The sequence below is a fragment of the Nonomuraea sp. NPDC050680 genome (assembly GCF_040654555.1).
Taxonomy (GTDB): Bacteria; Actinomycetota; Actinomycetes; order Streptosporangiales; family Streptosporangiaceae; genus Nonomuraea.
In genome coordinates this window covers 1-56,035 of record NZ_JBFAIF010000006.1, presented here as the reverse complement: position 1 = coordinate 56,035, position 56,035 = coordinate 1, and the positions used below count along the sequence as shown (strand labels likewise).

Below are 56,035 nucleotides of genomic sequence, written 5' to 3'. Positions count from 1 at the left end.
CCGACATCGGCGTGGTCGAGACGGTCCAGCACCATCGGGAGCGCGGCGAAGACGAGGGCGCCCAGGAACCCGTTCTCCATCGAGATGATCGCCGCGCCGACCTGCGCCGCCGTCAGTGAAGCCGCGCCGCCGTACATGAGCCAGGCCGCCGGGACGGTGAGGAGGCCGACCAGCGCGAGCACGCGGACCGGCGTGCCACGGCGGAGCAGCACGCCCACGGCCAATCCGCCGAGCGCGCTGAGCAGGGAGATCACCGAGGTCACCGCGCCGGCGGCGGTGGCCGTGCGGCCGTACTCCTCGATGAGGAGCGTGGGCAGCAGGACGATCACCGGAATGGTCACCAGCGCGCCCAGGCAGAAGGCGACGGCGAGTGCGGCCGGCCACTTCAGGGCCCCGGCCCTGGGAACGGGCCCGGCCGCCGCCTGCCTGCCGGATCCGCGCGGCAGCCGTACCCAGACCACCAGAGCCATCGCCAGCGTCAGTGCGGCGATCAGCCCGATCCAGCCACGCCAGCCCAGAGCGGAGCCCAGTACGCCGCCCCCAAGGGTGCTCACTCCGATGCCCACGGCGACGAACGTGGCCCAGATCGACAGGGCGGTGCCGCGGTCCCGCTCGTTGGCCAGACGGAGGATCAGCGCCGGGCAGGCGATCGTGACCAGGACGTATCCGGTGCCCTCGACGCCTCGGGCGGCCAGCAACCAGCCGAAGTCGCCCGCCCACACGCTCGCCGCGCTCGCCGCCGCGATCAGGACCAGCCCGGTGATCAGCGACCGCTCCGTGCCGAAGCGGCGGACCAGGTATCCGGCGGGCAGGCCGACGGCGGCGCCCACACCGACGACCGCCGAGATCACCCAGCCCAGTTCCGACAGCGACAGCCCGAGCTCGCCGGCCACCGCCGGGCCGACGGAGGCGAACTTGCCGAGGCTCATCGCCGCGGCGACCCCGCCGAGGTAGACGATGGCGATCAGCACCCACGGGGTGCGCTGCGGCGATTTCTCGCCCGGCTCCGAGATGCCCGGTTCGGAGTCCGGCTCCGAGGCGCCCGGTTCGGAGTCCGGCTCCGAGGTGCCCGGCTCCGAGGCGCCTGGCGTTGGCTGGCGGTTCATGAGGCTCCTTCGATCTCATCTGGTTCATTCGCCGCCGCGGTCAGGCGCGCCTGGATGGCCACCAGTCCGGCTCCGGCGAAGGAGAAGCGCACGACGGCGGACCGGCGATGCCGCGACACGCGGTGACCGTCCTGGACATGGATCCACAACCAGGCCGCGTCCAGGTCCAAGGCGATGGGGCCGCTGTCGGTGGACGGGCGAGGAGAGACGGCGTACCGGCTCAGCGGCGCCAGCAGGTCGGCGGGCAGCCCGATGAGATCGACATCGAGCACGCGCGAACGGCGGTCCACGTCAACGGCCAGCAGGACGCGGGCGACCGCCACGACGGGGTCGGCGGAAACGGGGGCGTCCAGACGCAGTTCGAGCAGGCCGGAGGACGCGCGCCAGCCGGCTCCGTCCGCGGGGACGAGCCGGTCGTTCGTGGTACGGATCAGCATCGCGACACGTTCGAGGCGAGGAGGCCGATTCCCGATTCGGTGACGTCGACGGCTCCGGCCGACAGCAGGACGTCGATCGTCTCTGGGACATCCCCGCGCGGCAACACTCCCTGGAGTACGACCAGGTTCTCGTTCGCCAGGTCCGACCCGGCGCGCCAGGATCGGCCGGGCATCGCGGTGACCACCTGGGGCAGGCGTTCGGCCAGCGTACGGACCGTCAGCAGCACGTGGGACGGGCCGACCCAGGCGCCACGCAGCAGCAGCGCGATGTTCTGGATCACGCCGCGTCTGCCCTTCTCGGCGTATGCGGCCGGGTTGGCGATCAGTTGCGCGCCGCAGGTCCGGATGGTCTCGATGATCCGCAGGTTGTTCTGGCGGAGTGAATGGCCCGTCTCCACGACGTCCATCATCACATCGGCCAGTTCCGGGATCTTGGCTTCGGTCGCGCCATAGGACACGACCACCTCGGCCCGCCGTCCGGCGGCCTGGAAGAAGCGGCGGCCGATGTTGGGGTATTCGGTGGCCACGCGGACGCCGTCGGGCAGATCGCGCACGCTGGTGGCGGGGTGGTCGGCCGGGGCCGCGAGCACCAGCCGCCATGGCCGCTCGGTGTTCCTGGAGTAGTCGAAGGATTGCGCCACCTCGACCTTGGCACCGGTCTCCTCCACCCAGTCGGCCCCGGTCAGCCCGAGGTCGAACGACCCGCTCTCGACCGCCAAGGGGATCTCGCGCGGCTTGTAGAACGCGACGTGCGCCACACCGGTGTAGTCGATCATGCCACGGTACGACCGTTCGGAGGCCCGCCGGATGGGCAGCCCCGCGGCCGCGAAGAGTTGCAGGGCCCGCCGCTCCAGCGACCCCTTCGGCAGGACGAGGGAGAGCATGATTCCTCCTCGGAAACTACACATGCACAAGCGGCTACACATGCACAAGCGGCTACACATGCAGAAGACGGTCGATGCCGGTGATGGGCGGTTCGGCAAGGTCGGCCGGACGTACCTCTATTTCTCCCACCACGAGGTCCGTCGGCCAGGAATCGACGATGGTGCCCACGCAGCGGGCGATCGACCGCGTGCTCATCTTGTGCGCCGAGTCATCGCCGTCGAGGTTGGCGATGGCTCCCGGAGAGACGAGGCAGGCCCGGACCCCGTTGCGGCGTTCCTCCAGCAGCAGCGTCTCGACCAGCGCCTTCAGCCCGGCCTTGGTGGCGCTGTAGGCGGCTCCGCCCTCGAAGTAGCGGGTGGCGGCGTGGCTGCCCATCGCGACGAAGACGCCACGGCTGGCCCGCAAGGCGGGCAGGACGGCCTTGACCAGGTGGAAGCCGGCGCTGAGGTTGATCGAGACCAGCCGCTCCCAGTCGGCCTCGGTCAACTCGGCTATCGGGTCGAGGACCCGGTCGACCGCGTTGGACACGCAGACGTCGATCCGGCCCACCTCGTCGAGCACCTGGCCGACCCCCCGCCTGATCTGCGCGGGGTCGGCCAGATCGCAGCGGAGCTCCCCGAGCCAGTCCTCCCTCGCCAAGGACCGGTTCAGGGAGAAGAGGCGGTAGCCGCGGTCACGCAGTTCCTCGGCGATGGCCTTTCCGCTGCCGCGATTGGTGCCGGTGACCAGCGCGACCCGGGCGTCACTTGATGACATCGAGGACGCGACTCCACTGGTTGACGAGCTCGTCTGCTTCGACGCCGTCCCGGAACAGGTCCTTGTCCAGCGGGGATCCGTCCTCGTGCCGCAGCCGGATGCAGTCCTGGGAGATCTCGGAGATGACGGTCAGCTCGCCGTTGTCGGCCTGCCCGAAGATGAGGCAGAAGTCCCATACGTCCAGTGGGCGCAGCCACGATCGCAGCACCTCGTTGACGGCGAGCGCGCGTTCGCGCATCTCCTCGACCGGCAGCCCCAGGATCCTCAGGTAGTCCTCGCCGATCGGCTGGTCCTCAGGGTCGATCCGGTAGTCGAACTTCACCACCGGGCGGGGCAGCGGCGCGCCGTCCTCGAACAGGCCGGGGTACTTCCGGGTGGTGGATCCGGTGGCCCTGTTCTTCACGATCACTTCGAAGGGGGGCGCGGGGCAGTAGTCGGCGAGGTAGGAGTCGTCGGCGACCCGTTCCCTGAACGCGCACGGCACCCCCGCGGCCTCGATCCTGGCCGCGGCCCTTTCGTAGAAAGCGAGCCGCAGCGGGCCGGTGCGCTCGACGATTTCGTCACGCTGGTAGGTGAAACTGCGCAGGCTGGGGATTATCTGCACGAGGCACCGCCCGCCGGGCAGTAACCACAGGCGCTTACTGCGCCCGATGATATCCGGGCTTCCCCGGGTCGCTTCGTGGTCCACGTCGCCTCCACATCACGCCGACAATGGCCCACATAACTTGATATGCGGCCGCCGCTTTGTCAACCCTGGAATAAGGAGCACTTGACGGCGCTCCCGGAGCCTTGCTATGTCGCCGCCGAGTCGCCTGGCCCGAGCGTGATCGGCTCCGCGGGATCTCTTTTCTTTTCGCTGCGGGGGAACCCGGAATATCGGGTGACCCTGGAAAAAGGAGTACTTGACGGAGTCCGGCCAGGCGAAGGTATTGTCGCTGGAATTGCATATTCGATCTTATTAAGTGTGGCCAGGAAGGAGAGGATCATTGTTGCAATATGAGCGGATCGCTCACTCGAAGATCACCAAAAAGTTCAGGGCAGAAGGGCAACAGCTGCTGTTCTCGCGAGGCAGGGGAGGCGAGGTCTCGGACGCGAACGGAGTGTCGTACATCGACTTCGTCATGGGTTATGGGCCAGTGATAATCGGCCACTCGGACGACCTCTTCAACGAAATTCTCGGCGGTTATCTGGCCAACGGCATCATGATGCCGGGGTTCACCACCTTCCACCAGGAATATCTGGAACGGCTGCTGGGCGAGCGGCCCGGAGATAGGGGCGCGTTCTTCAAGACCGCCTCGGAGGCCGTCACCGCGGCCTTCCGGCTGGCCGCGATGCGGACCGGCCGACTCGGCATCGTGCGCAGCGGTTACGTCGGCTGGCACGACTCCCAGATCGCCAACTCCCTGAAGTGGCACGAGCCGTTGCACTCGCCCCTGCGCGAAAAGCTCCGCTACACCGACGGGATGCGCGGGATCGGCGAGTCCGAGCCCGTACTCAACTGGGTCGATCTGCGACTGGAGTCCCTGTCGGAGCTTCTGGAGCGGCATCGGGGCCGGCTGGGCTGTTTCGTCTTCGACGCCTACCTGGCCTCGTTCACCACGCCCGACGTGCTGCGGCAGGCCGTCGAGATGTGCCGCGAGGCCGGCCTGCTCACCGTCTTCGACGAGACCAAGACCGGCGGGCGGATCTCGGCGCTGGGCTATGACCACGACAACGGCATCGGCTCGGACCTGATCGTGATCGGCAAGGCACTGGCCAACGGGGCGCCGCTGAGCATCCTGGCAGGCGGCGCCGACCTGCTCGCCCACGCGGAGCGAGCCCGGCTCAGCGGCACGTTCTCCAAGGAGATGATCGCCGTCTACGCCGCGCTGGCGACCAGGGACATTCTGGAGAAGCCCACCCAGGACGCGCCGGACGGCTGGAGCGAGGTCGGCCGCATCGGCACCGAGGTGGCGGCCGTTCTCTGCGCGGCCGCCGAGGAGGCGGGGGTGGCGCACCTGCTCGGCGCCCGGCCGGTGCTCGGCGGCGGGATGTTCGAGCTGGTCTACCACGACGAAGCGCTCCTGGGCGACAAGGAGCGGCGTGAGGCGCTGCTCGGCGCTCTCACCGGCGCCGGCATCCTCCTGCTCGAAGGGCACCCGTCCTTCGTCAGCCTGGCCCATCGTGACCTCGACTGGACCGACTTCCGCGACCGGGCACGCCGCGCCTTCGAAGTCTGGAACGCGTCAGAGGGGGCCGACCGTGGCTGATCTCCTGCGCCTCGCGCTCGTCGGCTGCGGCCGCCAGATGCAGCAGAACCTCTTCCCCTTCCTGCAGCGGATCCGCGGCTACCAGGTCGTGGCCTGCGTCGACCCTGACCTGTCGCTGGCCGCCGAGGTCCAAGCCTTGGCCCACGGCGCGGTCCGCGCCGGCTCCGTCGAAGCGCTCGACCTCGAGAGCGTGGACGCGGCGGTGCTCGCCGTGCCCCCGGAGCCTTCCTACCGGCTCACCCGGCAGCTGGCGGAGCGCGGCATCGACTGCTTCGTCGAGAAGCCGGCCGGGCCGTCCACTCCGGCGCTCCAGGATCTGGAGCATGTGGTGTGCCGCAGCGGCCGGCACGTTCAGGTGGGCTTCAACTTCCGCTACGCCGAAACCCTCCAGCGGCTGCACGAGTTGAGCACGGACATCCGGGCCAGCCCGTGCTCGGTGACCATCGACTTCTACAGCCGCCACCCGTCCGCCCCGCAGTGGGGGGTGGACACGACCCTGGAGGCGTGGATCAGGCACAACGGGGTGCACGCCCTCGACCTGGCCCGATGGTTCGTACCCTCTCCTGTCGTCCAGGTGGACGCGCACGCCATCCCCGGCGGGCCCGACCGTTTCCAGGTGAACCTCTTCCTGCGTCACGACGACGGCTCACTCTCGACGCTGCGCATGGGCAACCATGTCAAGCGCTTCCTGGTGGGCGTCACGGTGCAGGGCATGGACGGCAGCCGGTACAGCGCCCCTTCCCTTGAGCGGGTGACGCTCGAACTGTCCGACGGCCTGCCGTACGGCCAGGAACTGCACAGTACGCGCAACCTTGACCACGGCTGGGCGCGCAGCGGGTTCGGCCCCGAGTTGCGGGCCTTCGTCGACGCCTGCCGCGGGAAGCGGGGCGAGCAACAGACGAATGGTCACCCTCCCGCCAAGGACGCACCGTCGATCACCGATGCCCTGGCGGCGTCCGCGCTCTGCGACCGGGCGATGCAGGCGCTGAACGCGGCCGGGGAGAACGGCTCCGGCCCGCTGAAGCATCCGGTCCAGGCGTGGGCGTAGGCGGACGTCGCGATGAGCGGAGTGAGACATGGCTGAGGAGACGCGGCCGGCCGGCGGCGCCCCGCCGGTCGCGTCCCGGAGCATAGGGGGGTGGATCGCCGGTCATCTCCGGCGGCACCGGATGCTCCTGGTGCTGTTCACCGTCACGGCGGTGGCGGCCAACCTCTGTTCGACGCTCATCCCCGTCCAGATCGGCGCGGCGTTCGCCGAGGCCACCGGCGCACGCCACGACCTCGCCGCGGTCGCGGCGGCGGCGATCACGGCCGGCCTGCTGGCGGCCGGCCGGTTCGCCGCCGACCTGATGTCCAACGGCTCGATGGAGATCATCGCCCAGCGGGTCAAACGGGATGTACGGGACGAGCTGTACCGCAGCTTGCTGGCCAAACGCATGTCCTTCCACGACCAGCAGCGCATCGGCGACATCCTGGCGCGGGCCATCAACGACGCCAGGCTCGTCGACTACATGCTCAGCCCCGGGGCCGCCACCGCCGCCAACGGTGTCCTGGCGCTGCTGGTCCCGATCCTGTTCATCGCCTCCTTGAACGCCCAGCTGCTCCTGGCTCCCGGCGTGCTGGTCCTGGTGTTCGCGTACGCGCTGTACTACCACCTGCGCCGGCTGAACCCGCTGGTCATCCGCACCCGCGAGACCTTCGCCGACCTCAACGAGCGGTTCTCCACCACCCTCGCCGGCATCGCCACCGTCAAGGCGGCCACGCAGGAGGACCTCGAACGCCACGCGTTCAGGGACGCCGCCGCCGCCTACCGGGACGCCTTCGTCAGGCGAGGCAGAGCACAGGCCGTCTACCTGCCGGCGCTGAGCTTCGCGCTCGCGATGGCGATCGGCGCCCTCCACTCCCTCTACCTCTACTCCCAGGGCGAGCTGGGTCTCGCCCAGGTGGTGACCTATCTCGGCTGGCTGGTGCTGTTCGCGCAGCCGGTCACCATGTCCGAACAGGCCGTTCCGGTCATCCAGGAGGGTTTCGTCGCCGCCGGGCGGATGCGGCAGATCATCGAGGGCGACCCCGCCGAGCGTGAGGACGCCCGGGGCACGGTGACGGAGATCCGCGGCGCGATCACCTTCGACCGCGTGTCCTTCCATCACGAAGGCACGGAAATCCTGCGTGACATCTCCTTCCACCTGCCCGCCGGCCGCACCCTCGCCGTCGTCGGACCCACCGGCAGCGGCAAGAGCATGCTCATCAAGCTGGTCAACCGGATGTACGACGCCACCGAGGGACGGGTGCTGATCGACGGCCGGGACGTGCGCGAGTGGGAACCGGGCGCGCTGCGCCGCCAGATCGGCCACGTGGACCAGGAGATCTTCCTGTTCGCCAAGAGCGTGCTGGACAACATCGCCTTCGGCTCGCCGGACGAGGCCGAGTACGAGAACGTGCTGCGCGTCGCCAAGCAGGCGTGCGCGGACGAGTTCGTACAGGCGATGGAGAACGGCTACGCCACCATCCTCAACGAGGGCGGGACGACGCTGTCCGGCGGGCAACGGCAGCGGCTGGCCATCGCCAGGGCGCTGCTGACCGAGCCGCGCGTCCTCACCCTGGACGACGCGACCAGCGCGGTCGACGCCCGGACCGAGACGGCCATCACCGAGGCGATCGAGCATGCGGCGGCCGGCCGTACCACCGTGCTGGTCTCGCACCGCCCCGGCCAGATCCGGCGCGCCGACGTCATCCTGCTGCTGGACGGCGGGCGGGTCGTCGACCAGGGGTCGCACGACGAACTGATCGCGCGCTGTGCGCTGTATCGGGAGATCTACACGTGAGCCGCCTTTTCGACCGGGAGATCTACACGTGAGCCACCTTCTCGACCGGGAGATCCGCACGTGAGCGACCTTTTCGCGGGCCTGCACGCCGACGAGTACGACCGCGTGTACGGCAACCGCCGGCTGCTGGCCCGAATCCTCCGCTACCTGCGGGCCCAGCACGGCGCCATGCTCGGCTCGGCCGTCCTCGTCGTGGGGTCGGTCCTGCTGACCGCCTCGGTGCCGATCGTCATCTCCCGCATGATCGACCAGATCGGCAGGGGAGCCGGTCTGGGCCTTCAGCTGTGCGTGTTCGTGGTCGCGGCGGCGGCGCTGGCCTGGGCGATGAACTGGGCCCGCCAGGCCATCACCGCCCGGCTGGTGGGTGGCATGGTCTACCGCCTGCAATGCGAGGCCGCCGACGCCGCGCTCGCCAAGGACGTCGCGTTCTACGACGAGAACTCGGTCGGCAAGGTGCTGAGCCGGGTCACCGGCGACACCGAGGGCTTCGGCTCGGTGATGACCCTCGCCCTGAACCTGCTCAGCCAGATGCTCCTGGTGCTGCTGCTCGGCGGCGCGGTCTTCTGGATCGACGTCGACCTCGGCCTGATCATCCTGGCGACGCTGCCGATCCTGCTCGCCACGGCACTGGCCTTCCGCAGGGTGGCCAGGACGGCGGCGGCGGCCACGCGCCGGGTGATGGCCAGGGTCAACGCCAACGTGCACGAGACGATGATGGGCATCTCGGTCGCCAAGAGCTTCGGCCGGGAAAGGACGGTGTACGGCGACTTCGACGAGGTCAACCGGCTGTCGTACCGGGTCTATGTCAGGCAGGGCCTCATCTACGCGGTCATCCTCCCGATCCTGACGCTGCTGGCCGGGCTGGCCACGGCCGTGGTGCTCTACCAGGGCGGCCGGTTCGCGGTGCTCGGCAGGCTCTCGCCGGGGGAGTGGTACTTCGCCCTGCAGGCGCTCGGCATGCTGTGGCAGCCGGTCACGCAGGCGGCGGCCTTCTGGAGCCTCTTCCAGCAGGGGCTCGCGGCCGCCGAGCGGGTCTTCGCGCTGATCGACAGCGAGCACGCCGTCGTCCAGCGCGGGAACGAGCCGGTGACCGGCCTGGCCGGTGCGATCGAGGCGCGCGGTCTGCGTTTCCGTTACGGGCCCGGAAACACGGTGTTCGAGGATTTCGAGGTACGGCTCGCCGCACGGGAGACGGTCGCCGTGGTCGGGCACACCGGCGGCGGCAAGTCCACGCTGGCCAAGCTGATCGCCAGGGCCTACGAGTTCCAAGGGGGCGAGCTGCTGGTCGACGGCCGCGACATCCGCTCGCTCGACCTGCGGGCGTACAGACAGCGGGTGGGTGTCGTCCCTCAGCACCCGTTCATCTTCGCGGGCACGCTCGCGGAGAACATCGCGTACGGCCGGCCGGGCGCGAGCCGTGCGGACGCCGAACGCGCCATCGAGCGGATGGGGCACCACGTGTGGTCGCGGAGCATGCCGATGTCCCTGGACGACCACGTGAGCGCCGGCGGCCGGGGGGTGTCGGTCGGGCAGCGGCAGCTCATCGCCCTGGCGCGGATGTTCCTCCGCGAGCCGGACATCCTGCTGCTGGACGAGCCGACGGCCAGCGTCGACCCGCTGACCGAGAGGGGCATCCAGGACGCGTTGTCCCGGCTGTTCACCGGCCGGACGGTGCTGGTGATCGCCCATCGGCTCTCGACCATCCGGCGGGCCGATCGCGTGCTGGTCCTGGACCAGGGCGAGGTCGCCGAGGAGGGCCGCTTCGATGAGCTGCTGCGGCGCGACGGCCCGTTCGCCGCCCTGTACGCGACCTACTACGCACACCAGGAGGCGGTATGAGCGGCTGTGCTCCGCATCCGGCGGAGTTCGAGCGAGTCCAGCGGGAGGCGGCCGCGGAAGGCGTGCGGTGCGTGGTGGGCGCCGTTCTCGTCAATTCGGCCGGTGCGGTGTTCCTGCAGCGGCGCGCGCCCCACGTACGGCTCTTTCCCGGCTGCTGGGACATCGTCGGAGGGCACGTCGAAGCGGGCGAGACGCTGTGCGGGGCACTCGCGAGGGAGATCGAGGAGGAGACGCGGTGGCGACTGGTCGAGGTGGACAGCGTGGTGGACGTCTTCGACTGGAGCGCTGGCGACGGTGCACGCAGACGCGAGATCGACGTGCTCGCCACCGTCGCGGGCGACCTGACCCGGCCCCGGATCGAGAAGGACAAGTTCGTCGAGGCCCGCTGGATGGACCAGGCCACGCTGCGGCGCATGGCGTCGGCCGCCACCGACACCGGCATGATCGACCTCGCCCTGCGAGCCCTCATGAAACAGGCTTAGGAGGAGTGCATGGTCTCGCTCGCGCTGCCCAAGGGGTCGTATCTTGAGCGGCCGATCCTGGGCCTCTTCGTCGCCGCCGGTCTCGACGTGCGCAGAACCTCGGACCGCAGTTATCGGGCGAGTATCGAGTATGGGGATCTCCTGAACGTCGCCTTCTACAAACCGCGCGAAATACCGCTGGTCGTCGAGAGCGGCGCCTTCGACCTCGGCCTGACCGGCACCGACTGGATCGAGGAGACCGGCGCGAAGGTCGAGTTCGTGGAGGCATTCACGCACGTCGCGGGGGCGGATCCGCCCTGGCGGATGGTGCTCGCCGTTCCGGACGATCATCCGGCGCGGAGCGCCGACGAGCTGCCGCCCGGCGTCCGTGTCGTCACCGAGTATCCGAAGATCGGCCGGCAATTCTTCGAGAGCAGGTCATTGCCGGCCGAGGTGATGCATTCCTTCGGCGCCGGAGAAGCCAAGATCCCCGAACTCGCCGACGCCGTCATCGACGTCGACGGACCCGATTCCGCGATGGCGCACCACCATATGCGGATCATCTGCACATTACGCGCGTGCGTTCCCCACCTCATCGCCAGTCCGGCCGCCTGGCGTGACGCGGACAGGCGGACCAGGATCCAGAGAGTCGCCCGGCTGCTGGGTTCGGTCGGCGCGGGAGCGGCATGTGCGCTGCTGACGGTGCGCACCTCCGCGCGCGACCTGCCGCGCGTGGCCAGATCCATGCCGGAGCCGTCCTGGCGGGCCGGCACCGGCCTCGTGGATGGCGACCTGGTGGTCGTCCAGGGGCTGGCGCCGCGGCGGAACCTGGCCGAGACCATCGACGGCGTCCTGGCGGCGGGCGCCCTCGACGTCATCGAATCGCAGGTCGCGAAATGGGTGACGCCGCACCTGACCGAGCAGCCGCTGTGAGGCGCCGGATGGCAGCCGCTGTGAAGCGCCGGATGATCGTGTGCGACCTCGACGGGACCCTCCTGGACTCCCGTGGCATGGTTTCGGAACGCACCCGGTCGGCCGTGCGCCGCGTACAGGAGGCGGGACACGTGTTCGTCATCGCGACGGCCCGGCCGGTCCGTGACACCCGGCACGTGGCCGCGGCGATCGGCGGCGCGCCCATCGCGGTCTGCGGCAACGGCTCCATCACCTTCGACTTCGCCCGGGAGGAGGTGGTCGACTACTGCCCGCTGGCCGAGACGCGGCTGGTGAAGGCGCTGTCGGTGTTGCGCGACCGGTTTCCCGGCGTGCGTCTGGGCGCGGAGTGCCGGATGGAGCTGGTGCTGGAGGACTCCTTCGAACTGGCCGCCCCCCTGTCGCGGAGCGCGCGGCGGGTACCGCGCCTGGAGGAGGCGCTCGTCCGGCACGAGGTCGGCAAGCTCATGGTGCAGTTGGAGGGGACCGCCCGCGAGTACTACGAGGGCGTGCGCGCGCTCCTTTCCGGATGCGAGGTCACCATTTCGGCGGACGTGTTCTGCGAGGTGATGCGCGCCGGTGTCACCAAGGCGGCCGCCCTGGAGTCGATGGCGGGGCGGCTCGGATTCGGCAGCGCGGACGTCATCGCGTTCGGCGACATGCCGAACGATCTGCCCATGCTGACCTGGGCGGGAACGGCGGTGGCCGTCGCGAACGCCCATGCGGGGGTGCTCGCCTCGGCCGACGAGGTGACGGCCTGCAACGACGACGACGGGGTCGCGGTCTGGCTGGAGCAAGTCATCTGAGAAGGCTTGACACTTGTCTGATGAGTATTCACGATGGGCGCTGAGCCGGGATTCCCTCGGAGGTGCCCATGTCCCGATTAGTCACCCTCTGCCTCGTGCTGTGTTCGCTCGCGGCCTGTACCGCCGTGAACCCGGCCCCCGGCAGGAATGGCGCGGCCGCCGACTCCGCCGTCGCGGTCGGCGTGGCCTACAGCCGCGGCGGACGCGGTGACAAGTCCTTCAACGACTCGGTCGGGTCCGCGGTGGACCGGGCCAAGGCGGAGCTGGGCGTGTCGGTGAAGGAACTCAGCCCCAACTCGGCCGGGTCGGACCTGGAGGAGGTTCTGCGGCTGCTGGCGGAGACGGGCCACAACCCCGTGCTGGCCGTCGGCTTCTTCTACGCCCAGCCACTGGCGAAGATCGCACCCGCCTTCCCCCGCACGCGGTTCGTCATCATCGACGACGCGACCGTAAAGCTGCCCAACGTCACCAACGTGGTGTTCCGGGAAGAGCAGGCGAGCTACCTGGTCGGCGTGGCCGCGGCGCTCAAGTCGCGCACCGGGCGGATCGGCTTCATCGGGGGCGTGCAGACGCCGCCTCAGCAGAAGTTCCTGGCCGGGTACGCGGCCGGCGCCCGAGCGACCAACCCCAAGATCCAGCTCTCCAGCGTGTTCATGAGCCAGCCGCCCGACTTCAGCGGATTCTCCGCGCCGGACAAGGCCCAGGAAGCGGCGCGCGGCATGTACGACAGCGGCGCCGACGTCGTCTACCACGCCGCCGGCGCCTCCGGGATCGGGGTGTTCCAGGCGGCCAAGGCAGCGGGCAAATGGGCGATCGGGGTCGACGTGGACCAGCGCAAGACGGTCGACCAGGGGCTCGCCGAAGTGATCCTCACCAGCGCCACCAAGAAACTCGACGTCGCGGTCCTGCGCATCATCCAGGAGGCGGTACAGGGCAAGTCGATCTCCGGGCTGCGCGAGTTCGGCCTCAAGGAGGACGGGGTTGGCTACGCCACGAGCGGCAACGGCCTCACCGACGTCGAGCCGCGTCTTGAGGAGATCCGCAAAAAGATCATCTCTGGCGGGATCACCGTCCCGGTCGTCCCCTGACCGATCCACCGAGCAGGAGAGGAGGCCCGATGTCCCCCCACGCGGCTTCGCCGGCAAAGCGGATGTTGAGCGCGCTCACCGCTCCCGCGTTCTCGCTGCTGATCGCGCTCCTGGTCACCACGGCGCTCCTCGCCGCGGTGGGCGCCTCTCCGGGACGGGCGTACCTGACGATGCTGGAGTTCGGGCTCCGGCCGGACTCGCTCGTCTCCGCGGTCAACAGGTCGACCATCTACTTCTTCGCCGGCCTGGCCGTGGCCGTGGCCTTTCGCATGAAGCTGTTCAACATCGGGGTGGAAGGTCAGTACCGCGTCGCCGCGCTGTTCGCCGCGGTCGTCGGTGCGTCCGTGAACCTGCCAGGCCCGCTGCACCTGGCCCTCGTCGGCCTGGTCGCGGTGCTCGCCGGCGCCCTCTGGGCCGGGATCGCCGCGGTGCTCAAGGTGTGGCGCGGGGTCTCGGAGGTGCTGTCCACGCTCCTGCTGAACTACGTCGCCACCGCCGTCATCGCCTACCTGCTGGCCGACTTCTTCGCGGTCGGCAGCGCCTCCGGATCGACGCCGGAACTCCCGCCGTCGGCCCGCCTGCCCGAACTCGACGGGCTGGTGTCCTTGTTCGGGCTCTCGCTTCCCGCGGGCGCCCACCTCGGAGGGGCCGCGCTGGGCGCGGTCGTTCTGGGGATGGCGGTGCATCTGATGCTCACGCGCACGCGGTACGGCTACGACCTGAAGGCCAGCGGGCTGAACCCGGTGGCGGCCCACGTCCACGGCATCGAGCCACGCCGCATGATCCTCCTCACGATGCTCGTCTCGGGCGGGCTGGCGGGGCTGGCCGGGCTGCCGGACCTGCTGGGCAACACCTACAGCTACGGCGTGGACTTCCCCTCCGGGGCGGGATTCACCGGGATCGCCGTGGCCATGCTCGGCCGCAACACCCCGGTCGGGATCGCGCTGTCCGCGCTGCTCTTCGGCTTCCTGGAGCGCTCGGCGCTGATCCTCGACATCCAGGGCCTGCCCAAGGAGATCGTCACGATCATGCAAGGCGTCATCGTGATCAGCGTCGTGGGCGCGCATGAAGTGGTACGCCGCATGGACGTCAGGCGCGCCGCCCGGCTCATGCGCGAGGAGAGCGTCCCGGTCGTCACGCCCGAGCCGGTGAGGCCCGCCACATGACCATGAAGACTCCGCGCGGCCGGCTGCTCATCGTCCTCGTCCTCCTGCTCGCGATGTCGGCCGTCCGAACCTTCACCGGAGCCGAGGCCCTCACCGGCTCCGGCGCGATGGGCGCCGCCCTTCGGCTGGCGGTCCCCATCGGGCTGGCCGCCCTCAGCGGCCTGTGGAGTGAACGCGCGGGCGTCGTCAACCTCGGCATCGAAGGCATGATGATCATCGGTACCGTGTGCGGAGCCTGGGCCGGCCACGCCTACGGTGTCTGGGCCGGGGTGCTCGCCGGTGCGCTCGGCGGCGTCATCGCCGGCCTGCTCCATGCGGTCGTCACCGTGACGTTCGGCGTGGATCAGGTGGTCTGCGGCATCGCCGTCAACATCCTGGCCGTGGGTGTCGCCCGTTTCCTGTCCGTCATCGCCTTCAGCGGCCTGCCGGGGGCGGGGGCCACCCAGTCGCCGCCCGTCACGGGTGCCATCGGCACCGTCAGCGCGCCGTTCCTGGCGGGCGGCTGGGGCACGCCGGACCTGCTCGGCCGGCTCGAACAGAGCCGGTGGTTCCTCCTGTCCGACGTCAGCGGCATCCTGCGGGGATTCCTGCACGAGGTCTCCTGGTTCACCGTGCTCGCCGTCGCGCTGATCCCGGTCAGCTTCGTGGTGCTCTGGAAGACCGCCTTCGGGCTGCGCCTGCGCTCCGTCGGCGAGCATCCCGCCGCGGCGGACTCGCTCGGCGTCCCGGTTCAGCGGATGAGGTACTACGGGGTGCTGGTGTCCGGTGCGCTCGCCGGACTCGGCGGGGCCTACCTGGTCACCGTCTCCTCCACCATCTACCGGGAGGGTCAGACCGGCGGCCGGGGCTTCATCGGGCTCGCCGCCATGATCTTCGGCAACTGGCGGCCGGCCGGCACGGCGGGCGGAGCCCTGCTGTTCGGGTACGCCGACGCCCTGCAACTGCGGGAGCCGAGCGCGGTACACGTGCTGCTGCTCCTCGCCGCTGTGCTGCTGTGGACGGCGGCGATCGTCTTCGTACGCCGGCGGCCCCGCCTGCCCTTGACCCTGGCGCTGCTCGGCGTGGCCGCCTTCGTGCTCTTCCAGAGCACCGATTCGGTCCCCACACAGCTCATCTACGCCACGCCGTACCTCGTCACCCTGCTGGTGCTGGTCACGGTCGCCCAGCGGCTGCGCATGCCGGCCTGCGTCGGCATCCCGTACCGCCGAGGAGGTGCGTGAGCGGATGGCCGACGAGCACGAACCACGACTGATGGGGTACGCCGACCGCTGGTCCGCCGCCCCCGGACAGCAGCTGATCCTGTACGCCGGAGGCCCGCAGGGAGCCGGGACCGTGGACCTCGTCGACCTGATAGACGAAGCCACCCGGACCCCGGCCGCACCGGTCTCCCTCGCCCCACAACCCCTGAAGACCGGCTCCTACCTGGAAGCCTCCGTCCAGGTGCCCGCCAGCGGGAGCCTCGCGCTGTGGATCCGCCCGCACCGGCTCGGCACCCGCCAGGTCGTGGCGGAACTGGGCACACCCGGCTGGCGACTGCTGCTCGCGCTGGACGAGGACGACCGGGCCGAGGCGAGTGTGGAGACGACATCGGGACTCCTGAGCTGCCGTCTCCACACCGCCTTTCAGCGGGGATCCTGGTCGCTGCTGGTGGCGGCCTGGGAGGCGACGCCGTCGATGACCACCGTGCGGTTGGCCGACGGTCGCGCTCCCGGCGTGCGCGCGCGAGCCGCGGGCCTGGCGCTGCCGCCCGGGATCGGAGAGGTGCGGCTCGGCGCGGGCTCCTTCGTGGGGCGGATCGCCCTGCCGATGCTGACGAGCAGCGTGATCACCACGTGCGCTCCGCTGCTCGACCTGACCACCGGTTCCGAGCTGGCCAAGCACCTCGGCGCGGACGTCCTGGCCCTCTGGGACGCCTCCATCGATCCGGGCGGTTGCCTTGTCACCGACATCAGCGGGCACGGCCATCACGCCCGCGCCGTCAACCGGCCACTCGCCGGGCTGATCGGGCCGGGAAAGGGCACGGACCGCACCGCCGTACAGCTGAGTCCTGAAGACCTCGACGACGCCCGATGGAAGGAGACGTGCGCGCTGACCATCCCCGAGGAGACGACCTCCACCGTGCTCGGCATCCGCCTGCGGACCCGGAGCCAGTCCTGCGTCATCCCGGTGGTCGTCCGTCCCGCCGGCCCGGCTCGCGGCCCGGTCGCGGTCGTCCTGCCCACCTTCACCTACCTGGCCTATGCCAACCACCGCCAGCTCAGCGAGGCCGAGTACTTCGGGGACTACTCGCGGGTGACCGATCGCGGGATCACGCTCTCGCCGACGGACGTCTACCTCAACGACCACCGCGAGCTCGGGCTGTCGCTGTACGACCAGCGGCAGGAGGGCGGCCCCGTCTACTACTCCTCCGGGCGCCGCCCCGTGCTGAACTTCGATGCCGATTACCGCTGGTGGATGACCGGAGCGCCGCGGCACTTCGCCGCCGACATCCTGCTCCTGCGCTGGCTGCGGTCCGAGGGGTTCGCCTTCGACGTCCTCACGGACGAGGACGTGCACGCGGGCGGAGCCGGCCTGCTCGCCGGCTACCGCGTCGTCATGACCGGCAGCCACCCCGAGTACATCAGCGCGCCGGAGCGCGCGGCCGTGAGCGCGTACGTATCCGGCGGCGGACGGCTGATGTACCTCGGCGGCAACGGGTTCTACTGGGTGACCGGCGTCGACCCCCGCCACCCCCACGCCATCGAGGTCCGCCGCGGGCACGCCGGCGACTGGTGGGACAACGAGCCGGGCGAGGACGTCCTCACCTCCACCGGTGAGCCCGGCGGGCTCTGGCGCCACCGGGGCCTGGCACCGCAGGAGCTCCTCGGCGTCGGCTTCGCCGCCCAAGGCTGGGGGCCGGCACCCGGCTACACCCGCCTGCCCGACAGTTACCGCGACGACGCGTCCTGGATCTTCGCCGGTGTCGAGACGGACCCCGTGGGCCGCTGCGGGCTCGCGCTCGGCGGAGCGGCCGGAGACGAGATCGACCGCGCCGCGCCGGAGCTCGGCACCCCGCCCGGCACCCTGCTGCTGGCCACATCCGCGGGCGGGCACAGCCACCATTACCAGCCGGCTACCGAGGAGGCCGAGCTGGGCGCACATACCGTCCGCGCCGACATGACCCTGCGACGCCTCGGCAACGGCGGTGCGGTGTTCGCGGCCGGATCCATCAACTGGGTTGCCAGCCTCGCCTGCTGCGACGGCGACATCAGGCGCGTCACCCGAAACGTCCTGTCCCGATTCCTGCTCTCCCCGCCCCTGTGAGGAGGAGTGACATGACCAACCTCAGCGAGAGACACATTGCCTACCCCTATCCCGACAAGTCGAGTGACCTCACCGATGAGCAGCTGTCCATGCCCGCGGCTGACCTCGCGGCGATCGCCCGCCACCCCCTGACCGTGTACGAGGACACCACCGAGCTCTATCACCGGCTGGCCCGCCAGATGGCCGACGAGCTGCGCGCGAACAACATGCGCGGCGAACCCACCCGCTGGATCCTCCCTGTCGGCCCCAAGGCGCAGTACCCCATCCTCGCCCGCATCTGCAATCAGGAGCGCATCAGCTGGACCGAGGTGTTCGCCTTCCACATGGACGAGTTCCTCGACTGGCAGGGCCGGCCCGTGGACCCGTCACACCCCTTCAGCTTCCGCGGCTACTGCGACCGCAACCTCTACCAGCTGCTCGACCCCGATCTGCGGCCCCACCCCGGCAACGTCATCTACCCGGACGTGTTCGACCCCGACGCGTACGGTGCGCGCCTGCGTCAGGTGGGCGGCGCCGACACCTGCTTCGCGGGCTTCGGCTACCGGGGACATCTGGCCTTCAACGAGCCGCCGACGACGCGCTGGCACCACTACGGCCTCGAGGAGTTCGCCGCCTCGACCACGCGCATCGTCCCGCTGCTCGACGACACGATCATGGCCCACTCCCACCGGGTGACCGGCGGCTACACCCAAGCCATTCCGCGCATGGCCATCACCCTGGGCATGTCGGAGATCCTGTCGGCCCGGCGGCTGCACCTCATCACCGACGGAGGCGCCTGGAAACGCTACATCGTGCGGGTTCTGCTGCTCACCACCGAACCCGAGGTGCAGCTCCCGGTCACCCTCGCGCATCGCCACCCCAACGTGCACGTGAGCGTGGACGCCGACAGCATCGCCCCCTGCGCGTTGGGACTCGGCTCATGACCGTGCTCGCCATCGGCGCCTACACCGTGGACCTCTACATGTTCGGCGACCACCTGCCGGCCACGGGCGAAAGCGTCGACGCCGTCGACTACGCCACCGCGCACGGCGGCAAGGCGGCGAACGTGGCGGTCGCGTCGGCTCGGCTGGGCGCTCCCACCCGCTTCGTCGGCTGCCTGGGAGACGACCCCGACCGGCTGACGGCGCTGGCCGCGCTGCGCGCCGACGGCGTCGAGGTCGGCGACTGCGCCACGGCCGACGGCATCGCGACCGGGCGCAGCTTCGTCTACGTCGACGCCCATGGTCAGCAGATCGTCATGACCTGGCCGGGGGCGGCGAATCTGCTCCCCCCTTCCCGGGCGGCCGCCACAGTGTCCGGGCTGCCCAGTACCTCCGTGCTCGTCCTGCAAGGCGAGATCCCCGTGGCGACCTCGTCCGCGGCGGCCGCCGCCGCGTCGCCGGACGTGCGCGTCCTGCTCAACCCCAGCCCGGCCGGACCGTTCCTCAGCGAGACCGGAGAGGACCTGCTCAGCCGGGCCGACGTGCTGGTGCTCAACGAGAGCGAGCTGTCCGCGCTGGCCCTGTCGGGGCTGGCTCTGTCCGCGCCGGCTGAGAGCGGCGACGACGCCGTGGAGTGCCTGCGCCGCAGAACCAGAGGTCGCACCGTGATCGTCACTCGCGGCGAGCACGGCGCCGAGATCATCGATGACCACGGCACTATGCTGATCGACGTACCCAGCGTGAACGCTGTGGATACGACCGGCGCGGGTGACGCCTTCACCGGGGCCCTGGCGGCCGCCCTCTGCACCGGCGCGAGCCTGACGCAAGGAGTCCGGCTCGCCTGCCGGGTGGCAGCCGTCTCGGTCACGCGCCGGTTCTGTGCTCCCAGTTACCCATCAGCCGCAGAGCTCGGTGTCGCGCCGCTCCAAGGTGCGCCCGTGCAGGAGAGAAGCACGTGACACGACGACAACCCACTCTCGCCATACAGGTACGCGATCGGCTCCACGCGCTGATCGTCGAACAGGGGCTGCGCCCCGGGGACAGGCTGCCCTCGGAGAACGAGCTCATCACCCTCTTCGACGTCGGCCGTACCAGCATCAGAGAAGCGTTCAAGCTCCTGGAGCAGGAAGGACTCATCCAGTCCCGCCACGGCGACGGCCGGTATCTCACCGCCCAGCCCAGCCTGGACCGCCCGCTGACCCGCCTCGAAGGCGTGACGGAGATGCTGGCCAGCCGCGGCTACACCGGCGTCAACACGGTGCTGGACATCGCGGCGACGGAACCGGACCGCAACCAGCGCGAACTGCTTCAGCTACCCGGCAGCGAGGCCATCGTCCGGCTGGAGCGCCTGCGCCGATACCAGGACGACGCGCTGCTCTACTCGATCGACCTGTTCCCCCGCTCGCTCATCGGCCGTCCGCTGGACGAGGTGGACTGGACCGGGTCGCTGTTCCAGCTGCTCACCGAGTACGGCCACAACATCGCCTACGCGATCACCCAGGTCCGCGCCGTCACCCTCAGCCAGACACAGGCGGAGCGCATCGGCAGCCTCGAAGCCGGCGGCGCGTGGCTGCTGCTGATCCAGACCCACCACGACAGCGCGGGACGGCCGCTGCTGTACTCCCAGGACTACCACCGGGGCACCGACTTCTCCTTCCACCTGGTGAGGCACCGTGACTGACACCTTGGGACGCCGCCGTCAGGTTCTGTTCGACCAGGACGGCGCACCGGACGACCTGCTGTCGCTTCTCCTGCTGACCCAGTACGACAACATCGACCTGCGCGGCGTCGCGGTGACCCCCGCCGACTGCCTTCCCCGGCCGGCGCTGTCGGCCACCCACAAGATCCTCGACCTGGTGGGCAGGGACGTGCCGACGGCCGTGGGCGTGCTGCCCGGACGCAACCCGTTCCCTCTCGCCTGGCGGATCGACGCCCTGCGGGCGGACGCGTTACCCGTGCTCAACCAGAAGGACCAGCGCGCCGGCCACGCGGACGCGCTTCCCGCGCACGAACAGCTCGCCACCTGGCTCATGCGGGCTCCGGCCCCCATCACCGTGCTCGCCACCGGCCCGCTGACCAACCTCGCCTGGTGTCTCGATCACCACCCGCACGTCGAGTCGCGCATCGAGGAGGTGGTCTTCATGGGCGGCGCGCTCGACGTCGCCGGCAACGTCAGACAGCCGGATCACGACGGCACCGCGGAATGGAACGTCTTCTGGGACCCCGACGCGCTCAAGCGCGTCTTCGACTCCTCCGTCCCCATCACCATGTTCCCGCTGGACGTGACCAACCGCGTGCCGGTGACCCTCGACTTCGTCCGGGCCTTCGGCCGCCATTACGGGTGGCACGTCAGCGACCTCGCCGGATCGCTGCTCGCGCTGACGTTCGGCACCCTGGAGACCACCGGCCTGCCGTACTGCTGCTGGGACAGCCTGACCACCTCCTACCTGGCCGAGCCCGACATCTGCACGTTCGAAACAGTGCGCTGCGACGTGATAACCCGAGGAGAGAGCCAGGGACGGATCGTCCAGACCCCCGGCGGGCGGCCCGTCAAATGCGCACGCGCGGTCGACGCCGACCGGTTCTACCAGCACTTCCTCAACACCCTCACCCCAGGTGAACCACTGAGTTCCTGACCTTGTCCGGGATCCGCGGTTCATGGATCAAACAGAGAGGATCATGCGATGAGCACCAGAACATTGGAGGTCACCAAGTCCTTCCCGGCCTCCCTTTCCGGCCACCGGGCAGGGTGCTCCAAGCTGTCGGTCTTCTGCCTCGCCATGAACGAGGTCTCCTATTACGGGCTGCCACTGCTGCTCATGAAGGTGCCGAATGTCGCCAGGGCCGCGGTCGGGCGGAGCGCGGCGGAAGCCAGAGCGCGGCTCGCCGGCGAGGATTTCGACGTGGCGGTGATTCCGCTCACCTCGTTGCCGGAGGTGCTGGACGGCGGTCCCCGGCGAAACCGCCCGAGGATATTGGCCCTCGTGCGGGAGCAAGGAGAGATCGTCTCACGCCTCGCCTGGAGACACGGCGTGGCCGGCTGCCTCCTGTGGGACGAGATCAATGTCGCGAGCCTGGCCCGCACCTTCGACCGGCTGCTCCGCGGCGACGTGCCCACCGCGGCGCACGGCCCGGACACGCATCTGAACGGGCGGTTGACCGAGCGGGAGCACTTCGTGCTGACTCTGCTGCTGCGGGGGATGAGCAACCACCAGATCGGCCGGGCCATGGGGATATCCATCCACGGCGTCAAACGTCATGTCTCGAACCTGCTGGTGAAGTTCAACTGCTCCAACCGGACGGAGGTGGCCCTGGTCGCCCAGCGGCTGGGGCTGGATTCCGCCCCTCGGAAGGCCATATGAGCATTACTGGAATTGATCCGCTTTATTCGCCGTCGCCAAAATATCCAGCGAAATGTTTCTTCTTGACTGCTTCGATGGAAAGGATAAACTGAAAACAGGAAACGGTCATCGAGAAGTGGAGTGACAATGGAAGTCCCGCTCCTGGAACTCAGCGGTCGCGTTCCCACGGTAAGGCTGCCGGAAATCGAGGCGGACATGACGTCCGCCACGGAGGCCATCAGGTCACAGCTGACCGGATGGGGATTCATGGCCGCCGAGGTCCCCGGTATCGGCGCCCGCGTCGAGACCATGATGAACGAATTCGCCGCGGCCTGCGCGTCGGCCGAGCCGAGCCTTTCCGATTACACGCACACCGCCGTTCCGCAATTAGGTGTCGGTGGCACCCACGGGTTCTTCCCGTACAATTCGGAGATTCCCCGGCTGGCCAACGGCGTACCGGATCCCAAGGAATTCATTCACGTCAGCGGAGCCATGATCTCCGACCAGCCGCCCGGCGCCGGAGATCTCATTCGCACCTTTCCGGCCTTCGGCACCGCCGCCACCGAGGTGTTCGACATCGCGTTCAGGCTGATCTCGCGTTTCGGCGAGGTCGTTCGCGGCATGCTGCCGGCCGGCACACCGGAGCTGGAGCTGTCGCGTGACGCGACGAACCTGCGGGTGATCAACTACCGGGACGTCGGCGACCGCCGGGTGCTGGCGCACGAGCATTCGGGGATCCAGATGCTCGGCCTCCAGCTTCCCCCCTCCGACCAGGGCCTGCAGTACATCCTGCACGACGGCACCTGGGTCGAGCCGGTGATAGCCAAGACCGACGTGGTCCTGTGCAACATCGGCCGCATGCTGACGAGCGCCTCCGACGGACGCTTCCGGCCGTCCACCCATCGCGTGCACACGCGGCCCATGCCCGCGGGCTACCGGCGCCTGTCGTCCGTGCTCTTCGCCTACCCGCCGCACAAGGCCCGGCAGTGGAAGATGGTGGACGGCGAGCTGATGACGCTGAACGCGACGTGGGGCGACTTCATCGAGAACAGATTCCAGGGCTTGGGAAAGTAGTAGCCCTCCGGGCGGCGGGCGGGGCCTTCTGGGTGGCCGCCGGAGCGGCCGCGCCCCTCAGCCCGCCTCAGCCCGCCGCCCGCTTCACGAGCTCGCCGATCCGTGCCTCGTCCTCGGCGGTCAGCGACGTCAGGGCGAAGGCGGTCGGCCACATGGTGCCGTCGTCGAGGTAGGCCTGGTCGTTGAAGCCGAGCGTCGCGTATCGCGTCTTGAACTTCTGGGCCGGCTGGAAGAAGCAGACGATCTTGCCGTCCCTGGCGTAGGCCGGCATTCCGTACCACAGCTTCGGCGACAGCTCCGGCGCGTTGGCCTTGATGATGGCGTGCAGCCGCTCGCCGGTGACGCGGTCCGGCTCCGACATCTCGGCGAGCTTCGCGAGCACCTCGCTCTCCCCGTCGGCCTTGGCCGAGCGCGAGCCGCGCCGGGCGGTCGCCTTCAGCTCCTTGGAGCGCTCCTTCATCGCGCTCCGCTCCTCGTCGGTGAACCCGTCGTACTTCTTGTCGGCCTCGGTGGTGGTCTTGGCGGTCTTGGCGGGCTGCTTGGCGGCGCTCATGGCGGGCTTCCTTCCGTCCGGGTGGCAGTTCGTCGGTGTGTTCCGACACGAGTTATCTGACCACCGACGCGTCAGGGCCCGCACCGTCCGTGGGACACCGTGGGACATCGGGAACACGGTCTAGCTGCGCGAATGAGAGTCCGTTCCATCGTCGCGGGCTGGGACGCCACCGACGATGACCTGGTACGCCTCACGCGCGAGCTTCTCGTTGTGCGGCCGCCCGAGCTTGCGTGCCAGCTCGATCGTGCGCTCGTGCAGCGCCAGCGCCTCGTCGTAGCGGCCCGCCGCGCGGCACGTCTCGGCGTACGCGGGCAGGAAGTCGATCTCCATCTGTGCCTCGGCCAGCGGTTCCAGCAGCTCGAAGGCCTGTCGATGGTGTTCGAGCGCCTCGTCGAGTGAGCCCATGACGCGCAGCGCGACACCCAGATAGTTGTGGCACCACGCCTTGTTGTGCTGAGCCTCGGCGAGCCGCAACGCCTCATGCAGCGCTTGCAGCGACTCCGCCGGGTTGTCCGGTGCCAGGGCGACACCGAGCGTGACCAGCCCGGTTATCCGGGCAGGCCCATCGGCCAGGGCGAGTGACGCACGAGCGAGTTCGGCCGCTTCGCTGTGCCGTCCGAGGTGGAGGGTCACCCATCCGTCCAAGGCCAGCGCCTGGGAGCGTCCGGGGCGATGCCCGGTCTTCTCGAACAGCGTGCGCGCCAGCCGGAACCGCGCCTGTGCCGCTTCGAAGTCGCCGAGATCCCGGCGGACGAAGCCGGTGCGCAGCGCCAGCGCGCCTGCCAGCTCGTCATCGCCCACATCGGACTGTTCGGCCAGTTCGTACGCGGCGAGCGCCTCGGTGAGTCGTCCGGCTGCAGCGCGGGCGAATCCGAGATCCACGAGCAGTGAGGCGCGCTGCCGGTCGCGCCCGAGGCGTTCCGCGGCGGCCGCGGCCGCTTCGAGCAGGCGGATCTGGTCGTCGGTTCCGCGATGCCGGAAGAACCAGACGCGCATGGCCGGCGGCAGCTCCGTCACCACCTCGTCCGCGCCGAGCCGAACGGCGGCGTCGAAGCAGGCGATCAGGTTGGCGTACTCGGTGTCGAACCAGGCCATCGCCTTCGCCGGATCGCCCGGCACGGCCTCCTTGCGATGCGGCAGGGGCAGCGTCCGATCGTAGGTGCTCGCCTGCGCCAGATAGTGGCTCAGGACCCGGTGTACGGCGGCATCCGCCTGCGGCTCCTCCTCGGCGGCGATGTCCGCCGCGTACCGCCGGATCAGGTCGTGCAGCCGGTACCGTCCGGGCGAGGGCTCCTGGATCAGATGCGCGTCCACCAGCTCTTCCAGCACCGCGTTGACTCGGTCGGGCGTCATGTCGGCGAGCGCGCCCGCCACCGGTGCGTCGAAGTCGGCGCCGGGCAGCACGCCCAGCAACCGGAACACGCGCCGCTGGACCGCGTCGAGCTGCTGCAGCGACATGCCGAACACGGAGTCGAAGCGACTGGCGCTGTCACGCAGCCGCTCGGCCAGCACCGCCACTGTCCAACCCGGCCGGTGCCGCAGCCTCGCGCCTGCCATCCGCAGCGCCAGCGGAAGGCCACCGCACTCCCGCAGCACCTGGGCGACCGCCTCCTCTTCGGTCAGGTCCACCCCGGCCGCCCGGCCGAACAGCGACGCCGCGTCCGCAGGGGGGAGCGCCTCCAGGGACACCGGCGGCACCCCGTCCAGGCTCACCAGCCGGTTGCGGCTGGTGACCAGCACCGCGGACTTGCCCGCGCCAGGAAGGAGCGGACGTACGTGCTCCGCGTCGACCGCGTTGTCGAGCAGGACCAGCGCCCGCCGCCGTGACAGCTCCGACCGCCAGAGCGCCGCGCGTTCGACCGTATCGGCCGGAGGATGCGCGACACCCAGGGCGGCCAGTAGCCGGCCGAGCGCGGCCGACGGCTCCAATGGTTCCTGGCCCGGGGTGAAGCCGCGCAGGTCGAGATAGAGCCCACCGTCGGGAAAGGACGGCGCGAGCCGGTGCGCCACGTGCACGGAGAGGCTGGTCTTCCCGACGCCCGCCATACCGTCGATCGCGACCGCGCCCGTGGTACGCAGCAGCTCCTCGACCAGCGCCGCCTCCGTCTCGCGCCCGGTGAAGTCGGCGAGGTCGGCCGGAAGGTCGTTCCGGCGCGGGCTGGGTGCCGCGCCGGCCTTGGACGCCTCGACCCACACCGCGCGCAGCGGACGGGGATCGCGGGCCACCACCCGGCACAGCGCCACGACGGCTTCCCAGGGCGGCACCAGCCGGCCGGTCATGTACCGGGACAGTGAGGAACTGCTGAGGCCCGCCTGGCGGGCGAGGGCGCGCACGCTGAGCCCGCTCAACTCCTTGATCTGGGTGAGCTGGGCGGTCAGGTGCTCAGATGCGCTCGACACCCGCACACGGTACCCGTCCCAGCCCGCGGTTACGGAACAGAGGTTCGTTTCCGCAGCTGGGCCGCATTCCGGGTGTCCCACGCTGTCCCACGGACGAGGCGGTTCCCGACGCGCCGGTGGTCAGATGACTCCCGTCGGAACACGACCGACACCCCCCGGAACGTGACCGACACCCCTCGGAACATGACCGAAATCCCTCAGAACATGACCACGAAGGAGAAAGCGATGCCGACCGAACGCATGCCGAACCCGGCGACCCTGATCCCCGAGGCGATGCAGGCGCTGATGGCCGTCAACAAGGCCATTGTGGGCGCCGGAGTGGACGGCAAGCTGCTGGCGCTGAGCCACCTGCGAGCCAGCCAGATCAACGGCTGCAGCCCCTGCGTGGCCGGTGGCGCCCAGCAGCTCCGCCACCACGGCGCCACCGACGAACAGGCTCACGCCGTCGTCGCCTGGCGTGAGACACCCTGGTTCAGTGAGGAGGAACGCGCCGTGCTAGCCCTGACCGAGGCCATCACCCGGCTCGCCGACCGGCCCGACCCGGTGCCCAACGAGGTATGGGACATGGCCGCCAAGCACTTCGACCAGAAGGAGCTCGCCGCACTCGTACTCAACATCGCCATCACCAACGCCTTCAACCGCCTCAATGCGCCGACCCGCCAGCAGGCGGGCGGCCAGTGGTGAGCGCGTCGCGCGAGCGCTGACAGAACAGGTGGGAGCCGGGGCAGCACGCCGTTGCAGCGTACGCCCGCGGAGCCCCAGTTCCCGGCTATGTGGCGCGTGAGCGCGTTGATGGCCGACTTCGAGGCCCCGTAGGCGGGGCGCTTGCGGTCGCCGACGACGACGTTGGCGCCCTCCTCAGCGAGTCTGACCGCCGTACCAGCGCCGATACCGGTCGCCCCGCTTGCCACGATGAACGTCTTCTCCCGCAAACCGCGCATTGTGTTGTGCTCCGATCCATGCGACGCATGACCTGGTCCGCCGCGAGGGGCGCATCAGGCGGGTGCGTGGCATGCTGCACCGCGCCCTCTTCACCGTGTGAGTCACCGTGTGAGTCACCGTGTGAGTCACCGTGTGAGTCGCCGTGTGAGTCGCCGTGTGAGGCCGGACAGACGCGTCAGGGCTCGTTGAGGTAAGTGAGGACAGCGAGGACGCGGCGGTTGCTGCCGTCGTCATCGGGGATGCCGAGTTTGCCGAACATGGAGGTGGTGTATTTGCTGATGGCGCCTTCACTGAGGAAGAGCCGCCGGCCGATGGCCTGATTGGACAGTCCTTCGGCCATGAGGCTGAGCACGGAGTGTTCGCGTTCGGTGAGTCCGCCGAGTCGCCGGGTCGAGGACCCGCTGGACAGCAGTTTGGCGATGACGGCCGGGTCCATGGCGGTCCCGCCGTCGGCGACGCGGATCAGCGCGTCGATGAACTGGTCGGCATCGAACACGCTGTCTTTGAGGAGATAGCCGACGCCACCGGCGCCGTCGGCCAGGAGCTCGCGGGCGTACAGCTGTTCGACGTGCTGAGAGAGGATCAGGATCGGCAGTCCGGGCAGCTCGCCGCGGGCGGCGAGGGCCGCCCGCAGGCCCTCATCCGACTGGGTCGGCGGCATGCGGACGTCGACGACGGACACATCCGGCCGCCACTTCAGCAGCGCGTCGAGCGTCTCGGGTCCGGTGGTCGCCGTCGCCACGACCTGGTGTCCGTACGCCTCGATGAGGCGGACCATCCCGTCACGCAGGAGGTAGAGGTCTTCGGCTACAACGATTCGCATGGCACCAGCATCCTCACACAGGTCGGCCCGCCCGCCGGACTGGTGATCTCCAGAGCGCCGTCGAAGACCGCGAGGCGGCGGCGTAGCCCCGCGAGTCCACCGTCGGCCGGCACGCCTGCCCCGCCCCGGCCGTCGTCTTCGACATCGACGACGACGCCGGTGTCATCCCTGGCGATGGAGATGCGCGCCCGGGTGGCATGGGCGTGTTTGACGGCGTTGGTCAGCAGTTCGGCGACTCCGAAGTACAGGGCGGACTCGATCGGCGGGTCCAGGCGTAGCCGAAGGTCAGCGCTGACAGTCGCTTCGAGCGGGCTGTCCAGGGCGAGAGCGCGAACGGCGTCGATCAGCCCGCGCTCGGTCAGCACCGGCGGGTTGATTCCCTTGACCAGTTCACGGAGCTCGGTCAGTGACGTGGCGGCGCCGACCCGTGCTTCCCGCATCAGCGCCTTGGCCTGGTCGGGGTTGGTTTCCATCAGTTTCTCCGCGGTCGCCAAGGAGAGCCCGAGCGCGACCAGGCGTGCCTGCGCTCCGTCGTGCAGGTCCCGCTCGATCCGGCGGATCTCGGCGGCCTGCGCGACCGTGGTGTCCGCGCGCTGAGCCGTCAGCTCGTCCACCCGGTCCGCCAAGGCCGTCGCGGGCGAGGCACGCAGGAAGCGGACGGCTACCGGCTCGACGGACCGCCAGGCGTACGGGGCGCCGCCGATCGCCACGGCCAGGCCGAGCGCCCCGACCAGGCGCGCGAAGAGCGTCGGCTGGGACAACCCGAGGACCGCCGCCACGACTCCGCCGGGCGGGATCACGCAGATCACTCCCGCGGTGATCGGTACGATCGCCGTGAACCGCAGGTCACGCCAGACGGCGGGATCGCGCCACAGGGTTCGCCATCGCAGATCCATGCGGGCGTCCCGGCTGGTGCGCTCGTAGGAGTGCCCGTTCCACCAGTGCCCGGTCGCCATCTGCGTCACCGGCCCGGCCTGCCGATATCCGGCGGGAATGACGGTGCCCGTCCACTTCGCGACGAGGGAGCGGACCATTCGGCACACCGGGCGGGACAGTGCGAGCGTGCCGATACACGCCCACACGAACGGCGCTATCCCCGACCACGGGTTCCCGCCCCACCACCAGAACCACAGCGCCACGGCGGCGGCCCACACGGCCGGCACCAGCATGGCGACGACCACCACGACGCACGCTCGCCCGAACCCCACACAGGCGCTCGCCGCCCACTGTCGCATGATTCTTCCTTCTCACTTCATGTCCCCGACCGTGGCACCTGCGGTGTGCCGATCCGGCCGGTACGGCTTGGTGTCTCCACTGTGCACCGCGTGGCGCCGGGTTCCCGCCAGATCGGCCGTGGAGTGGGTCTAGCCCCACTCACCTGTAGGTCCAGGCCGATACCGCGCCACTCATGCGCTCTCTAACGTCGACACCACGCCAGACGAACGAGGGAAGAAAAGACATGAGAACCACCGACCACCTCACCCATCCAGGCACCCAGCGAGCCTTCGGCAAGGCGAAGATCTTCATCGCGGCCTACGGCGCGCTCAGCGCCGCGGTCCTCACCACGGTCGCCATCCTGGCGATCACCGGACACACGGTGACCTCGTTCATGTGGGGCCGATCAGCCGCAGTGCTCGCGAGCGCGGCAGTGACCTACTGGCTGACCGTTCTCGCCGCACGGGGAGCACGAGGGGCCTATCTCCGCGTACGCGTCATCTCGATCGTCATGCCGCTCGCGATCATCGGCGTCGACCTGATTCCCGGTGTCACCACGGCTTGGTTCGCCATGCTGCAGGCCACCTGCGCCCTCGCCATCGCCGCGGCCGCCTTCATCGTCAACGGGTCCCGGCTGCGCGCCGCCTTCCCCGGATGATCGTCTTAAAATCGACAGTGAAAGCGTTTCTCGCCGCATCGGCTTGGCCTGCATGACAGTGGTGGGCGCTACGGGTGCGGCGAACGCGGTCGACGTTTCGCCGGTCGGCACGCGTCATCATCCAGCCTGGCATCGCGCCGCCCTGTACGTTTGAGACGACGGTCGGCAACTGACGCCTTCAGCCGGCGTTGTGGCGATACCAGTCGAGGGTCGCGGCGATGCCCTTGGCGTGCGGGGTGACCTCGACCGGTCCGAACGCCTTGCGGAAGGCCGAGTCGTCGGCGATGAACGGGCGGTCGCGCTGATACCAGGTTTCGCCGAGTTCGCGCACGGTGGGGTTGAACAGGCCGATGAGGCGTTGCATCCCCCGGCCCAGCCCGGCGGTCTTCAGCTTGCCTCCCACCGCGTCACGCACCAGGTGGAGGAATTGGCGGCCGGTGATCGCCTCGGCGGCGGGCAGGTGCCAGGAGCGGCCGTCGGCGTCGGCGCGCTCGCCGAGGGTGACCAGTCCGGCGGCGATGTCCGGCAGGTACGCGACGGTGTGCGGCTGGTCGAGATCGCCGACCCAGCGGGCGGTCTTGCCGGCCAGGGCGGCGGCGAAGATGGTCGGGCCGTTGACGGTGTTGACGCCGCCGGGGCCGTAGTAGTCGGAGGCGCGTCCCAGGGTCGCGCGGACCCGCCCGGATCGGTGGGCGTCGAGGATCAACTCGTCGACCTCGGCGCGGGCCCGGCCCTTGGAGTTGGTGGCGGCGTGCGGCAGGTCCTCGGTCATGTGGCCGTCGACGGGCCCGTAGACGTAAAGATTGTCGGCCATGACCAGCTTCGCCCCAGCGGCCTCCACCCCGGCCAGGATCGTACGGGTGAAGCCGGGGAACTCCTCGGCCCAGCGCTCGTACTTCGGCTGCGCGCACTGGTAGACGACCGCGGCGCCCTGGCAGGCGGCGAGGGCGCCCTCGGAGGTGGTGACGTCGGCCCGGAGGCCGTCCCGGCCGAAGGCCGCGCCCCGGCTGACGGCGCGGACCCGGTGGCCGCGGGCGGTGAGTTCGGCGACGACGGCCGAGCCGATCGCGCCGGTGGCGCCAAGGACGACATGCAGGTCAGACATAGTTTTGGTCCCCCAGAAGCGAGTTTCAAACCGTTGTTATGTAACAACGTTATGCTAATCTGGCTTCCATGGCAAGACCGAGAAACCGTGACTACGGCGAGCTTCGCCACGAACTCGTCGACGCCGGCGGCCGGCTCCTGGCCGCGGAGGGCCCGGCGGCGCTGACCACGCGTCGGGTCGCCCAGGAGACAGGGGTGTCCACCACGGCCGTCTACCAGCTCTTCGGTGACAAGGCCGGCCTCGTCCGCGAGATGTTCCTGGCCGGCTTCGAGCGCCTCGCCGGGGCATTCGCCGCCGTCCCTCGCACCAGCGACCCGGTCGCCGACCTGCTCGCACTCGGCCACGCCTACCGGGCCAACGCCGTGGCCAACCCGCACCTGTACGAGCTCATGTTCGGCCGGCCGATCCCCGCCTTCCAGCCCGACGCCGCCACCGCCGCGCTGATCCAGCCGACCTTCGACACGCTCGTCGCCGCCATCGCCCGCTGCGTACAGGAAGGCGAATTCGCGCCCGGTGAGCCCCATGTCCTCGCCGTGCGGATCAACGCCCTCGCGCATGGGCTGTGCAGCCTCAACCTGCGCGGCGCCCTCGGTGACCCGGACGAGGCACGTCGCCACTGGGACGACGCCTTCGACACCATGATGCGAGGGCTGCGCGCCACCGAATAGCAAGACCGGACGGCCCCTGTGCGGGGCCGCCCGGTCTTTTCAGGAGGGGGGAGGAGGTCAGGCGATCGCCGGTTCGCCCGAGGGGCGCGGCGCGCTCACCGGAGCCTCGTCGAGCGGCTGCGGGGGAGCGTTGAGCACCGCCTCGTCGATTCGGCCCTCGCTGCGGGCGACGAGGACCGGCACCACGATCTGTCCCGCGACGTTGGTCGCGGTGCGGATCATGTCGAGGATCGGGTCGATGGCCAGCAGCAGGCCGACGCCCTCAAGCGGCAGGCCCAGGGTGCTCAGCGTCAGCGTGAGCATGACGATCGCGCCGGTCAGACCGGCCGTCGCGGCCGAGCCGACCACGGAGACGAACGCGATCAACAGGTACTCGCCGATCCCCAGCGGGACGTTGAACACCTGCGCCACGAAGATCGCCGCCAGCGCCGGGTAGATCGAGGCGCAGCCGTCCATCTTGGTGGTCGCGCCGAACGGCACGGCGAAGGAGGCGTAGTCGCGGTCGACGCCCAGGCGCTCGATCGTGACCTTCTGCGTCAGCGGCAGCGTGCCGACCGAGGAGCGGGAGGCGAAGGCCAGCTCGATCGCGGGCCACGCGTTGCGGAAGAACGTGATCGGGTTGACCTTGCCGACCACCGCGAGCAGCGTCGGGTAGACGGCCAGCAGGACGATGAAGCAGCCGACGTAGACGCCGAGGCTGAACTTGGCCAGCGGCGCGATCAGGTCCCAGCCGTACGTGGCGACCGACTTGCCGATCAGGCCCGCGGTTCCGATGGGGGCCAGGCGGATGACCCACCACAGCGCCTTCTGGACCAGTTCGAGGATGGAGCGGCTGAAGGTGAGGAACGGCTCGGCCTTCTCGCCGATCGCGATGGCCGCCACGCCGAGGACGATCCCCAGGAAGACGATCTGGAGGACGTTGAGCTCGGTGAACGCCGTGACGATGTTCGTCGGGATGATGCCGGTGAGGAAGTCGACCCAGGTGCCGACGTTCTCGGGCGCCTTCGCGCCCGCCGTGTTCAGGGTGATGCCCTGGCCGGGGTTGATGATCAGGCCGAGGCCGATGCCGATGACGACGGCGATCAGCGCGGTGGCCAGGAACCAGAACAGCGTCTTGCCGGCCAGCCTGGCCGCGCCGTTGACGTTGCGGAGGTTGGCGACGCTGACCACCACGGCGGTGAACACCAGCGGCGGCACTGCCAGCTTGAGCAGCTGAACGAAGATCTTTCCGACTTCGGTGAGCGTGGTGGCCAGCCAGGCGAGGTCCCAGACGCGGGCGGCGAAGCCGAGGGCCACGCCCACGACCAGGCCCAGCAGCAGCTGCAGGGAGAAAGAGAATCTCTTCACGATGAGGAAGGCTCCGAAAGACGGCACGCCTAAGAGGGCATGCGAAGGGGGGCGGGTGAGGGGTCGGGGGATCCAGCGCTCGTCAGAGCGCGGTCAGCGACAGCGGGAGCCGGTCAGGCGACAGAGATCGATGTGCAGCCGCTCAACAAGCCACACAGACAGGACGATGAACCTCACAAGACCACTAAACCGTAGTGAATGGGACACTATTCCGACTCTAAGAGCGATCTGCCTCACAAATCAAGACTTTCCCGATCCGAAGTAAGGGGATACGTCCCGTGTCGTGAGGGTGACGTTGGGTCTCGGCCCGGTCCTCGCCGCGGTCCGCAGGCGCGTCTACGCCGCGCGCAGGCACGTCTACGCCGCGCGCAGCCACGTCTACGCCGCGCGCTTGACCTCAACCGAAGTTGAGGTTCCAGACTGGGTCTCGTAGTCGTCAAGTGAGAAGAGTGATCAGCTGTGCGAGTTGTACGAGTAGCGGAGTTCGGCGGCCCGGAGGTCCTTCAGATCGCGACCGTGCCGGACCAGGTCCCTGGGCCGGGCCAGGTCGTCGTCGACGTCGAGGCCGCCGGAGTCCTGTCGATCGACACGGTGATCCGCAGCGGGCAGGCCGGTGACATCTTCCCGGTGGAGCTGCCCTACGTGCCAGGCGTCGGCTCGGCGGGGCAGGTCAGCGCGGTCGGCGAGGGCGTCGATCGGGAGTGGATCGGTCGGCGGGTCCTCGCCGACGTCGAGAACGGCGGGTACGCCGAGCAGATCACCACAGCGCCGGAGAACCTCATCCCGATCCCGGATGGCTTGGGGACGCGGGAAGCGTTGGCGTTGCTCCACGACGGCGCCGTGGCGATGCAAGTCTTCGACCGGGTCGACCTGCGGCCCGGCGCGACCGTGTTGGTCCAACCCGCCGCCGGCGGCCTGGGCAGCGGGCTGGTGCAGATCGCCCACGCCGCCGGTGCCCGTGTCATCGGCGCCGCCCGTGGTTCCCGCAAGCTGAAGGCCGTCGAGGAGCTCGGCGCCGACGTGGTGGTCGACTACACCACGCCCGGCTGGCTCGACCAGGTCGGCAGGGTGGACGTGGCCTTCGACGGCGTCGGCGGGGAGCTCGGCCGGGCCGTTTTCGACCTGGTGGCGCCCGGCGGCACGTACTCCAACTACGGATTCTCCGGTGGCGGCGGGTTCACCCAGATCGACCGCGACGAGGCGGCGCGACGCGGGGTGACCGCGATCGGCATGGAGCAGCTGGTCGAGAACCAGCCGCATCGAAGGACGTGGGTGGGGCGCGTGCTGAAGGAGGCGGTAGCAGGGCGGATCCGTCCGCTCATCGGCCAGACGTTCCCGCTGGAACAAGCCGCCGAGGCGCACGCCGCCCTCCAGAACCGCGACACCCTGGGCAAGACCCTCCTGCTGACCTGACAGGTTCCCGTTCCCTCGGCGGCCCTCTGGGCCGTGTCAGCCGCCGGCGGCCGATCGCCTGGTGTTCAGCTGGTCGAAGCCCACCGCGACGAGGATGAGCACGCCGATGGCGATCTGGAGGTAGAAGGCGTTGATCGCCAGGAGGTTGCCGCCGTTGTTGAGTACGCCCATGATCAGTGCTCCGGTGGCGGCGCCTACCGCGCTGCCCTTCGCGCCGAAGAGGCTGGCGCCGCCGATGACGCAGGCGGCGATCGCGTTGAGCTCGAAGCCGGTGCCGGCGGTGGGGATGCCCGCTCCCAGACGGGAGGCGAGCAGCACCCCGCCGAGGCCGGCGAGCAGGCCCGAGATCATGTAGACGGAGATCGTCACCATGCGGACGGGGACGCCCGCGAGGCGGGCCGACTCCGGGTTGGAGCCGACGGCGTAGATGTAGCGGCCGAAGACCGTCCGGGCGAGTACGAACCACATCACGGCGGTGACCACGGCGGCGATGATGAGGAGGTTGGGGATCCCCAGGATCGTGCCGTTGGCAATGGTCTGGAACGCGTCCGGTACGCCCTGAATGGTCTGGGCGTCCGTGGTGACCAGGACCAGGCCGCGCGCGATGCCGAGCATGCCCAGCGTCGCGATGAACGGCGGTAGCAGGGCCTTGGTCACCAGCAGGCCGTTGACGATCCCGAGCACCGTGCCGATTCCCACGCCGAGCAGGATCGACGGCAGGATCGGCACGCCGGCGACCAGGAACTGCGCGGTGGAGGCGCCGGAAAGGCCGAGAATGGAGCCGACCGACAGGTCGATCCCGGCGGTCAGGATGACCAGGAGCTGGCCGATCGCGATGATGCCGAAGATGGCGACCTGACGGGCGAGGTTGGCCAGGTTGTTGCCGGTGAGGAACTCGTCGCTGGCCAGCGTCAGGGCGCCGATCGCCACGAGCAGGACCACGAGCCCGCCGCTCTCCCGTCCGGCGATGTCGCCCAGCGTGACGACCCGCCGCTTCGGCTCGGCCGTCGGTTCGGGCGCCTGCCTGGGCTGCGGCACCGTCTCCAGCGCCGCCGCGTCGTCCGGTGCGCCGCCGGGCGGCCTGTTGGTGATCGTCGTGGTCTCGATCGGCTCACGCCAGACCAGCTTAGGCATCTCGGCTCACCCCTCCTGAATCGTCTTCGCCGCTCTGGAGCTCGCTGTTCTGGAGCTCGCCGTCCGGGAGTTCGGCGTCCGGGAGCTCGGTGCCTCCGGTGCCGCTGGCCAGGCGGAGTACGTCCTCCTCCGTCGCGGTTCCGGGCAGCTCGCCCGCGACCGCGCCGTCCCGCAGCACGAGGATGCGATCAGCGAGCCCCAGCAACTCCGGGAGGTACGACGAGACCACGATGATCCCCAGCCCGTCGGCCGCCAGGTCACCGATGACGGTGTAGAGCTCGCCCTTGGCCCCGACGTCGATGCCTTTCGTGGGCTCGTCGAACATCAGGACCTTCGGCTTGGTGAGCAGCCACCGGGCGAGCAGCACCTTCTGCTGGTTGCCGCCGGACAGCGTCGAGACCGGCTGGTCGTACGAACCGGCGCGCAGCCGCAGGCTGTCGAGCAGCCGGTCCGCCTCCTCGGCCTGTTCGCGGCCGGGCAGGAGACCCCGGCGAGAGCCACTGCGCAGGCTCGCGATGGTGACGTTCTCCCGGATCGACAGCTCCGGCAACAGCCCCAGCACCTTGCGGTCCTCGGTGAGGAGCCCTACCCCGGCGTTCATCATCGTGCGCGGCCCGGACGGTTTCACCGGCTTGCCCCCGACCTCCACCTGACCGGCCACGATGGGAGCGGCACCGAAGATGGACAGCAGCAACCCGCTCCGTCCCGCCCCCAGCAGCCCGCCGATGCCGAGGATCTCGCCGGCCCCGACGTGGAGGTCGATGCTCGGCGAGCTGTCGAACCGCCGCAGGCCCTGGACCCGCAGCGCGGGCGTGCCCGCGTGCCGGTGGGTCTCCGGATAGAGCGAGCTGATCTCCCGGCCGACCATCGCGGTGATCAGCCGGTCCTCGTCGTACCCGCTGATCGGCCCGGCCTCGGACAGGCCCCCGTCCCGCAGGACGGTCACCCAGTCGCCGATCTCGAACATCTCCTCAAGCCGGTGGGTCACGTACAGCATCGCTATGCCGCGCTCGCGCAGCCGCAGGATGTGCTGGAGGAGGCGCTCCGACTCCGCCTCGGTGAGCGCCGTGGTCGGCTCGTCGAAGACGATCACCTTGACGGAGTCCGCGGTCAGCACCTTGGCGATCTCCACGAGCTGGCGGGTGGCCGCAGGAAGGCGTTCCACGATCGAGTGCGGGCTGAGCTCCGTCAGGCCGACCTCGTCGAGGGCCTTCCTGGCGCGGGTCTCCAGCTGGTTCCTGGCGATGATCCCGGTCCGTGCCGGGAGACGGCCCATGAACAGGTTCTCCGCGACCGACAGGTGGGGGAGCAGGCTGAGCTCCTGGTAGACGGCCTGGACGCCGGCCGCGCGTACCGATGCCGGGGTCGGCGCGGTGACCGGGTGGCCGTCGATCTCGTAGCTGCCGCTGTCGCGGCGCAGCGCACCCGTCAGTACCCGGATCAGGGTCGACTTCCCCGCCCCGTTCTCCCCGGCGAGGCAGTTCACCTGGCCGGGGACCAGGCGGAGCGAGACGTCGCTGAGGGCCTGGACGGGGCCGAAGGCCTTGGAGACGCCGTGCAGCTCGACGACCGGCGCGGTCATCATTCCGCCTTCATCGTCGGCGGGTTGAGCAGCTGCTTCACATCCGGCGCCGTCATGTTGCCCTTGTCGGCCACGACCGCCCCGGGGTCGATGTCACGCGGCGGGATGCGCTTGACCGTGGCCATCCCGGCCGCCAGGACACCCTGGTAGCCGAAGAAGTACGGGTTCTGCACCACCAGCGCGTCGATCGTGCCGGCGACGAGCGCGGCGTTCTCCTGCGGGTCGGAGTCGAACGCCACGACGGGGACGGTCGCGGCGGCGTGGTTGTCCTGGATCGCCCGAGCCGCGCCGACACCCGAGGTGTTGTTGTCGGCGAAGACCCCCGCCAGGTTCGGGTTGGCGGTCAGCGCGTCGTTGACCTGCGACGCCGCGGTGTTGATGTCGTTGTTGTTGAAGCGCTGCAGCCCCACCTTGACCTGCGGGCAGTTGTTCGTGATGCCCTGCTTGAAGCCGGCGTCCCGAGCGACGAGTGACTGGATGCCGGCCACCGAGGACTCGATCATGACCGTGCCGCTGGTCTTGTTCTGCGCCTTGAGCAGCTCGCACATGCGCTTGCCCGCCTGCGTTCCGGCCTTGACGTTGTCGGTGCCGATGAACCCCTCCGAGGCGGTGGTCACGCGGCTGTCCACGGTGATGACCTTGAGACCGGCCTTACGTGCCCGGTCGATCGCCGAGTTCAGGGCGCTGGAGGAGTTGGGCGCGATGACCAGCCCGTCAACGCCCCGGGAGATGGAGTTCTCGACCAGTTGTACCTGCTGGTCGATGTTCGTCTCGGAGGTCGGGCCGAAGGTGCTCACGTTGAGCCCGAAATCCCCGCCCGACTGCTTCGCTCCGGCGATCATCGTCTGCCAGAACGAGGAGTCGCTCGCCTTGATGATCACATCGATCTTCTTGCCGCTCGCCAGCCCACCCGCGCCGCCGCCCGCCGCGTGTCCGGCGGTACTTGTCGCCCGGCCGCCCACCACTCCGAGTACCAGTGCCACCAGCGCGATCGCTGCGACCAGTGAGAGCGAGAAGACAATGCGAGAACTAGCCATGACGGCCCCCTGAAAAGGTGTCTCAGGCGGGTCGTAGCGCCCCTGAGAACACCCTTCCAGCAAAGCCTGGGAATCCACTGGTTCGAAACTAGTAAAGAGAAAAGAACTCATTACTCGCATCCGCCGACCACCGCGCCACGGAGTGAATACGGCGGCTACAGCAGGATGCGTCTGTGCCCCGCGTACTGGCGAGGACGCTGGACTCTGGCCAGTTCGCGCAGGGCGCGCGACGCGCCGCTCCGCCTGGCCAGGGCGAGTGCCTGACGGGCCGTCTCGGCCGAGCGCTCCCTGTCATGGGCGTCGGCGTACGCGTGGGCCATGCGGGCCAGGGCGTAGGCGATGGCGTACGTCGGCTGCTCCTTCGGCGGTCCCAGCTCCAGGATCTCGATCGCGCCGCCGGCCTGACCGAGGTCGATGAGGCACCCGGCGCACAGCGCGTTGTGCGCCTCGGCCGAGCAGTCGAACCGGTAGGGCGGGTCGTCGCCCGGTTCCTCCAGCGACTGCGCCGACTCCTCCAGGCGGCGATGGCACATGTCCACGTCGCCGGCGAGGGCGTGACCTTGCGCTTCGTGATGCCGGCACAAAGCGTCCATCCGCGGCGGAAGTTCGGCCCGTTCGCGGGCCGCGATGGCGAGGTCCACGAGCCGGCCGGGAGCGCCGGGGGTGTCGGAAAGACCGCCCCGCTGGGCGAGCGTGTACGCCTCCAGCAGCGCGTCCGCCGTTTCCCGGGCGTCGCGGATGGCCTCGTCCGACCAGGTCAGCGCCCCGTCGGGGTCGCCGGCCTCGTGGTGCATGCGACTGATCAGCTCCGCGTTCTCCGCGGCGAGCGCCAGGAAGGCCCGCCTGACCGGCGTACTGGCGTCGCGGTGGAACTCCTCGATCCCGGCGAAGACCGGCCGCAGCGCGTTGATCAGGTCGCCGGGCCGGAGGTCGGTCCGGGAGTAGGCGTCGAGGAGGGTCCTGAAGTAACGGACCGTCCCCTCATCGGCGCGCTGGGGCGCCTCGATCGCCCGGCCGGTCCGCTCCTCCTCCTCGGTGCTGAACATCCCCGACTGCAGCGGGATGTTCGTGACGTAGTGCCACCGGGTGGTGCCGGCCGCGTCGCCGACGAACAGGTCCGCCTCGTCCACGCCGAACGCCCGGCAGAGCAACTCCGCGTGCGACTCGTCGAGCCGCCGCTCGCCGGTCTCCCACAGCTGGATCATTGAGCTGAGCGCCTCCGGCGCGGGAAGCTGATCACGCGTCGCCTCGTCCGCGCCGTCGGCCAGCCGCCTCCCGAGCTCGCGGCGGCTCCACAACCGTCCGCGACGCAGGACCCTCAGGCGGGCGGCCCAGATCGGAACATCGATGTCAGCCATTGGCGTTCCCTCACCGTCCGAGTGATTTGTCTCTATTGTCCGCTTTCTTGAGCTGTGTCGTTAGTCCTGAAACGGTAGATCAGCCGGTTGACCTGGGCGGATGGCCGCTCACCCGCGCCTGCTCCGGGGTTGCGGCGGCGCGGGTTCGTGGTCGCCGAGCAGCAGGCCTGCCACCTCGGCCCGGCCACGCTCGCCGCCGCCCACGGCTTCCTCGTCACCGACGGTCAGATCCGGTTGCTGAGGGTGCGCAACAGAGCGCCGAACCCGCGAGTGGCGAGGCGCGGCGGGGTGAGGCCGTTCATGCGCAGGAGATATTCGCCTTGCGGCAACGTCCTCGGGCCGGACACCGCGAGGCTGTGCGTGGCGATCGTGGAGGCCAGGGCCGCCTGCCGGCGCCGCCTGGCCGAGTACACGCCTACGACCGAGGCCGGATCGGGCACGGCGTCCAGGCAGTCCACCAGCGTCGCCACGTCCTCTAACGCCTGGTTCGTACCCTGCGCCATGACGGGCGGCATCCCGTGCGCCGCGTCCCCGAGCAGCACACACCGCCCGTCACCCCAACGGCGCGGCACCTTGTGCCGGGTGTGCGGGAACACTTCGGCGTCGCCGTCCCCCAGCGACGCCAGCACCCGCTCGACCGGCGAGCCCCACCCCGCGAACCGCCGCCGCAACATCTCCAGCGGCTTGTCCTCCGGCGGCGCGCCCGGCGACCATGGCACGTCGAAGAACCACTGCATGAGCCCGTCACCCGCCCCCATGAACCCGAAGTCACCCCGCCGCCCGACCATCATCGTCGTGGCCGACCCGGGATCGAACGGAGCCGGCGTCAGGCCCTGCCAGGTCGCCACCCCGGTCAGGGCCGCCGGGCCGTCGCCCAGGACGAGGGTACGCACCCGCGAGTGCACACCGTCGGCTCCGACCAGGACGTCGCCGCCGTACTCCTGACCCGACTGTGTCCTCACCCTTATGCCGTCGCCGTCGGCCCGCAGCTCCGCTACCCCCGCGCCGAACCGTACGGTCCCCTGGGGCAGGCCGCTCTCCAGAAGGGTGATCAGCGACCCGCGCGGGATCACCCGCGCCGCCGACCCGAATCGTTCGGCCAGCGCCGCCAGGTCGAACTCCAGCACCCGGCGCCCGCGTGCGGTCCGCAGGCATAACCTCGTCAGCCGCTGCCCGGTCCCTTCCAGATCGACGCCCAGGTCTCCGAGGATGGCCGTGCCGTTGTGCCACAGAGTGATGGCGCCGCCCTGGACGCGCGGCTCCGACGCCTGCTCCAGCACGACCACCTCGTGCCCCGCGCCGATCAATCCCCGCGCCGCCGCGAGCCCGCTGATTCCCGCCCCTGCCACAAGCACTCGCACCGGCGGCCACCATTCCAACTCTACGAGAAGTAGTACTACTCCTTATAGAGCATCTGGGCCGTCGTCCACAAGGTTGCCCGAACAGAGCGGCGAGGAGCAGGTCCTCGGAAGGTCGTCCGCACCGCGCACGGAACAGGACCCCCACCGCGCCGTGGAGGCCCTGTCAACGCTCGATGATCAGCTGCAGTGTTCGAAGATGCTGTCGTAGGTGGAGGAGCCTGCCTTGCCGCCCCACCGCACGCACTTGTCCGCGGCCGCGGCGCGTACGGGCCCCGCGTAGTACGTGAAGTTGCCTGAGTCGGTGATCCTGCTGCTTCCCTGCACTTCCAGGTAGGCGCTCGTCGCCGTGGCGGTGCCGAGGGAGGTCCGCTTCAGGGTGGCGACGCAGTTGTTGCCGTTGCCGCTGTTGTAGAGCAGGTAGACCGTGCCGGAGGTGCCGAGCGCCGCCGAGTCGATCACGCTGTAGCCGGCGCCGCAGACTTCCTGCGGGGTGTACGGGTTGGTGGTGTTGCCGCAGTTCTTGGAGGTCACCGTCTGGGCGGGATAGCCGAAGGTCGTGCCGTTGAAGACGGCCTTCTGGATGTTGGAGGGGTAATTGGTGCCCAGTCGTACCTCGTAGTGGAGGTGGGGGGAGATGTTGTTGCCGGGCTTGCTGGTGTTGCCGACCGTGCCGATCTTCTGTCCCTGGGAGACGGTGGCTCCCTCACTGACCGAGCGCGTGTTCAGGTGCGCGTAGTAGGTCGCCCAGCCGCCGCCATGGTCGATCTTGACGAGGTTGCCGTAGCCGTTGGTCGAGCCCTGGTGGGCGGAGATGACCACCGTGCCCGCGGCCGCGGCCACCACGGGGTCGCCCAGGTCGGCGTCGGCCGTGCTGCCCCTGTTGAAGTCGATCTCCCACGACAGGTGGGCGCTGCTGCCGTCGGAGTTGCCGGTCCACGACTGCCCGCACGGGAAGGGCAACTGGAAGTTGGTGGCCATGATGCTCGCGTCCGCCGTCACCTGGTTGGGTGGGTCGCCGCTCTCCTCGCCTGGGTCGGCGGCGGCGACACTCAGGAACAGGGCTAAGCCCGCGATCGCGATTGCTCGGAGTTTCACTGGACCCCTTCCGCACCGGGTATGTCTTGCTAGGGCCCAGGGTGCGAAAAATCCGTACAGAAAACATACAGAAACTGCATGGTTTCGCTCCGTGTCCGTACGTGGCCCTCCGTACGCCCGGCAAGGACCGGCGAACGGGCCCGCGACCGGCCCTCCGTACGCCCGGCAAGGACCGGCGAACCGGCCCGCGAGCTAAGCCGTCCGAGCCGCCACCGTCCGCCACCCGAAGGTGACGGCGCCGGCCAGAAGCACCAGGCCGGACAGCACGCCGCTGATGAGCGGCACCCAGGTCACGGCCGCCGTGGACGCCAGAACGAGTCCGGCGACGCCCAGCAGAGTGAGCACCACACCGGGCACGGCGATGCTCCAGTCCTTCCAAAGGGGCGCCAACGCGATGAAATGCACACCGACCACGAACGCCACCCAGGCCACGTTGGTCTCCACAGGGCGTTCCCAGGCGGCCAGCACCCGGAGGCCACCGAAGAGCAGGATCGCCTCGGCGGCGACGATGATCAGGTAGCCGCGGCTGAACATGTTCCGCTGCGGATCCGCGGCGGACCGCTCCTTGCGTGCGGTGGCGAACCATAGGGCCATGACACTCGCGGCCGCCAGGCACGCGGCCACTCGCAAAAGATTCACGGTCACGGTGTTGAGCGGGCTCTGCGCGTTGACGACGACGAAGACCGCGCCGAAGACCGCGCCAACCAGCAATCCAGTCATTCGCTGCATGATCTTATTGAATTCCATGTCGGGTGCGGTCCGCAGTGGGGCTGGGACGAGGACGAGGTAGGTCTGGCACTACCTCGCCGCCCGGCGACGGAGAGGCGGGATCGGGCGCTATCTGACTGCGCCGCGCAGGTAGGCCAGCACGGCCAGCACCCGCCGATTGTCGTCGTCGGAAGCAGGCAGCTCCAGCTTGGCGAACACGCCGGCCACGTGCTTGCCGACCGCCGCCTCCGTGATCGACAGGGCGCGCGCGACGGCCCTGTTGGAGCGTCCTTCGGCGATCAGCGCGAGCACCTCGCGCTCGCGCGGGGTCAGCTGGTGCGCAGGCTCAGTGACCTCCCTGGCCCTGGCCCAAGTCTGCTCGAACAGGTCGATGAGGGTGGCGATCAGACTCTGCTGCCTGATCACCAGGGCGCCCGGCGAATAGGCGACGGGGGTGATACGGACGAACGCTACGGTCCGGTCGAAGATGAGCAACTGCTGTATCGGCTCGTCGACGACCCGGTGCAGGTCACCGGCCGCGTGCAGCTCCCTGAGCCGGGCCGCTTTGCGGGGGTCGTCCAGCACACTCGCGTGGATGATCGTGCGCATGGTCATGCCGTCCCGCAGGGCGTCGAGCACGACGACCCGGCTCTTCTGCTCCTCGCGGCCCTTCTCCGACGAGCCCACCGGATGCATGGCGCGCAGCTCCCTGGCCGAGGCGGCGGCCTGCGCGATCTGCTGCCGTACGAGCTCGCGGTCCTCCAGCCGCTCGACGTCGACGGGGATGCCGCGCAGCTCGCCCACAACCTCTTCCAGCCGATGGGCCAGCTGAGCCAACGACACGCTCTCGTCCACACGCCTCCTTCGCCTACCACGCCGTCCGGACGCGGGGCCTCCTTGCAGCTAGACACCATTCTGGCAGCGCCAGGACGGCGTTCTCCTCTTGCCATCTCGGCGGCCACGCTCTGGTGAGCGGTGGGTGGGAGTTGAGGCCACGCCCTGGTGAGTGGTGGGCGGTGAGCGGGAGCGGGAGCGGAGGTCACGGAGCGTCCGTCGACGGGCCCGATCCCACGGTGACGACGATCTTCCCGGCGGGATGGCCTTCGGCGAGGTAACGGATGGCGTCGGGTGCGTCGGCGAGGGGGTAGGTGCGGTCGATGGCCGGGGTGACCGCGCCGGATTCGATCAGCTCGGCCAGCTCCTCCAGCTCTTGGGCGCGTTCCTTGGAGGTCACGCCACGGAGCCGCTGGCTGGTGAACATCGAGACGAAGGGCGCGCGCAACTGGCGGGTGTAGCCACCGAGCAGTCCGCCGGCGTCATGCCCGCCGCCGGCCAGCACCAGGGTCCCGCGCGGAGTCAGGGCACGCCGCAGCAGTGACAGCGGGCGGCAGCCCGCGAGGTCGATGATCACGTCGTAGCTCGGCCCGTCGCGGTCAACCTCCTCCTGGGTGTAGTCGATCACCTCGTCGGCGCCGAACGACCGCACCAGGTCGACCTTGCCGGTGCCGCACACCCCGGTCACCTTCGCGCCGGACGCCTTGGCGATCTGCACCGCGAACGACCCGATGCCGCCGGCCGCGCCGATGACCATCACTCTCTGCCCGGCGTGTACGTGCCCGCCATCGCGGACGCACTCCAGCGCGGTCACCGCCGAGATGGGCACCGCGGCGGCCTGCTCGAACGACAGCCTGGGCGGCTTGGGCGCGAGCCGCTTGGCGGGGGCGGCCGCGTATTCGGCGAACGTGCCGCTGCGCGGGCTGGTGCCGTACACCTCGTCACCGGGCTTGAACCGCTGAACGCCGGCGCCGACCGCCACGACCACCCCGGCCAGGGCCCGGCCGCGTACGGACACCTTGGGCCTGGTCAGACCGAACGCGACCCGCACCCCGTACGGGCGGCCGGTCATGCAGACCCACACGCCCGGGTCCACCCCGGCGGCGCGCACCTGGACCAGCACCTCGTCGTCGCCGATCGACGGCCGGTCCACCTCGCGTAACCGGAGGACATCGGCCGAGCCGTACACGTCCTGAGCGATCGCTTTCATTTCGTCTCCTCCTGGGAGTCGGGGTATTGGAACACCTCGTCGAGCGAAACCTTGAACACATGGGCTATCTGGAAGGCCATCTCCAGGGACGGCGAGTAGCGGCCCTGCTCGATGGCGATGACGGTCTGGCGGGTCACGGAGATGCGGTCGGCCAGCTCGGCCTGCGTCATCTCGTCGTGTGCGAAGCGCAGGGCACGGATGCGGTTGGTCACACGGGTCGGTTTCACCATTGAGGCAGGCTCCTGCGGTAGACGATGGCCTTGGCGACATTGCCGAGGACCGACGACAGGGCGAAGCACACGTAGATCACGTTGGCGATCCAGAAGCGGTCCCAGCCGGCGATCGCCATGAGCATCGCCGCGACCGCGCCGATCACCACGAACGCCTGGCCGACGTGGTCGCCCAGCCGCCCGATCTCCCGGTCCCTCTCGTCCTTGACCAGGGACGCCGGCCTGGCCGCGGCGACCACGATCTCGAGCGCGATGGTGCCGAGGATGGCTGCTGCCACACTCCACAGCAGCGCCGCCCCGTAGGGCACTTCGGCCAGCGGGCGCTCGCCGGCCCGGCCTAAGACCACGAACGCGTACCCGCCGTAGGCGGCGACGGAGACGATCAGCCGGATCCACGCCCGTCTCTCTTCGAGAGTCATGACAGCTCCTTGATGTACAGAATCTTTGACATCTCGAAAGTAGCAAATCTTTGACTTCATGTCTAGAAAGTTTTACATGGCACATCGCGTCCCCAACTGCCTCTGTCAAGCCCTCTCAAGGTGCTTGGTCGGCAGGAGCCACAGGGATCTTCAGCACGAATCGCGCGCCCTTCTCCGAATCCTCGATGGTCAGCGACCCGCCGTGGCGCTCGGCGATCTCCCTGGCGATCGCCAGGCCGAGTCCCGTACCTCCCATGTCCTTGCTTCGGGCGGCATCCAGCCGGGTGAAGCGCTGGAAGACGAATTCTCGCTGGTCAGGGGAGATGCCGGGGCCGTCGTCGTTCACCTCGAGCACCGCCTCCTCGCCCTTGCGGCGGACCGAGATCGCCACGGTGGAGTCGGCGTGCCGGGCGGCGTTGTCCAGGAGGTTGGTGAGCAGGCGGCCGAGCTGGAGCCGGTCTCCGTCGACGATCGCCTCGGGCCCGAGGTCTGTCACGACGCGTGCTTTGGGGGCACGGCGTTCGAGCTCGGACCTGACCAGCTCGCGCAGGTCCACGCGGTCGCCGTCGCACTGGGCGCCGGCGTCGAGCCGGGCCAGCACCAGCAGGTCGACGACGATCGCCTCCAGCCGGTCAAGGCTGGCCAGCAGGGCTTGCGCCATGGCGGTCCAGTCCGCCTCGTCCGGGTGCAGCATGGCCGCTTCCAGCTGGGTGCGGATGGCGGTGATGGGACTGCGCAGGTCGTGGGAGGCGTCGGAGGCGAAGCGCCGCTGCTGCTCGACCGCCGCCTCCAGCCGCTCCAGAGTCAGGTTCGCGGTCTCGGCCAGCTTCCGGATCTCGTCGTGGTGGTCGGGCACCGGCACCCGGCGACCGAGGTCGGTCGAGGTGATCTCGGCCAGCTCGGCGACGATGTCGTCGACGGGGTCGAGGGTCTTGCTGACGGTACGGTAGGCGCCGATCGCCGTGGCGCAGATCAGCAGCGCGGACCCGGCGAGGAGGGTGAGGACGACCGAGGGGCCGATGTACCAGGGGACGACGGGATCGGCGCCGTAGACGATCCAGTCGCCGCCGGCCCCGGCGACCCGTATGGCCACGACGATCACGCAGCTCTTCCCCAAGCCGGGGACGGTGCAGACGATCCGGTCCGTTCGCAGGCTGTCATCCGGTGGGGCGAAGGAGGCCATGCGTGGTTGGCCGATCATCCGCATGTTCGCCGCTACGAGATCGCCGCGGGCGTCCACCACCTGCAGAGCGGCGATTCCATGGTCGGGGAGCACTGCGGGGAGCTGGTTGCGCGAGATGTGCCGGGCCACGTGCAGCTCGGCCCGGAGGATCGAGTCGGTCCGGTCGTCCATGGCGCGGTCGTGGGCGCCCATCAGGATGAACACGCAGACGACCAGGCACAACGCCGCCATGACGGCACCCGCCAGCAGCGTAATCCGCGTCCGTACGGACAACTCGTGCCGCAAGGTCACCATGTCTCTCCGTCCGCCTGACGATCACACGCCAGGAGCGGGTCCGGAGGCAGCCGCTCCTGGTTCGCCTGGCTCGATCAGGTATGCCGCGCGTGCAGCATCGGTTTCAGCGCCACCAGTGCGCCGACGGCGAAGATCGCGGTGGCCAGGTAGATGAGCCCGAGGTGGCCGAGAGTGGCGAAATGGTACGGGTAGTGCGCGGGCAGGGCGATGATCAAGGCCAGCACCGGGACCACGATCGCCGTCACGTACGCCCACCAGAGGCCGTGCCTGACCCCGAACCAGGCGAGTGCCGCGGTGGCCAGCCCGGTCGAGGCGATGAAGCCCGACAGCGCGATGTGCAGGTGCGCGATGTACCTGAACAGATCGGGACTGAACGACTGGACCTGGGTCCGGCTGACAGCGACCTCGTGCGGGCCGATGCCGAGCTCCAGGAACCCGCCGGTGAAGTTGCGGATGAAGAAGATCACCGCGTAACCCATGAATGCCAGGCCGGCCAGTGCCATGAGCGCTGCGCCGAGCCGCAGGGCGCCGGGCGCCGCGTCTGTCGCCGGGTGATGAGCGATGGTCGCCATGGCCGCCCCCTTTCCGGAAAACGTCGCCAAGGGGGGAGCACGGAATGAACACCCCCATTGTCCCACCTGCACGGGAACGCACCCGGCCACTCCCTGAGGAGGCGGGGTTGTGCCGATTATTGGCCATCTCCTGGCCGGTGGTTCGGCAAGAGAAGACCGCCGCAATACATACCTCATTGCTACGCTATGACACGACTTGATTACGTTATGTAGCTATGGGAGTTGCTGTGAAGGTCGCCTGCGTCGGCGGCGGGCCCGCCAGCCTGTACTTCTCGATCCTGATGAAGCGGGTGGACCCGTCCCACGACATCACCGTCTACGAGCGGAACCCCGCCGGGTCGACGTATGGCTGGGGCGTGACATATATCTACGAACTGCTCAATAATCTCCACGGTGTCGACCCCGAGTCCGCACGCGCCATCAGCGAGAGCTCGGTCCGCTGGGACGGCTGGATCATGCACGTCCACGACCGCGCGACGGTGACGGTGGACCACGGGGACGAGGGCTTCGGCATCGGCCGGCACCGGTTGCTCGACATCTTCTCCGAGCGGGCCCGCTCCCTCGGCGTGCGCATCGAGTACGAGCGAGAGATCGCCGAGGAGGAGGAACTGGCCGACGCCGACCTCGTCGTCGCCGGCGACGGGATCAACAGCGTGCTGCGTGAACGCCACTCCGACCACTTCGGCACCCAGGTCGCGGTCGGGCGGAACGTCTACATCTGGCTGGGCACCACCAAGATCTTCGAATCCTTCACCTTCGCCTTCGTGGAGACCGACCACGGCTGGATCTGGTACTACGGCTACGGATTCGGCAAGGACCACAGCACCTGCGTCATCGAGTGCTCTCCCGAGACCTGGCGGGGGCTCGGGCTCGATCAGGCGAACGAGGCCGATGGCCTGGCCCTTCTGGAGAAGCTCTTCGCGAACATCCTGGACGGGCACCCCCTGATCGGCCGGGCGCACCCCGACGGCCGGGCGCACTGGCTGAACTTCCGCACCCTGACCAACCGGAAGTGGTACCACGGCAACCTCGTCCTGCTCGGTGACGCCGCGCACACCACGCACTACTCCATCGGCGCGGGCACCGCCCTCGCGCTGGGGGACGCCGCCTTCCTGGTCAACGCGCTGCACGAGGAGACGATGCTCGAACCGGCCCTCGCCCGTTACGAGCGGGAACGCCGGGCCACGATCCGGGCGACCCAGAGGGCGGCCCGCTACAGCGCGCGGTGGTACGAGAGCCTCCAGCGCTATATCGACCTGCCGCCTTGGCAGCTGTTCGCGCTGCTCGGCCAGAGGCAGTCGGTGCTGCTCCCGCACGTCCCGCCGCGGCTGTACTACCGGATGGATCAACTGGTCGGAAAGCTCGGGTTGGGGCGCACGCCCAAGCACTGACTCCGCTCCGGGCTTGCGTTCTGTACCTACTAGTATGTACGGTCACTCCCGTGGACACGAGGGAACGGCTGATCGAGAGCACTCGCGAACTGCTGTGGGAGTGCGGATACGTAGGCACCTCGCCGAAGGCGATCCAGCGGCGCTCCGGGGCCGGCCAGGGCAGCATGTATCACCACTTCCGTGGGAAGTCCGACCTGGCGCTGGCCGCGATCATCCGTAGCGCCGAGGAGCTGCGTGATCGCGCGGAGGCGGAGCTCGGCGGCCCGGGGACGCCGGTCCAGCGGGTCGCCGCCTACCTGCGCCGGGAGCGGGAGGCTCTCCGTGGCTGCCCGGTCGGCCGGCTCACCCAGGACTCCGACGTCATGGCCGATCCCACGTTGCGCGCTCCCATCGAGGAGACCTTCGCCTGGCTGCGCGACCGGCTCGCCGGGGTCCTCACGGAAGCGCGGGCGGCCGGCGAGCTGGCCACCGCGCTCGACCCGGCGGCCACCGCCACCGCGCTCGTCGCGGTGCTGCAGGGCGCGTATGTGCTGGCCCGCGCGGCCGGCGACGCGGACGTCTACGCGCGGGCCGTGGACGGCGCGCTCGGCCTGCTCGCCGCACCCGCTGCCCGCTGAGCCGGGAGCGTCATCAACATTCATCTGAAAGGACGAAGTAATGCCATTTGTTCGGATTGATGCGGTTCGTGCAGACGAGAAGCGGTTGGCGGCCCTGGGCCGGGCCGTGCACGATGCCCTGGTCGAGGCCATCGGCATCCCGCCGGACGACAGGTTCCAGGTGATCACCGGCCACGACGGCACGCGGCGGATCATCAGCTACGACGAGGAGTACCTCGGCATCCACCGGGACGACGACCTCGTGTTCGTGGCCATCACGATGCGCTCCGGGCGCACCGCGGACCAGAAGCAGGCTCTCTACCGCAGGATCGCCGAGCTCGCCCGGGACTACGCGGGCACCGAGCCACGCAACGTCTTCGTCACGCTCGCTGAGAACGAGCCGATCGACTGGTCGTTCGGCGACGGCGTGGCCCAGTATGCGCAGGCGGCTCCGGGATCTCCGCGGCCGTCCTGGGCCGGGACGGCCGCCGAGGCTCGGTGATCTCGGCCAGCAGACTGTCCCAGTGGGCGCCGATCTCCCGCAGGTCGTAAGCCTTGGCGGTGCGCTTCGCGGTGGCGCCGAACTTGCGGCGCAGGTCCTCGTTGTCGATGAGCTCGCAGATCGTCTCGGCGAAGGCGCCGACGTCGCCCGGCTTGACCAGGCGGCCGTCGAGACCGTCGGTGATGACCTCGGCCGGGCCGGTGGGGCAGTCGAAGGCGACCGCGGGCAGGCCCTTGCTCATCGCCTCGATCAACGCCATCGGCATCCCCTCGGAGCGTGAGCTGAGCAGGAACATCCCCGCCTTCGCCAGCTCCTCTCCGACCTGATCGGTGCGCCCCATGAGGAAGGCGCGTCCCTCCAGCCCCGACTCCTCGATCTGGGTCGCCAGCCGCTCGCGCCACGGCCCCGACCCGTAGATGCGCAGCGTCCACTCCGGGTGCCGCTCGCCGACCAGCCGCCAGGCGGCCAGGAGCAGGTCGAAGCCCTTGACCTGATCCAGCCGTCCCACCGCGACAGCGGTCGTGTCGTCCAGCGAGGCGTCGCCACCGCCGAGGGGCGGCAGGGCGTTGGGGATGCAGGTCAGATGGAGCTCGGGCACCGCCCTGGCGTAGCGGTCCAGGTCGCCACGGGTCAGCGTGACCAGCGCGTCCAGCTTGCCGTACCGGCGCTTGACGACCTTGCGCAGCTCGGGCTTGTGCGCGGCCAGGTTGCGGTGTTCCTGGCCGATGGTGATGACCCCGGGCGGCGCGAAACCGGCGGCGAACAGGTTGAGGCTCGGCCTCGTGGTGATCAGCACCCCGCCGCGCAGCGAGCGCAGGTGGCGCAGCAGCACCAGATCGGTCAGCAGCGAGCAGCGCCGGTAGGAGGGCTCGGTCGGCGGCACCAGCACGCTGGGCAGCCGCGACAGCCACCTGCGCAGCCTGCCTTTGTCGCGGGTGCGGTCATCGAGGACCGAGATCCGCACACCGGAGGGGAGCGGGAAGAACGGCTGGTTCCGCTCGCGGATCAGGCTGACGATCTCGACCTCGTGGTCGTGCGCCAGGTATCCGGCGAGGTTGAGCACGGTACGGATGGTGCCGCCCATGCCGTACGCGTGGAACAGCAGGATGCGCACCGTGCCGGCATCGGGTGCGGGTGCGGTGCGCGCCCGCCGCAGGTCCGCCAGCCGGAGCAGCCACAAGGCCGTCCACCGCACCCAGCGTGCCCCCGACCCCAGCAGCCAATTTCGCGATCGCTCGAACACCTCAGCCGCCCCCTACCTGGATGATCTTCACGAGAAGGACATGTCCGAACCCCCCTACATTTCTACTACATAGTTAGTAGTAGTTGAAGGGGGTGAATCGCCCAGGCACTACAGCTACTCTGCTACACAAGCTGTAAGTAGAGGATGAGCGCTTATGACCTCACCATCGCGCCAACGCCGGGACCGGGGCGGCCTGGAGAGTGAGGTGCTGGCGATCCTGGCCGGCACCCCTGGCCCGCTGACCCCCGGTGAGGTGGCCCAGCGGCTGGCACCTCCGCCGGCCTACACCACGGTCATGACCGTGCTCAGCCGCCTGCACGACAAGGGGGCCGTCAGCCGGGTCCGCAGTGGCCGCGCCTACGCCTACTCCTTCCAGCGCGACGAGGCCGCCCGGCGGGCGGCGCAGATGCGCAACCTGCTCGGCGAGGGCCAGGACCGGGCTCGGGTGCTGGCCCAGTTCGTCGGGGAGCTGTCCGAGCAGGACGAGGCGCTGCTGCAGCGGCTCCTGCGCGAGAGCGGCGGCACCTGACATGCGCGTCGATGTCTACCTGCCGCTGCTCATCTCCCTCCTGCTCGGCGTGGTCGCCCCGCCGCTGGCGCGCCGGCTGCCGCCGGCCACCGCCGGCCGTGCCCTGGTGGCCGCCGCGCTGGTGTCGGCGGTCAGCACCGCGTACGCGCTCGCGCTGCTCACCTGGACCCTGCTGGCCCAGATCCGGCTGGTGGCGTGGCTGGGTGGTTGGTCCCTGCAGTCCTGGGACGACGCCGATCCCGTGCCCACCCCGGTCGCCGTGGGCGCGGCGCTCGCTCTCGGCGTCGCCGCGGTCCGGCTGGCCCGTACGATCCTCCGGCATCGCCGGGCCATGGCCGAGGTCCGCCGCGTCGCCGACGATCTGGACGGTGGACCGGGCGACCTGGTGGTGATCGATGAGGTCCGCCCCGAGGCGTTCGCCCTGCCCGCCCGGCGTGGCGGGCGGGTGGTGGTCTCCACCGGCATGCTGAACGCCCTGAGCCCGGACGAGCGAGGCGTCCTGCTGGCCCACGAGAACGCCCACCTGGTCCACCGCCACCACCTGTGCCGGGCACTCGCCGACACGGCCGCCGCGGTCAATCCTCTCCTGTATCGCCTGCCCCTGGCCGTCGGCTACGCCACCGAACGCTGGGCCGACGAAGAAGCCGCGAGCGCCGTCGGTGACCGCGCGCTCGCCGCCCGGGCGCTGGCCCGCGCCGCCCTCGCCTCGCTGGCCGCATCGTCTTCTCCCACGGCCCCGGCGATGGGCTACCACTCGTCAGATGTCCCCGAGCGCGTACGCTCCCTGCTCAGTCCCCGGCCACGACGCCGGCCCGTGCTCGTGGCCGTGCTCGCCGCCCTGGCCGCGCTGACGTTGTGGGCGCCGCTGGACGCCAACCAGGACGCCGAGTCGCTGCTGGTGCACAGCGGCGCCCCTGTCTTCCTGCTCTGCGCTCCTCACTGCCCTGCCTGAAGCCGTGTTGGGGGCGCTGGGAGAGCGGTCCCCACTGCCCTGCCCGAAGCCGTGTCGGGGGCGCTGGGAGAGCGGTTCCCACGGCCCTGCCCGAAGCCGGGTCAGGGGCGCTGGGAGAAGCGGTCGACCAGGATGGCCAGCCGCCGGTCGTGGGCTTCGCGGGGGAGTCTGCCGCCGCGCATGAGTGTCACCAGCCCGTGCAGGCCGCTCCAGAAGGTTTCGGTGAGCAGGCCGAGGTCGTCGTCGCCGGCCTGCGGTTCCAGCGCCTGGCTCAGCTCGCCGAAGGCCGCCTGGAGGGGGGCCGGCGCCTCGGGGGTGGCGAAGGGCAGGTCGACGGCCAGGCTGAAGATCACGTCGTACAGTGCGGGCCGCCGTTCGGCGAAGGCCGCGTAGGCGGCGCCGACGGCGGCGAGGGCCTGCCGGGGGTCGTCTGTCGAGGTACGGGCCGCGCGCAGGTCGACGGCCAGGTCGGCGCAGCCCTCCACCGCGACCGCCGCCATGATGGCGTCCTTGCCCTTGAAGTGGCTGTAGAGCACCGGCTGGCTGTATTCGACCCGTTCGGCCAGGCGGCGCGTCGTCACCGCCTCCCAGCCCTCGGCCTCGGCCAGCGTCCGGGCCGCTGTGATGATCAACCGTTCCCGCTCCGCCCGCTCGCGCTCCCGGCGCGCCTGAATCGACATGCCGACAACTCTAGCATTGCTAGCGCTCCTGTCGGCGCTCTGAAACCGGGCGACGGACCACGCCGCCGCCCGGGGGGTGTTCAGGCGACGGTGCAGGTCGTGCCGCCCAGGGCGAAGGAGGTGGGCTTGCCGGTGTTACCGGTGTGGGTGGCCTGGAAACCGAAGCTGGTGGAGGCTCCGGGTGCGATGGTGGCGTTGTAGCTGACGTTCCTGGCCGTGACCTGACCGCTGGAGGGGGAGACGGTGGCGTTCCAGGCGGAGGTGACCGTCTGCCCGCCGGGGAGGGTGAAGACCAGGGACCAGGTGTTGATCGGGGACGCGCTGGTGTTGGTGATGGTGACCGATGCGGTGAATCCGGTGTTCCAGCTGTTCATGGTGTAGGTGACGCCGCAGGGTCCGCCCGGCGTCGGCGTCGGCGTGGGAGTCGGGGTGGGTGTCGGCGAAGGGCCGGTGGACCCGCCGTCCAGGCCGAAGAACTGGATGACCCCGGCGGCCATGCCGCCCTGCGGAAGGCTGTGCCCGATCCCTTGGATGCTGACGCCCTCGACGGCGACGGTGGTGCCGGTGCCGCCGTAACGGGTCCGGGTCCAGGACGCCTGCGGGTGGTCGGTGAACGTGGGGGTCTGACTGAGCCCGTGGACGTCGGTCCACTGCTTGATCTCTTCCTGGAAGTTCGGGTAGCGGAGTGTGGCGTCCTCGGTGCCGTGCCACAGTTGCATGCGCGGCCGCGCCCCGGTGTAGCCGGGGAAGGCTCCCCGTACGAGGTCGCCCCACTGCTGCGGGGTCTTGATGATGGTGCCGTTGGCGCAGGCGCTGTTCCAGCTGGAGCCGTCGGTGGTGGCGAAGCAGCCGAACGGCACGCCCATGAACGCCGCCCCGGCCTTGAAGACGTCGGGATAGTCGCCCAGCAGCACGTTCGTCATCATGCCGCCCGAGGACGCGCCGGTCACGTAGACCCGGGAGGCATCGCCGTTGTTGTGCTGCTCGACGTACTTGACCATGGACACGATGCCCACCGGGTCACTGCCGCCGTCGTGCTTGAGCGCCTGTGGCGAGGAGACGTCGAAGCAGGACCCGCTCCTGGTGGCGGAGGGGTAGATGACGATGAATCCGTACCGGTCCGCCAGCGAGGCGAACTCGGTGCCGGAGTAGAAGGCCGGGCCGGAGCCCGTGCAGTAGTGCACGGCCACCAGGATCGGCGGCCGGGCCGCGACGTTGTCCGGTACGTACACGTACATACGCAGGCCGCTGGGGTTGGTGCCGAAGTTGGTCACCTCGGTGAGCGAGGCCGGCGAGGCCGGTGGAGCCATGGTCAGCCACGCGATGACGAACATCGCGGCGGCGACCAAGGCGCCGAGAACTCTGGTCGTCATCCTCATCCGCTGCCCCTCTCTCGATGTGACCCCGAAACATTCGGAGTATTGTTAAGAACTTTTCGAGAGACAAGGCTCCACGTGGGCCGCCATATTCGACATTCGGATGACCTGCGGAATCCTCGCCGCCCAGGCCAGGCTTATTGAAACTTTCTGACCGGTGGCCGTATCACCTGGCCAGGCTGGTACGTAGGTGTGCGCGTACGGCCGGGGTCAGCACCTGGCCGGCCCGTTCCACCATGAGCGTCATGTGGTACGCCACGAGCGCCATGTCGCAGTCAGGTGCGACGAGAACGGCCAGGCATGAGCCGTCGCTGATCGACATCGTCAGCAGCAGCCCCTGCTGCATCTCCACCACGGCCTGGGTGACGGCGCCGGTTTCGAAGACCCTGGCCGCTCCCTGAGTCAGGCTCATCAGCCCGGCGGCGATCGTGGCCAGTTGGTCGGCCCGCTCGGTGGGAAAGGCCGCCGAGACCGCGAGGGGCAGACCGTCGCATGAGACGACGATCGCGTGGGCGGCGCCTGGCACGGTGCTGACGAATTCAGTGATCAGCCAGTCGAGCCCATGCCCCACGTAAGTCAGGTCGTTCATGCACCCTGCTCCCTGTTCATGGGGCCGGTAGAAGGGGCCCTGCCCGTACTGATGTCCTCGCGCGCGGCCCGGAGGCCCTTCTGGAAACCCGCCAGGCGGTTACGCGCCCGCTCGGGTGAGATCGAGGGCGTCGGCGTGACGTCCTTCGGCGCGGTGGACGTGGCGGCGGAACCCGGCACGAGGTTGGCCTTGGGCACCCGCTTGGGCAACCCGGCGGCCGTCGCGCCGTCACGTACCGGCTCGACCACGGCCGCCGCGGCGTGCCAGCCGGCATCCGCCTTGGCGGAACCCCAGCTCGCGCCGCCTTCACCGTCGTGCTCGAACCAGGCCGACTCGATCGAGGCGAAGATCGGCAGGTACTCGTCACCCGACGAGGGCGGGTTGACGATGGGGATGGGGCCGGTGGCCGCCGACTCCGTCTCCGGGAAGTCGTACCTCGGTCTGGGCGGCGGGCTCTGCTCCACCGGCCGGTCGCCGAAGCTCCAGTTCGCCGGCGGCTGGAACGGCGGCTGGTCGTTGGTGGGCTGCTTGGGCAGGCCGTTGTCGCCGGACCAGCCGCCCCCGCCGCCACCGCTGCCACCGCCCTGACCTCGCGACGGCACCCAGACGTCGGCGGTGTCGTAACCGCCGCTGCCGGCGCGCGGGTCGGACGGCCACTGAGGCATCGACGGCCAGGTGCCCGCACCCGCGGGCTCCGGGTTGGACGGGTAGGACGAGTAGGACGGGTGTCCCGGGCCCATCTGGTAGCCGCCGCTCTGCCACTGCGGAGGCGCGGGGGGCGCGGCCGTGGGAGCGGGAGCCGCGTAGGTCTCCTCGCGCACGGGCATGCCGCCCTGCGTCCCGGCGTAGG

General features: G+C 69.7%; 55 protein-coding genes and 2 pseudogenes (1 of these 57 cut by a window edge). 27 read left to right on the top strand and 30 right to left on the bottom strand.

What is annotated here, in order from left to right; translation table 11 throughout:
- The 5 genes in view from AB0H88_RS22720 to AB0H88_RS22700 are tightly spaced (at most 52 nt apart) and all read right to left on the bottom strand, a layout consistent with a single transcriptional unit that may run on beyond the window.
- A protein-coding gene (locus tag AB0H88_RS22720; RefSeq protein WP_357647430.1) for an MFS transporter crosses the window boundary here: on the bottom strand, positions 1–1,106 show its 5' portion. The gene continues 187 nt to the left of window position 1, outside the view; the window shows 1,106 of its 1,293 coding nt (coding positions 1–1,106); its start codon is at positions 1,104–1,106; its stop codon lies off the left edge, out of view.
- Positions 1,103–1,543, bottom strand: a complete 441-nt coding sequence (locus tag AB0H88_RS22715) for a hypothetical protein (RefSeq protein WP_357647428.1) — start codon at positions 1,541–1,543, stop codon at positions 1,103–1,105. Before AB0H88_RS22715 ends, AB0H88_RS22720 begins: the two co-directional genes overlap by 4 nt.
- Complete coding sequence (gene hisG / locus AB0H88_RS22710) at positions 1,537–2,427, bottom strand: ATP phosphoribosyltransferase (RefSeq protein WP_357647426.1); 891 nt, start codon at positions 2,425–2,427, stop codon at positions 1,537–1,539. Before hisG (AB0H88_RS22710) ends, AB0H88_RS22715 begins: the two co-directional genes overlap by 7 nt.
- Before the next feature lie 52 nt (positions 2,428–2,479).
- Positions 2,480–3,184 carry an SDR family NAD(P)-dependent oxidoreductase gene (locus tag AB0H88_RS22705; RefSeq protein WP_357647424.1) on the bottom strand — a complete coding sequence of 235 codons (705 nt, stop codon included), beginning with the start codon at positions 3,182–3,184 and terminating at the stop codon, positions 2,480–2,482.
- On the bottom strand, positions 3,171–3,788 hold the full coding sequence (locus tag AB0H88_RS22700; protein ID WP_357647422.1) for a phosphoribosylaminoimidazolesuccinocarboxamide synthase: 618 nt from the start codon (positions 3,786–3,788) through the stop codon (positions 3,171–3,173). The genes AB0H88_RS22705 and AB0H88_RS22700 overlap by 14 nt, the downstream gene beginning before the upstream one ends.
- Positions 3,789–4,170: 382 nt before the next feature.
- On the opposite strand from AB0H88_RS22700, the gene AB0H88_RS22695 reads away from it, so the two are divergent.
- The 17 genes from AB0H88_RS22695 (at position 4,171) to AB0H88_RS22615 (ending at position 23,186) form a co-directional block, all read left to right on the top strand.
- Entirely contained in the window at positions 4,171–5,433 is a 1,263-nt protein-coding gene (locus AB0H88_RS22695; RefSeq protein ID WP_357647420.1) for an aminotransferase class III-fold pyridoxal phosphate-dependent enzyme, read from the top strand.
- Complete coding sequence (locus AB0H88_RS22690) at positions 5,426–6,481, top strand: Gfo/Idh/MocA family oxidoreductase (protein ID WP_357647418.1); 1,056 nt, start codon at positions 5,426–5,428, stop codon at positions 6,479–6,481. Before AB0H88_RS22695 ends, AB0H88_RS22690 begins: the two co-directional genes overlap by 8 nt.
- A 28-nt stretch (positions 6,482–6,509) precedes the next feature.
- A complete protein-coding gene (locus AB0H88_RS22685; RefSeq protein ID WP_357647417.1) occupies positions 6,510–8,258 on the top strand; it encodes an ABC transporter ATP-binding protein in 1,749 nt (582 codons plus the stop codon).
- 60 nt (positions 8,259–8,318) lie between these two features.
- Positions 8,319–10,097 carry an ABC transporter ATP-binding protein gene (locus AB0H88_RS22680; protein ID WP_357647415.1) on the top strand — a complete coding sequence of 593 codons (1,779 nt, stop codon included), beginning with the start codon at positions 8,319–8,321 and terminating at the stop codon, positions 10,095–10,097.
- Complete coding sequence (locus AB0H88_RS22675) at positions 10,094–10,579, top strand: NUDIX domain-containing protein (protein WP_357647413.1); 486 nt, start codon at positions 10,094–10,096, stop codon at positions 10,577–10,579. Before AB0H88_RS22680 ends, AB0H88_RS22675 begins: the two co-directional genes overlap by 4 nt.
- A 9-nt stretch (positions 10,580–10,588) precedes the next feature.
- Positions 10,589–11,491 (top strand): ATP phosphoribosyltransferase, encoded by a 903-nt coding sequence (gene hisG / locus AB0H88_RS22670; RefSeq protein WP_357647411.1) that lies wholly within the window; start codon positions 10,589–10,591, stop codon positions 11,489–11,491.
- Between the two features lie 8 nt (positions 11,492–11,499).
- On the top strand, positions 11,500–12,294 hold the full coding sequence (locus AB0H88_RS22665; RefSeq protein WP_357647409.1) for an HAD family hydrolase: 795 nt from the start codon (positions 11,500–11,502) through the stop codon (positions 12,292–12,294).
- A gap of 68 nt (positions 12,295–12,362) precedes the next feature.
- Positions 12,363–13,382, top strand: coding sequence for a BMP family ABC transporter substrate-binding protein (locus tag AB0H88_RS22660; protein WP_357647408.1), 1,020 nt, complete (start codon positions 12,363–12,365; stop codon positions 13,380–13,382).
- Between the two features lie 29 nt (positions 13,383–13,411).
- Complete coding sequence (locus AB0H88_RS22655; RefSeq protein ID WP_357647406.1) at positions 13,412–14,548, top strand: ABC transporter permease; 1,137 nt, start codon at positions 13,412–13,414, stop codon at positions 14,546–14,548.
- On the top strand, positions 14,545–15,768 hold the full coding sequence (locus AB0H88_RS22650) for an ABC transporter permease (RefSeq protein ID WP_357647404.1): 1,224 nt from the start codon (positions 14,545–14,547) through the stop codon (positions 15,766–15,768). Before AB0H88_RS22655 ends, AB0H88_RS22650 begins: the two co-directional genes overlap by 4 nt.
- Positions 15,761–17,851 (top strand): N,N-dimethylformamidase beta subunit family domain-containing protein, encoded by a 2,091-nt coding sequence (locus tag AB0H88_RS22645; protein ID WP_357647402.1) that lies wholly within the window; start codon positions 15,761–15,763, stop codon positions 17,849–17,851. The genes AB0H88_RS22650 and AB0H88_RS22645 overlap by 8 nt, the downstream gene beginning before the upstream one ends.
- 11 nt (positions 17,852–17,862) lie before the next feature.
- The gene (locus tag AB0H88_RS22640; protein ID WP_357647400.1) at positions 17,863–18,774 is read left to right on the top strand and encodes a hypothetical protein; all 912 of its coding nucleotides are present in this window, start codon (positions 17,863–17,865) and stop codon (positions 18,772–18,774) included.
- Positions 18,771–19,730, top strand: coding sequence for a ribokinase (locus AB0H88_RS22635; protein WP_357647398.1), 960 nt, complete (start codon positions 18,771–18,773; stop codon positions 19,728–19,730). The genes AB0H88_RS22640 and AB0H88_RS22635 overlap by 4 nt, the downstream gene beginning before the upstream one ends.
- Positions 19,727–20,452 (top strand): GntR family transcriptional regulator, encoded by a 726-nt coding sequence (locus AB0H88_RS22630; RefSeq protein ID WP_357647396.1) that lies wholly within the window; start codon positions 19,727–19,729, stop codon positions 20,450–20,452. The genes AB0H88_RS22635 and AB0H88_RS22630 overlap by 4 nt, the downstream gene beginning before the upstream one ends.
- Entirely contained in the window at positions 20,445–21,407 is a 963-nt protein-coding gene (locus tag AB0H88_RS22625; RefSeq protein ID WP_357647394.1) for a nucleoside hydrolase, read from the top strand. Before AB0H88_RS22630 ends, AB0H88_RS22625 begins: the two co-directional genes overlap by 8 nt.
- Positions 21,408–21,455: 48 nt before the next feature.
- Positions 21,456–22,133: a LuxR C-terminal-related transcriptional regulator gene (locus tag AB0H88_RS22620; RefSeq protein WP_357647392.1), complete on the top strand. Its 678-nt coding sequence runs from the start codon at positions 21,456–21,458 to the stop codon at positions 22,131–22,133.
- Positions 22,134–22,259: 126 nt separating this feature from the next.
- Entirely contained in the window at positions 22,260–23,186 is a 927-nt protein-coding gene (locus AB0H88_RS22615; RefSeq protein ID WP_357647390.1) for a hypothetical protein, read from the top strand.
- A gap of 67 nt (positions 23,187–23,253) precedes the next feature.
- Here AB0H88_RS22615 and AB0H88_RS22610 read toward each other — a convergent pair whose 3' ends face one another.
- Together AB0H88_RS22610 and AB0H88_RS22605 are read right to left on the bottom strand one after the other, a co-directional pair.
- Positions 23,254–23,739: a DUF1801 domain-containing protein gene (locus AB0H88_RS22610; RefSeq protein ID WP_357647388.1), complete on the bottom strand. Its 486-nt coding sequence runs from the start codon at positions 23,737–23,739 to the stop codon at positions 23,254–23,256.
- 120 nt (positions 23,740–23,859) lie between these two features.
- On the bottom strand, positions 23,860–26,139 hold the full coding sequence (locus tag AB0H88_RS22605) for a helix-turn-helix domain-containing protein (protein ID WP_357647386.1): 2,280 nt from the start codon (positions 26,137–26,139) through the stop codon (positions 23,860–23,862).
- 225 nt (positions 26,140–26,364) lie between these two features.
- Here AB0H88_RS22605 and AB0H88_RS22600 point away from each other — a divergent pair, with 225 nt between their 5' ends.
- Positions 26,365–26,823: a carboxymuconolactone decarboxylase family protein gene (locus tag AB0H88_RS22600; protein WP_357647384.1), complete on the top strand. Its 459-nt coding sequence runs from the start codon at positions 26,365–26,367 to the stop codon at positions 26,821–26,823.
- A gap of 433 nt (positions 26,824–27,256) precedes the next feature.
- Here AB0H88_RS22600 and AB0H88_RS22595 read toward each other — a convergent pair whose 3' ends face one another.
- Both AB0H88_RS22595 and AB0H88_RS22590 read right to left on the bottom strand, forming a co-directional pair.
- The gene (locus AB0H88_RS22595; RefSeq protein WP_357647382.1) at positions 27,257–27,904 is read right to left on the bottom strand and encodes a response regulator transcription factor; all 648 of its coding nucleotides are present in this window, start codon (positions 27,902–27,904) and stop codon (positions 27,257–27,259) included.
- A complete protein-coding gene (locus AB0H88_RS22590) occupies positions 27,889–29,139 on the bottom strand; it encodes a sensor histidine kinase (protein WP_357647380.1) in 1,251 nt (416 codons plus the stop codon). Before AB0H88_RS22590 ends, AB0H88_RS22595 begins: the two co-directional genes overlap by 16 nt.
- 224 nt (positions 29,140–29,363) lie before the next feature.
- On the opposite strand from AB0H88_RS22590, the gene AB0H88_RS22585 reads away from it, so the two are divergent.
- Positions 29,364–29,777: a hypothetical protein gene (locus AB0H88_RS22585; RefSeq protein WP_357647379.1), complete on the top strand. Its 414-nt coding sequence runs from the start codon at positions 29,364–29,366 to the stop codon at positions 29,775–29,777.
- 178 nt (positions 29,778–29,955) lie between these two features.
- Here the strand turns inward: AB0H88_RS22585 and AB0H88_RS22580 are convergent, their stop codons facing one another.
- Positions 29,956–30,882: an NAD-dependent epimerase/dehydratase family protein gene (locus AB0H88_RS22580; RefSeq protein WP_357647377.1), complete on the bottom strand. Its 927-nt coding sequence runs from the start codon at positions 30,880–30,882 to the stop codon at positions 29,956–29,958.
- Positions 30,883–30,950: 68 nt separating this feature from the next.
- On the opposite strand from AB0H88_RS22580, the gene AB0H88_RS22575 reads away from it, so the two are divergent.
- Positions 30,951–31,550, top strand: coding sequence for a TetR/AcrR family transcriptional regulator (locus AB0H88_RS22575; protein WP_357647375.1), 600 nt, complete (start codon positions 30,951–30,953; stop codon positions 31,548–31,550).
- Between the two features lie 57 nt (positions 31,551–31,607).
- Here AB0H88_RS22575 and AB0H88_RS22570 read toward each other — a convergent pair whose 3' ends face one another.
- Positions 31,608–32,897, bottom strand: coding sequence for a dicarboxylate/amino acid:cation symporter (locus tag AB0H88_RS22570; RefSeq protein WP_357647373.1), 1,290 nt, complete (start codon positions 32,895–32,897; stop codon positions 31,608–31,610).
- Positions 32,898–32,990: 93 nt separating this feature from the next.
- Entirely contained in the window at positions 32,991–33,053 is a 63-nt protein-coding gene (locus AB0H88_RS22565) for a putative leader peptide (RefSeq protein WP_357648027.1), read from the bottom strand.
- Positions 33,054–33,180: 127 nt separating this feature from the next.
- Between AB0H88_RS22565 and AB0H88_RS22560 the strand changes: the two genes are divergently transcribed.
- Together AB0H88_RS22560 and AB0H88_RS22555 are read left to right on the top strand one after the other, a co-directional pair.
- Positions 33,181–33,330 carry a hypothetical protein gene (locus AB0H88_RS22560; RefSeq protein ID WP_357647371.1) on the top strand — a complete coding sequence of 50 codons (150 nt, stop codon included), beginning with the start codon at positions 33,181–33,183 and terminating at the stop codon, positions 33,328–33,330.
- Between the two features lie 26 nt (positions 33,331–33,356).
- Positions 33,357–34,310 carry a zinc-binding dehydrogenase gene (locus tag AB0H88_RS22555; protein WP_357647369.1) on the top strand — a complete coding sequence of 318 codons (954 nt, stop codon included), beginning with the start codon at positions 33,357–33,359 and terminating at the stop codon, positions 34,308–34,310.
- A gap of 36 nt (positions 34,311–34,346) precedes the next feature.
- Here the strand turns inward: AB0H88_RS22555 and AB0H88_RS22550 are convergent, their stop codons facing one another.
- The 13 genes from AB0H88_RS22550 to AB0H88_RS22490 form a co-directional block, all read right to left on the bottom strand.
- Positions 34,347–35,444 (bottom strand): ABC transporter permease, encoded by a 1,098-nt coding sequence (locus tag AB0H88_RS22550; protein WP_357647367.1) that lies wholly within the window; start codon positions 35,442–35,444, stop codon positions 34,347–34,349.
- Positions 35,437–37,029: a sugar ABC transporter ATP-binding protein gene (locus AB0H88_RS22545; protein WP_357647365.1), complete on the bottom strand. Its 1,593-nt coding sequence runs from the start codon at positions 37,027–37,029 to the stop codon at positions 35,437–35,439. The genes AB0H88_RS22550 and AB0H88_RS22545 overlap by 8 nt, the downstream gene beginning before the upstream one ends.
- A complete protein-coding gene (locus AB0H88_RS22540) occupies positions 37,026–38,063 on the bottom strand; it encodes an ABC transporter substrate-binding protein (protein ID WP_357647364.1) in 1,038 nt (345 codons plus the stop codon). The genes AB0H88_RS22545 and AB0H88_RS22540 overlap by 4 nt, the downstream gene beginning before the upstream one ends.
- 155 nt (positions 38,064–38,218) lie before the next feature.
- On the bottom strand, positions 38,219–39,421 hold the full coding sequence (locus AB0H88_RS22535; RefSeq protein WP_357647362.1) for a hypothetical protein: 1,203 nt from the start codon (positions 39,419–39,421) through the stop codon (positions 38,219–38,221).
- Between the two features lie 224 nt (positions 39,422–39,645).
- Entirely contained in the window at positions 39,646–40,782 is a 1,137-nt protein-coding gene (locus AB0H88_RS22530; RefSeq protein ID WP_357647360.1) for an NAD(P)/FAD-dependent oxidoreductase, read from the bottom strand.
- A 177-nt stretch (positions 40,783–40,959) separates the two neighbouring features.
- On the bottom strand, positions 40,960–41,877 hold the full coding sequence (locus AB0H88_RS22525; RefSeq protein ID WP_357647358.1) for a M23 family metallopeptidase: 918 nt from the start codon (positions 41,875–41,877) through the stop codon (positions 40,960–40,962).
- Positions 41,878–42,069: 192 nt separating this feature from the next.
- Entirely contained in the window at positions 42,070–42,597 is a 528-nt protein-coding gene (locus tag AB0H88_RS22520; RefSeq protein WP_357647356.1) for a hypothetical protein, read from the bottom strand.
- Positions 42,598–42,714: 117 nt separating this feature from the next.
- Positions 42,715–43,440 (bottom strand): helix-turn-helix transcriptional regulator, encoded by a 726-nt coding sequence (locus AB0H88_RS22515; protein WP_357647354.1) that lies wholly within the window; start codon positions 43,438–43,440, stop codon positions 42,715–42,717.
- A gap of 184 nt (positions 43,441–43,624) precedes the next feature.
- Positions 43,625–44,629 carry an NAD(P)-dependent alcohol dehydrogenase gene (locus AB0H88_RS22510; protein WP_357647352.1) on the bottom strand — a complete coding sequence of 335 codons (1,005 nt, stop codon included), beginning with the start codon at positions 44,627–44,629 and terminating at the stop codon, positions 43,625–43,627.
- The gene (locus AB0H88_RS22505; RefSeq protein ID WP_357647350.1) at positions 44,626–44,859 is read right to left on the bottom strand and encodes a helix-turn-helix transcriptional regulator; all 234 of its coding nucleotides are present in this window, start codon (positions 44,857–44,859) and stop codon (positions 44,626–44,628) included. The genes AB0H88_RS22510 and AB0H88_RS22505 overlap by 4 nt, the downstream gene beginning before the upstream one ends.
- Positions 44,853–45,278: a hypothetical protein gene (locus AB0H88_RS22500; RefSeq protein ID WP_357647348.1), complete on the bottom strand. Its 426-nt coding sequence runs from the start codon at positions 45,276–45,278 to the stop codon at positions 44,853–44,855. Before AB0H88_RS22500 ends, AB0H88_RS22505 begins: the two co-directional genes overlap by 7 nt.
- Positions 45,279–45,393: 115 nt before the next feature.
- Positions 45,394–46,755 (bottom strand): ATP-binding protein, encoded by a 1,362-nt coding sequence (locus tag AB0H88_RS22495; protein WP_357647347.1) that lies wholly within the window; start codon positions 46,753–46,755, stop codon positions 45,394–45,396.
- Positions 46,756–46,829: 74 nt separating this feature from the next.
- The gene (locus AB0H88_RS22490) at positions 46,830–47,327 is read right to left on the bottom strand and encodes a hypothetical protein (RefSeq protein WP_357647345.1); all 498 of its coding nucleotides are present in this window, start codon (positions 47,325–47,327) and stop codon (positions 46,830–46,832) included.
- A 215-nt stretch (positions 47,328–47,542) separates the two neighbouring features.
- Here AB0H88_RS22490 and AB0H88_RS22485 point away from each other — a divergent pair, with 215 nt between their 5' ends.
- Genes AB0H88_RS22485 through AB0H88_RS22475 form a run of 3 tightly spaced genes read left to right on the top strand, consistent with a single transcriptional unit; the run spans position 47,543 to position 49,816 of the window.
- Positions 47,543–48,718, top strand: coding sequence for an FAD-dependent monooxygenase (locus tag AB0H88_RS22485; RefSeq protein ID WP_357647343.1), 1,176 nt, complete (start codon positions 47,543–47,545; stop codon positions 48,716–48,718).
- Between the two features lie 50 nt (positions 48,719–48,768).
- The gene (locus tag AB0H88_RS22480) at positions 48,769–49,335 is read left to right on the top strand and encodes a TetR/AcrR family transcriptional regulator (RefSeq protein WP_357647341.1); all 567 of its coding nucleotides are present in this window, start codon (positions 48,769–48,771) and stop codon (positions 49,333–49,335) included.
- A gap of 40 nt (positions 49,336–49,375) precedes the next feature.
- Positions 49,376–49,816 (top strand): tautomerase family protein, encoded by a 441-nt coding sequence (locus tag AB0H88_RS22475; protein ID WP_357647339.1) that lies wholly within the window; start codon positions 49,376–49,378, stop codon positions 49,814–49,816.
- 73 nt (positions 49,817–49,889) lie between these two features.
- Here the strand turns inward: AB0H88_RS22475 and AB0H88_RS22470 are convergent.
- Positions 49,890–50,900: pseudogene (locus AB0H88_RS22470) on the bottom strand (glycosyltransferase family 4 protein); the annotation flags it as partial.
- A 313-nt stretch (positions 50,901–51,213) separates the two neighbouring features.
- Between AB0H88_RS22470 and AB0H88_RS22465 the strand changes: the two are divergent.
- Together AB0H88_RS22465 and AB0H88_RS22460 are read left to right on the top strand one after the other, a co-directional pair.
- On the top strand, positions 51,214–51,588 hold the full coding sequence (locus tag AB0H88_RS22465; RefSeq protein ID WP_357647337.1) for a BlaI/MecI/CopY family transcriptional regulator: 375 nt from the start codon (positions 51,214–51,216) through the stop codon (positions 51,586–51,588).
- Position 51,589: 1 nt separating this feature from the next.
- Complete coding sequence (locus AB0H88_RS22460) at positions 51,590–52,540, top strand: M56 family metallopeptidase (protein WP_357647335.1); 951 nt, start codon at positions 51,590–51,592, stop codon at positions 52,538–52,540.
- Positions 52,541–52,641: 101 nt separating this feature from the next.
- Here the strand turns inward: AB0H88_RS22460 and AB0H88_RS22455 are convergent, their stop codons facing one another.
- From AB0H88_RS22455 to AB0H88_RS22440, 4 genes and pseudogenes are all read right to left on the bottom strand, one after another.
- On the bottom strand, positions 52,642–53,220 hold the full coding sequence (locus AB0H88_RS22455) for a TetR/AcrR family transcriptional regulator (RefSeq protein ID WP_357647333.1): 579 nt from the start codon (positions 53,218–53,220) through the stop codon (positions 52,642–52,644).
- A gap of 80 nt (positions 53,221–53,300) precedes the next feature.
- Positions 53,301–54,599: a PHB depolymerase family esterase gene (locus AB0H88_RS22450; protein ID WP_357647331.1), complete on the bottom strand. Its 1,299-nt coding sequence runs from the start codon at positions 54,597–54,599 to the stop codon at positions 53,301–53,303.
- A gap of 163 nt (positions 54,600–54,762) precedes the next feature.
- Positions 54,763–55,185: a roadblock/LC7 domain-containing protein gene (locus AB0H88_RS22445; RefSeq protein WP_357647329.1), complete on the bottom strand. Its 423-nt coding sequence runs from the start codon at positions 55,183–55,185 to the stop codon at positions 54,763–54,765.
- Positions 55,182–56,035: pseudogene (locus AB0H88_RS22440) on the bottom strand (hypothetical protein); the annotation flags it as partial. The gene AB0H88_RS22445 and the pseudogene AB0H88_RS22440, both read right to left, overlap by 4 nt.

Bases quoted from the DNA above. Each gene is read 5' to 3' on its own strand.
- AB0H88_RS22715 (WP_357647428.1), bottom strand. From the start codon at position 1,543: ATGCTGATCCGTACCACGAACGACCGGCTCGTCCCCGCGGACGGAGCC.
- hisG (WP_357647426.1), bottom strand. From the start codon at position 2,427: ATGCTCTCCCTCGTCCTGCCGAAGGGGTCGCTGGAGCGGCGGGCCCTG.
- AB0H88_RS22705 (WP_357647424.1), bottom strand. From the start codon at position 3,184: ATGTCATCAAGTGACGCCCGGGTCGCGCTGGTCACCGGCACCAATCGC.
- AB0H88_RS22685 (WP_357647417.1), top strand. From the start codon at position 6,510: ATGGCTGAGGAGACGCGGCCGGCCGGCGGCGCCCCGCCGGTCGCGTCC.
- AB0H88_RS22675 (WP_357647413.1), top strand. From the start codon at position 10,094: ATGAGCGGCTGTGCTCCGCATCCGGCGGAGTTCGAGCGAGTCCAGCGG.
- hisG (WP_357647411.1), top strand. From the start codon at position 10,589: ATGGTCTCGCTCGCGCTGCCCAAGGGGTCGTATCTTGAGCGGCCGATC.
- AB0H88_RS22665 (WP_357647409.1), top strand. From the start codon at position 11,500: ATGGCAGCCGCTGTGAAGCGCCGGATGATCGTGTGCGACCTCGACGGG.
- AB0H88_RS22660 (WP_357647408.1), top strand. From the start codon at position 12,363: ATGTCCCGATTAGTCACCCTCTGCCTCGTGCTGTGTTCGCTCGCGGCC.
- AB0H88_RS22655 (WP_357647406.1), top strand. From the start codon at position 13,412: ATGTCCCCCCACGCGGCTTCGCCGGCAAAGCGGATGTTGAGCGCGCTC.
- AB0H88_RS22650 (WP_357647404.1), top strand. From the start codon at position 14,545: ATGACCATGAAGACTCCGCGCGGCCGGCTGCTCATCGTCCTCGTCCTC.
- AB0H88_RS22640 (WP_357647400.1), top strand. From the start codon at position 17,863: ATGACCAACCTCAGCGAGAGACACATTGCCTACCCCTATCCCGACAAG.
- AB0H88_RS22635 (WP_357647398.1), top strand. From the start codon at position 18,771: ATGACCGTGCTCGCCATCGGCGCCTACACCGTGGACCTCTACATGTTC.
- AB0H88_RS22620 (WP_357647392.1), top strand. From the start codon at position 21,456: ATGAGCACCAGAACATTGGAGGTCACCAAGTCCTTCCCGGCCTCCCTT.
- AB0H88_RS22615 (WP_357647390.1), top strand. From the start codon at position 22,260: ATGGAAGTCCCGCTCCTGGAACTCAGCGGTCGCGTTCCCACGGTAAGG.
- AB0H88_RS22610 (WP_357647388.1), bottom strand. From the start codon at position 23,739: ATGAGCGCCGCCAAGCAGCCCGCCAAGACCGCCAAGACCACCACCGAG.
- AB0H88_RS22600 (WP_357647384.1), top strand. From the start codon at position 26,365: ATGCCGACCGAACGCATGCCGAACCCGGCGACCCTGATCCCCGAGGCG.
- AB0H88_RS22595 (WP_357647382.1), bottom strand. From the start codon at position 27,904: ATGCGAATCGTTGTAGCCGAAGACCTCTACCTCCTGCGTGACGGGATG.
- AB0H88_RS22590 (WP_357647380.1), bottom strand. From the start codon at position 29,139: ATGCGACAGTGGGCGGCGAGCGCCTGTGTGGGGTTCGGGCGAGCGTGC.
- AB0H88_RS22585 (WP_357647379.1), top strand. From the start codon at position 29,364: ATGAGAACCACCGACCACCTCACCCATCCAGGCACCCAGCGAGCCTTC.
- AB0H88_RS22580 (WP_357647377.1), bottom strand. From the start codon at position 30,882: ATGTCTGACCTGCATGTCGTCCTTGGCGCCACCGGCGCGATCGGCTCG.
- AB0H88_RS22575 (WP_357647375.1), top strand. From the start codon at position 30,951: ATGGCAAGACCGAGAAACCGTGACTACGGCGAGCTTCGCCACGAACTC.
- AB0H88_RS22550 (WP_357647367.1), bottom strand. From the start codon at position 35,444: ATGCCTAAGCTGGTCTGGCGTGAGCCGATCGAGACCACGACGATCACC.
- AB0H88_RS22545 (WP_357647365.1), bottom strand. From the start codon at position 37,029: ATGATGACCGCGCCGGTCGTCGAGCTGCACGGCGTCTCCAAGGCCTTC.
- AB0H88_RS22540 (WP_357647364.1), bottom strand. From the start codon at position 38,063: ATGGCTAGTTCTCGCATTGTCTTCTCGCTCTCACTGGTCGCAGCGATC.
- AB0H88_RS22535 (WP_357647362.1), bottom strand. From the start codon at position 39,421: ATGGCTGACATCGATGTTCCGATCTGGGCCGCCCGCCTGAGGGTCCTG.
- AB0H88_RS22520 (WP_357647356.1), bottom strand. From the start codon at position 42,597: ATGACTGGATTGCTGGTTGGCGCGGTCTTCGGCGCGGTCTTCGTCGTC.
- AB0H88_RS22510 (WP_357647352.1), bottom strand. From the start codon at position 44,629: ATGAAAGCGATCGCTCAGGACGTGTACGGCTCGGCCGATGTCCTCCGG.
- AB0H88_RS22505 (WP_357647350.1), bottom strand. From the start codon at position 44,859: ATGGTGAAACCGACCCGTGTGACCAACCGCATCCGTGCCCTGCGCTTC.
- AB0H88_RS22500 (WP_357647348.1), bottom strand. From the start codon at position 45,278: ATGACTCTCGAAGAGAGACGGGCGTGGATCCGGCTGATCGTCTCCGTC.
- AB0H88_RS22495 (WP_357647347.1), bottom strand. From the start codon at position 46,755: ATGGTGACCTTGCGGCACGAGTTGTCCGTACGGACGCGGATTACGCTG.
- AB0H88_RS22490 (WP_357647345.1), bottom strand. From the start codon at position 47,327: ATGGCGACCATCGCTCATCACCCGGCGACAGACGCGGCGCCCGGCGCC.
- AB0H88_RS22485 (WP_357647343.1), top strand. From the start codon at position 47,543: ATGGGAGTTGCTGTGAAGGTCGCCTGCGTCGGCGGCGGGCCCGCCAGC.
- AB0H88_RS22475 (WP_357647339.1), top strand. From the start codon at position 49,376: ATGCCATTTGTTCGGATTGATGCGGTTCGTGCAGACGAGAAGCGGTTG.
- AB0H88_RS22465 (WP_357647337.1), top strand. From the start codon at position 51,214: ATGACCTCACCATCGCGCCAACGCCGGGACCGGGGCGGCCTGGAGAGT.
- AB0H88_RS22460 (WP_357647335.1), top strand. From the start codon at position 51,590: ATGCGCGTCGATGTCTACCTGCCGCTGCTCATCTCCCTCCTGCTCGGC.
- AB0H88_RS22455 (WP_357647333.1), bottom strand. From the start codon at position 53,220: ATGTCGATTCAGGCGCGCCGGGAGCGCGAGCGGGCGGAGCGGGAACGG.
- AB0H88_RS22450 (WP_357647331.1), bottom strand. From the start codon at position 54,599: ATGAGGATGACGACCAGAGTTCTCGGCGCCTTGGTCGCCGCCGCGATG.
- AB0H88_RS22445 (WP_357647329.1), bottom strand. From the start codon at position 55,185: ATGAACGACCTGACTTACGTGGGGCATGGGCTCGACTGGCTGATCACT.